Source organism: Thermostichus sp. OS-CIW-20 (assembly GCF_054061455.1).
This window is the reverse complement of sequence record NZ_JBSSEF010000023.1, coordinates 1-44756: the sequence shown is the minus strand read 5'-3', so window position 1 is coordinate 44756 and position 44756 is coordinate 1. Positions and strand designations below refer to the sequence as shown.

General features: G+C 57.5%; 35 protein-coding genes, 1 tRNA gene and 2 pseudogenes. 16 read left to right on the top strand and 22 right to left on the bottom strand.

Annotated features, from left to right (window positions below):
* Positions 1-105: 105 nt before the first annotated feature.
* The 7 genes from grpE to ACVWXC_RS09135 form a co-directional block, all read right to left on the bottom strand.
* Positions 106-843 (bottom strand): nucleotide exchange factor GrpE, encoded by a 738-nt coding sequence (grpE, locus tag ACVWXC_RS09165; protein ID WP_228375447.1) that lies wholly within the window; start codon positions 841-843, stop codon positions 106-108.
* A gap of 152 nt (positions 844-995) precedes the next feature.
* A complete protein-coding gene (locus ACVWXC_RS09160) occupies positions 996-2657 on the bottom strand; it encodes a bifunctional metallophosphatase/5'-nucleotidase (RefSeq protein WP_011429855.1) in 1662 nt (553 codons plus the stop codon).
* A gap of 63 nt (positions 2658-2720) precedes the next feature.
* Positions 2721-3941: a DUF445 domain-containing protein gene (locus tag ACVWXC_RS09155; protein WP_011429856.1), complete on the bottom strand. Its 1221-nt coding sequence runs from the start codon at positions 3939-3941 to the stop codon at positions 2721-2723.
* Between the two features lie 63 nt (positions 3942-4004).
* Positions 4005-4949, bottom strand: a complete 945-nt coding sequence (locus tag ACVWXC_RS09150) for a hypothetical protein (RefSeq protein WP_168173639.1) — start codon at positions 4947-4949, stop codon at positions 4005-4007.
* A gap of 130 nt (positions 4950-5079) precedes the next feature.
* Positions 5080-6603: an S-layer homology domain-containing protein gene (locus ACVWXC_RS09145; protein WP_457392274.1), complete on the bottom strand. Its 1524-nt coding sequence runs from the start codon at positions 6601-6603 to the stop codon at positions 5080-5082.
* 150 nt (positions 6604-6753) lie between these two features.
* On the bottom strand, positions 6754-7794 hold the full coding sequence (locus tag ACVWXC_RS09140) for an NADP(H)-dependent aldo-keto reductase (RefSeq protein WP_011429859.1): 1041 nt from the start codon (positions 7792-7794) through the stop codon (positions 6754-6756).
* 81 nt (positions 7795-7875) lie between these two features.
* A complete protein-coding gene (locus ACVWXC_RS09135; protein ID WP_228375448.1) occupies positions 7876-9681 on the bottom strand; it encodes a hypothetical protein in 1806 nt (601 codons plus the stop codon).
* 371 nt (positions 9682-10052) lie between these two features.
* Between ACVWXC_RS09135 and ACVWXC_RS09130 the strand changes: the two genes are divergently transcribed.
* A complete protein-coding gene (locus tag ACVWXC_RS09130) occupies positions 10053-11177 on the top strand; it encodes a PP2C family protein-serine/threonine phosphatase (protein ID WP_011429861.1) in 1125 nt (374 codons plus the stop codon).
* Between the two features lie 11 nt (positions 11178-11188).
* Here the strand turns inward: ACVWXC_RS09130 and ACVWXC_RS09125 are convergent, their stop codons facing one another.
* Positions 11189-11323, bottom strand: a complete 135-nt coding sequence (locus tag ACVWXC_RS09125; RefSeq protein WP_240527876.1) for a BolA/IbaG family iron-sulfur metabolism protein — start codon at positions 11321-11323, stop codon at positions 11189-11191.
* On the opposite strand from ACVWXC_RS09125, the gene ACVWXC_RS09120 reads away from it, so the two are divergent.
* Positions 11261-11473, top strand: a complete 213-nt coding sequence (locus tag ACVWXC_RS09120) for a hypothetical protein (RefSeq protein WP_240527422.1) — start codon at positions 11261-11263, stop codon at positions 11471-11473. The two genes, ACVWXC_RS09125 and ACVWXC_RS09120, sit on opposite strands and share 63 nt — an antisense overlap.
* A gap of 58 nt (positions 11474-11531) precedes the next feature.
* Here ACVWXC_RS09120 and ACVWXC_RS09115 read toward each other — a convergent pair.
* The 5 genes and pseudogenes from ACVWXC_RS09115 to ACVWXC_RS09095 form a co-directional block, all read right to left on the bottom strand.
* A tRNA-Met gene (locus ACVWXC_RS09115) sits at positions 11532-11605 on the bottom strand.
* Between the two features lie 108 nt (positions 11606-11713).
* A pseudogene (locus ACVWXC_RS09110) lies at positions 11714-11782 on the bottom strand (XdhC family protein); the annotation flags it as partial.
* Between the two features lie 12 nt (positions 11783-11794).
* A pseudogene (locus ACVWXC_RS09105) lies at positions 11795-12999 on the bottom strand (RNA-guided endonuclease InsQ/TnpB family protein).
* Positions 13000-13069: 70 nt separating this feature from the next.
* The gene (locus ACVWXC_RS09100) at positions 13070-13648 is read right to left on the bottom strand and encodes an XdhC family protein (RefSeq protein ID WP_457392270.1); all 579 of its coding nucleotides are present in this window, start codon (positions 13646-13648) and stop codon (positions 13070-13072) included.
* Positions 13649-14039: 391 nt separating this feature from the next.
* Positions 14040-15191: a serine hydrolase domain-containing protein gene (locus tag ACVWXC_RS09095; protein WP_457392267.1), complete on the bottom strand. Its 1152-nt coding sequence runs from the start codon at positions 15189-15191 to the stop codon at positions 14040-14042.
* 147 nt (positions 15192-15338) lie between these two features.
* Between ACVWXC_RS09095 and ACVWXC_RS09090 the strand changes: the two genes are divergently transcribed.
* Positions 15339-16301, top strand: coding sequence for a LysR family transcriptional regulator (locus ACVWXC_RS09090; RefSeq protein WP_414381483.1), 963 nt, complete (start codon positions 15339-15341; stop codon positions 16299-16301).
* Positions 16302-16409: 108 nt separating this feature from the next.
* The gene (locus ACVWXC_RS09085; RefSeq protein ID WP_457392263.1) at positions 16410-17450 is read left to right on the top strand and encodes an anthranilate phosphoribosyltransferase family protein; all 1041 of its coding nucleotides are present in this window, start codon (positions 16410-16412) and stop codon (positions 17448-17450) included.
* A gap of 372 nt (positions 17451-17822) precedes the next feature.
* Here ACVWXC_RS09085 and ACVWXC_RS09080 read toward each other — a convergent pair whose 3' ends face one another.
* A complete protein-coding gene (locus tag ACVWXC_RS09080) occupies positions 17823-19109 on the bottom strand; it encodes a DUF4912 domain-containing protein (protein ID WP_457392261.1) in 1287 nt (428 codons plus the stop codon).
* Positions 19110-19312: 203 nt separating this feature from the next.
* Positions 19313-19552 carry a hypothetical protein gene (locus ACVWXC_RS09075; RefSeq protein WP_011429871.1) on the bottom strand — a complete coding sequence of 80 codons (240 nt, stop codon included), beginning with the start codon at positions 19550-19552 and terminating at the stop codon, positions 19313-19315.
* Positions 19553-19586: 34 nt separating this feature from the next.
* Between ACVWXC_RS09075 and ACVWXC_RS09070 the strand changes: the two genes are divergently transcribed.
* The 3 genes from ACVWXC_RS09070 (at position 19587) to ACVWXC_RS09060 (ending at position 22779) form a co-directional block, all read left to right on the top strand.
* Positions 19587-20360 (top strand): hypothetical protein, encoded by a 774-nt coding sequence (locus ACVWXC_RS09070; protein ID WP_457392258.1) that lies wholly within the window; start codon positions 19587-19589, stop codon positions 20358-20360.
* Between the two features lie 112 nt (positions 20361-20472).
* Entirely contained in the window at positions 20473-21591 is a 1119-nt protein-coding gene (locus ACVWXC_RS09065; RefSeq protein ID WP_011429872.1) for a glycosyltransferase family 9 protein, read from the top strand.
* Between the two features lie 249 nt (positions 21592-21840).
* Positions 21841-22779, top strand: a complete 939-nt coding sequence (locus ACVWXC_RS09060) for a DMT family transporter (protein WP_457392255.1) — start codon at positions 21841-21843, stop codon at positions 22777-22779.
* A 20-nt stretch (positions 22780-22799) separates the two neighbouring features.
* Here ACVWXC_RS09060 and ACVWXC_RS09055 read toward each other — a convergent pair whose 3' ends face one another.
* Positions 22800-23957, bottom strand: a complete 1158-nt coding sequence (locus ACVWXC_RS09055) for an iron-containing alcohol dehydrogenase family protein (RefSeq protein ID WP_240527701.1) — start codon at positions 23955-23957, stop codon at positions 22800-22802.
* A gap of 249 nt (positions 23958-24206) precedes the next feature.
* Between ACVWXC_RS09055 and pilM the strand changes: the two genes are divergently transcribed.
* From pilM to ACVWXC_RS09030, 5 genes are all read left to right on the top strand, one after another.
* Positions 24207-25289, top strand: a complete 1083-nt coding sequence (gene pilM, locus ACVWXC_RS09050) for a type IV pilus biogenesis protein PilM (protein ID WP_240530483.1) — start codon at positions 24207-24209, stop codon at positions 25287-25289.
* Between the two features lie 63 nt (positions 25290-25352).
* The gene (locus tag ACVWXC_RS09045; RefSeq protein WP_011429876.1) at positions 25353-26057 is read left to right on the top strand and encodes a PilN domain-containing protein; all 705 of its coding nucleotides are present in this window, start codon (positions 25353-25355) and stop codon (positions 26055-26057) included.
* Entirely contained in the window at positions 26057-26779 is a 723-nt protein-coding gene (locus ACVWXC_RS09040; protein WP_011429877.1) for a hypothetical protein, read from the top strand. The genes ACVWXC_RS09045 and ACVWXC_RS09040 overlap by 1 nt, the downstream gene beginning before the upstream one ends.
* 287 nt (positions 26780-27066) lie before the next feature.
* Positions 27067-29187, top strand: a complete 2121-nt coding sequence (locus tag ACVWXC_RS09035) for an AMIN domain-containing protein (protein WP_457392251.1) — start codon at positions 27067-27069, stop codon at positions 29185-29187.
* 109 nt (positions 29188-29296) lie between these two features.
* Positions 29297-30451 (top strand): Ig-like domain-containing protein, encoded by a 1155-nt coding sequence (locus tag ACVWXC_RS09030; protein WP_457392248.1) that lies wholly within the window; start codon positions 29297-29299, stop codon positions 30449-30451.
* A 385-nt stretch (positions 30452-30836) separates the two neighbouring features.
* Here ACVWXC_RS09030 and ACVWXC_RS09025 read toward each other — a convergent pair whose 3' ends face one another.
* Positions 30837-31403 (bottom strand): DUF2854 domain-containing protein, encoded by a 567-nt coding sequence (locus ACVWXC_RS09025; protein WP_011429883.1) that lies wholly within the window; start codon positions 31401-31403, stop codon positions 30837-30839.
* A 127-nt stretch (positions 31404-31530) separates the two neighbouring features.
* On the opposite strand from ACVWXC_RS09025, the gene ACVWXC_RS09020 reads away from it, so the two are divergent.
* Positions 31531-33066, top strand: a complete 1536-nt coding sequence (locus ACVWXC_RS09020) for an aminotransferase class I/II-fold pyridoxal phosphate-dependent enzyme (protein WP_457392245.1) — start codon at positions 31531-31533, stop codon at positions 33064-33066.
* A gap of 4 nt (positions 33067-33070) precedes the next feature.
* Here ACVWXC_RS09020 and ACVWXC_RS09015 read toward each other — a convergent pair whose 3' ends face one another.
* On the bottom strand, positions 33071-34504 hold the full coding sequence (locus tag ACVWXC_RS09015; RefSeq protein WP_457392243.1) for a hemolysin family protein: 1434 nt from the start codon (positions 34502-34504) through the stop codon (positions 33071-33073).
* 162 nt (positions 34505-34666) lie between these two features.
* Here ACVWXC_RS09015 and ACVWXC_RS09010 point away from each other — a divergent pair, with 162 nt between their 5' ends.
* Both ACVWXC_RS09010 and ACVWXC_RS09005 read left to right on the top strand, forming a co-directional pair.
* Complete coding sequence (locus ACVWXC_RS09010) at positions 34667-35581, top strand: branched-chain amino acid transaminase (RefSeq protein ID WP_414393039.1); 915 nt, start codon at positions 34667-34669, stop codon at positions 35579-35581.
* Between the two features lie 67 nt (positions 35582-35648).
* Entirely contained in the window at positions 35649-36167 is a 519-nt protein-coding gene (locus ACVWXC_RS09005; RefSeq protein WP_457392239.1) for a phosphoribosyltransferase, read from the top strand.
* Positions 36168-36381: 214 nt separating this feature from the next.
* Here ACVWXC_RS09005 and ACVWXC_RS09000 read toward each other — a convergent pair whose 3' ends face one another.
* Entirely contained in the window at positions 36382-40173 is a 3792-nt protein-coding gene (locus ACVWXC_RS09000) for an FkbM family methyltransferase (RefSeq protein WP_457392236.1), read from the bottom strand.
* A gap of 203 nt (positions 40174-40376) precedes the next feature.
* On the opposite strand from ACVWXC_RS09000, the gene ACVWXC_RS08995 reads away from it, so the two are divergent.
* Positions 40377-40949, top strand: a complete 573-nt coding sequence (locus ACVWXC_RS08995; protein ID WP_457392233.1) for a type IV pilin protein — start codon at positions 40377-40379, stop codon at positions 40947-40949.
* Positions 40950-41608: 659 nt separating this feature from the next.
* Here ACVWXC_RS08995 and ACVWXC_RS08990 read toward each other — a convergent pair.
* The 3 genes from ACVWXC_RS08990 to ACVWXC_RS08980 all read right to left on the bottom strand — a co-directional run bounded on the left by ACVWXC_RS08990 (position 41609) and on the right by ACVWXC_RS08980 (position 44215).
* Positions 41609-42532: a glycosyltransferase family 2 protein gene (locus ACVWXC_RS08990; RefSeq protein ID WP_414343507.1), complete on the bottom strand. Its 924-nt coding sequence runs from the start codon at positions 42530-42532 to the stop codon at positions 41609-41611.
* Between the two features lie 60 nt (positions 42533-42592).
* Positions 42593-43492 (bottom strand): 2OG-Fe(II) oxygenase, encoded by a 900-nt coding sequence (locus ACVWXC_RS08985; RefSeq protein WP_457392230.1) that lies wholly within the window; start codon positions 43490-43492, stop codon positions 42593-42595.
* A 579-nt stretch (positions 43493-44071) separates the two neighbouring features.
* Positions 44072-44215 (bottom strand): hypothetical protein, encoded by a 144-nt coding sequence (locus ACVWXC_RS08980; RefSeq protein ID WP_011432125.1) that lies wholly within the window; start codon positions 44213-44215, stop codon positions 44072-44074.
* Positions 44216-44756 lie beyond the last annotated feature (541 nt).

Below are 44756 nucleotides of genomic sequence, written 5' to 3'. Positions count from 1 at the left end.
GAGCGGTGGGGCGTCCCGTTCTTCAAGCTCAGGAAATGTCCTGCTATCGGGCAGGAGTCACTGGGAAGCCCGCACTCTATGCGTCAGCATGAGTGCGGGAGTACGTCACGAATGTTGGGGGTTTTGGGGAGAGGCAGGCGTGCTTTCCGGCTCGGGTTTGGGGGTGGCTGGGTCTGAGGGAGACGGTTCAGAGGTTGGGCTGCCCGACGAGACAGCCACCATGGCGTGGCGAATCACCAAGTCCCCCAGCTTGTAGCCCGGTTGATATTCGACGGCCACCACATCTTCGGGGTACTCGCTGCTGGGCTGGCGGGCTATGGCCTCGTGCAGGTTAGGATCGAAGGGCTGGCCTACCGATTTCATGCGGGATACGCCCATCTTTTTCAAGCATTCCACCAGCAAGCGATAGACGCTTTGGTAGCTGTTGTGCACCTCCCGCTCGCGGTCGGTCTCCAGCTTTAACTGCTGCTGCGCCCGCTCAAAGCTATCCACCACAGGCAGGATCTCCAGCACAAATTTCTGCCGTTCTTTTTGGCTGAACTCCTCTTTTTCCCGCTGGGTACGCCGTCGGTAGTTCTCAAAATCGGCATAGAGGCGGATGTAGGACTCTTCCTTCTCTTTCAGTTGCTGGCGCGTTATTTCCAACTCCTGCTGGAGCTGCTTTAAGGTTTCGCTGAGATCCTGAGAAGCCTCAGCGCTGGCTTCGCCAGAGGAGGTGCTGGCTTCCGCTTCACGGTCTTCCAAAATCAGCTTCTCCAGCTCTGCTTCTACGTCGATTTCCTCTTCCTGGAGTTCAGGATAGGCATCTTCTGTGGGCATCGGTTGCTTTTCTTCAGCAGTCATGGGTTATGTCGACAAGCGTGATTAAGGAGCAGTAACGTCGGGTGCCGACAGTTTGGCAGTCTCAAAACCAGCGTCGCAATCAGCCAAACTGGGCTCTGTGCTGATCGTATTCTACCGACTCCTCTGCCAGCCAGTTGAGATCCCTAGTTGTTCTAGCCTACCAGCAGGCTGTCCTGGAGCTGGCCCAAGCTCTGGGGAAAGTAGATCTCGGCCAAGTTGGGAATGAGGTGCCAGTTGTGGCGGTAGATGGGCTGGATGGGGGAATGGGTGTGAATGTGGCGGGCGAGAAAGTCGCGGATGCTGTCGGCGGAGATCCAGAGGGTTTGGGCTTCTTGGAACATACTGTAGCCCCCCCCACCGCCGGCGCGGTAGTGGTTGATGGCCAGGCGAAAGGTCTGATCCGGCTGCACCGGCTGGCCGCGAAATTGTAGGGTCACCAAGCGCTCGCCTACAGGGCGGGTGAGATCGAAGCAGTAGTCGATGCCGTGGTAGAGGTCGAAGGTGTAGCCGCGGGCTTCGGGGGCGACGACAGAGGCGGGATCTGCCGGGAGATGCTCGGGATCCAACTGGCGAAAATAGCCAGCGGTCTGCTCGAGGGCGCGTCGCAAGATGTCGCCGGTGATCTCCAAGACGCAGAGGGTGTTGTCGTAAACGGTGAGGCTGTAGGCGTCTTGCAGAAAGATGGGGCCCGCTGCCAGGCCGGCACTGCTGCAGATGTTGACCAGGGAGAGCTCCGCCGAAAGGCCGGCCTCCCGTACCGCCTGCAGTTGGGCCTGATGGAGCAGCTCTGCTAGGGGGTTGGCCCCAAAACGGGCTGCCAGCCCGCCGCGATAGGCACAACGGGCCTGCCCAATGGGCTGGCGGATGTAGCGCAAGGTGGCCTGGTGGTAGGGCTCTGTCAGGGCCAGGAGTTCGGGATCGGCAGGGATCCCTTCCGCAGCCAGCAACTGGGCAGTTTTCCCGACAACTTGCCAGCGTCCGCCGTGGCGCTCCAGCTCCAAAGACACGTGGGAAAGGTGGCTGCCCCAGTAGCCGGGCTGCACCACCAGGGCCTTGGCCCCCCCCAGGCCGGCAATGGTCTGATGGGTGTGGCCGGAGAGGATGACGTCGATGCCCTCGAGCTCGGCCAGGGCCAGCAGCTCGTTTTCCCCCACCAAGCTTTTGTTGCTGGCCCAGCCGCGGCGATCCGGGCTGCGCCAGCCCTCAGGGCTGCGCAGGGGAGGCAGTTGGCTGGAACCGCTGTGCAGGATCAGCACCAACACGTCCACCTGGGGCCGTAGCAGCGACAGGTAGTGCTGGGCAGTTTCCAGCAGGGGGGCAAAGCGCAGCCCCGCAATGTAGTCGGGCCGCTCCCAGGTGTCGATGCGGGGGGTGGTCAGCCCCAGCAGGCCGACGCGGATCCCGGCCTCTTCTCGGATGAGGTAAGGGCGAAACAGCGGATCCCCGTTGTGGCGGAGAATATTGGCGCACAGGGTGGGACAGCGGAGATCGGCGGTGAAATCCTGCAGCACCTGCAGCCCAAAGTTAAAGTCGTGGTTGCCGGGGGTAAAGGCGTCGTAGCCGAGGGCGTTGAGGGCGTGGGCCATGGGATGGGGGGAGACCCGCTCCACCTGGGCATAGTAGGTGCCCAAGGGGGATCCCTGGATCGTGTCGCCGCTGTCGATGAGCAACACTGGATCCTCGCTGGCTGCTCGCACACGCTTGATCAGGGTGGCCAGCTTGGCCAAGCCATGTTCTGCAGGGATCCCGGCAAAGTAGTTCCAGGGATGCAGGTTGGCGTGGAGATCGGAAGTGTGGAGAATTGTTAACCGCATTCTAATATCATAACTGAAGCAAAAGCCGCAATCCAAGCTCCCGTTTTCTGGGGAAGGGGGCCGTCACCTCAGCAAAAACAGCACCTGCACGCAGCCCACCAAAAAACCCAACAGCCCCCCCAAGTTGACGATGGCCTGCAGTTCCTGGCGCACAATTTGCTGAATGGCCTGCTCCAGCTCAGCAGGGGAGGTGGCGTTGACTTTGTCGGCAATCACCTGATCTAAGTTCAACACGGGGATCACCTGCATCATCAGCGATTCCAGATCCCGCTCTAGGTAGCGCTCCAGGATCAAAGCCAGGTCGGCGCTGATCTGATCGATGGAGGCGATCAGCGCCTTGGAGTTGCGCAGGCGACCCAACACCAGGCTGGCCACTTTTTCCCAATCGATGCTCTCCCCCAGCCCCTTGATAACCTCTGGCCCTTGGCTGCGCAGGTAATCTTGGATGCCATCGCGCAGGGCACGGCGCAACTGACGTACGGCGGAAACCGGCAGGTTTTGCAGGGAGAGGTTCTGCAGGATCTCGGTCAGGCGGCGGGGGGCGTTGATGTCTTTGAGCAGATCTTCCAAGATGGCCTCTGCCCCTTCCGGCTCCTCCAGGCAATAGGTGCGCAGGCGCAGCAGGGCGTTTTTGAGGCCAAACAAGTTGGCCACCAGCCAGTAGGAGCCGGTGGCCCGCTCGCGAAATTCTTCATCCAAAGCTTCGATGTTGCGATCGGTGAGAAAATCCACCAGGTTCTGCCGCAACACCTTGGGGGGCAGCGCCTGCTTCAGGATCCACTCCGAAAGCTGCCGGGCTTGCTCGGCGTTGAGGCGCAGCTCTAGCAGCACCTGGTCGAACAGTTGGTTAATCGGCCCCTCCAAAAAAGTCTCCTGGCGGGCGAGCACCTTCACCAGGCGGGGCAACGACTCGTTGAACAGATCGGCCAAGATGCGCGCCAGCACCTGAGCGGTTTGCTGCTGTTGCTCGGGGTTTTGCAGCCGATCCAGCGCCACCCCCAGCAGCCAGCGGATCCCTGCCTGCATGCGCTCAGTTCGCAGCAGCTTGCGGGCCAGATTGTGCAGCTCCTCTGGCGTGAGCAGGGATCCCATGATGGTCTTGGCAATCTGCTTGGCCAGGCGGGGCTGGTTCTGCGGGATCAGGCCGGGCGTGAAGGGGATGCGCCAGCCGAAAATCCGATAGGCCCGGTAGGGCCGGAAGAGCATCTTGATGGCGATGTCGTTGGTGAAATAGCCGATCACCAGCCCGGCCAGGGGGGGCACGACGTAGATCCAAAGGGCCATGGAGCAAACTTGGGGGGATCTTCTCTACTCTACCGACCCGCTCCTGCTCGCTTCTTGTCAAGGCTATTGGATGATCAGGCTCTCGCTCAGTTCCAGTTCCACCAGGGTGTTGGGCTGCAGCGTCACCACCCGGTCGATGTTGGTACTACCTGCAGCAGCACCCGCCAGGCCGCCGGCCAGGATGGGCAAAAAGCCCCATCCCCCTGTGAGCACCCCCAAGGCCAACCCGCCCGCCGCCCCATAGCCCGCCCCACGGGCGACGGTGGTGCCCACATCGGCGTTGCGATCCAACCCAACCGGGAGCAGTGCAGACTGGCCTCTAATGAGATAGGTAGAAGGGCCGATGGTGAGGCGGTTGGCCACAAAGCGGTTGCCGAGGATCTGTTTCCGCAGGTCGGCATTGTCTTCGCCACGACTGAGGGGATCCCTGGGCCTGTAAACCGGCTCAAAGGTGCCCCACACCACACTCCCTGGCGGGATCACCACCTGGCCAAAGCGATCCAGCACTGGCTCGGAGACTTCCAGGTTGGCGCTGATGGCCTGGTAGGGCTGGAAGGTGATGGGTCGGTAGACCGTAAGAGGAATACGGGTGCCGGCAGGCAGCTCGCCCCGCGCGGCCCCAGCCAGGTTCCCCCCTGGGCTGAGGTCGGGCCGCCGTTGATAGGAGTAGGCTTCGCCTGGCGGAGCTGGTCCACCTGGCGCCGCTTGAACGGGCACCACCGGAATTGGGGCCGGGCTCGGATCCCCCGGTGGGGGGAGGGGATCCCCCGTGAGGGGCATTTGCGGCACCTGAGGCACAGGCGGCAGGGCTTGCGGAGCCGTGGAGCCGGGCGGGTTGCTGAGCAGAGGCAGGGTAGGGACGGGATTTGGCTGAGGGGCTTGGGGCGTGAACTCGAACTGCTGGGCAGTGATGGGAGCGACCGCCGCAGCCCACAACACCCCACTCACCAGCCACCCAAAGCCAACCCTTTGCCACGACGGCAAAAACGGCTGCAACGCTGAGCTCATGGATCCCGTCCAGTCACAACTGGCAGTAGCTTAGCATCCTGACCAGCTCGTGCCCACTAGATGTAGTATCTAGGGGCAACCCATTGGCCTTTAAAACACCACTAAAGCCTGTTCATGGGATCCCTCTTGCCTAAGAAGGGCTGGGAGAGGGAGAAGGCAAAGGCTCCACTACAGGCTCTGGGGTGGGGGTAGGCGTTGCTGTTGCGGTCGGAGTCGCTTCCGGTGTGGGCGTAGGTGTGGGAGTCGGCGTGGGTGTTGGAGTGGGTGTGGGCTGGGCGGCCTGCACCTGGAAAGACCACTGCTGGATGGCGGTGTTGCCGCTGGTATCGGCAATTTGGACGGCAATCAAGGTCGGTCGATCGGTGGGCAGCGGCTCGGCTGGGGTGTAGGCGAAGCCGGTGCGGCTGAGCTGAGCTTGGGCGGTAACGTCCACGTTGTTCACCAGCAGGGTAAAGCTATTGAGGTCGATTCCCTGGTCATCTTGAAAGCGAGCGGAGATGGATGGGCGCGGGTTGTCGGTCACCGCTCCGTTGGGCGGCGCCAGGTCGCTGATGGTGGGGAAGGTGGTGTCGGTCACCCGACCGATGCTGATGGTTTTGTCCGGCAATTGCACCAGGGTCACCAGCCCATTCCGCTCCAGACGGGCAAATACTGGCGCTTCCGAGGCCCGGTCTTGGCTGCGGAAGGTGTAGCTGCCCTCGTATTGGCCGGGGCGGGTTTCCTGCAGGGGCAGGTTGTAGGCAATGCCGGGAATGGAGAAAGACGCCTGCGCCCCTGGCGATCCCAGCAAATACACCGTCAAGGTATCTCCCGGCTTGACGGATCCCAGCTCCTCGCGGGCAAAGAAAGTTCTCACCTCTGGGGCGGCGGGCAGCGTTTCCACCAGCGGCTCCACGGGGATATCCGGCGTGGCCAGGGGCTCAGGCGTGGGGGGGACCTGAGCCAGAAGCTCGGTGCGGATCCCTGGCCCGGGGATGGCAGCTCCCACAGGCGGGTCTAGGCTGGGCACCCGGCCCACCTTGGCCAGCGCTTGGTAGGTGAGAGCCGCCACTTCCCCCCGCGTGGCCACCGCCTGGGCATTCAGTCGGGTGGGATCAGGGTAGAGCACCAACAGACCTTCTTGAACTGCTGTCGCGATGGGGGCGCGGGCAAAATTGGGAACCAAATTGGCATCGGTAAAGCCGGACAGAATGGCTTCAATTTGACCGGGATCCTCGAGGAGCCTGCCGTTGGTGGCGGCGCGGGTCAGAACGGTGATGGCCTGGGCGCGGGTGAGGACATCGTTGGGACGGAAGGTGCCGTCGGGAAAGCCGGAAACCAACCCCGCTGCTGCCGCCGCGCCGATGGAGGGAGCTGCCCAACTGGGAATGGGATCGGCAAAGGGGCGCACAGGGACGTTGGTATCTAGCCCAAAAGCTTTGGTGACGATAACGGCAAACTGGGCCCGCGTAATCGACTCGTTGGGGCGAAAGGTGCCGTCTGGGAAGCCGCCGATGATCTGCCGCTCATTGAGCCCGGCGATGTACTGGGCGCCCCAGTAGGTGCTGATATCGGAAAGTTGCGCCCAAACGGGATCCGCAACCAGCAACAAACTGCCCCAGCTCGCTATCACGGCTGCCGCCTTCCAACTTTGCCAAAGAGAAAACCCACGCATCCCCTACAACTCCTCGCTACCTGCTAGAAAGGCTCTAAGAAAAGACATCGGCCCAAACAATCAACAATCGAAGAAGAGCCGGATGGAGTTACCCACTCCGTAACCCTAGACGAAAAAATCTCCTGAAAAGTTCTATCGGTTTCCGAAGTTTCACGGGGCGGGATTGGGGTAGCGCTGGTGCACCGCCTCAATTTCTGCCAGGATCGCAGGCGACAGCTCCACCTCGAGGCAACTGAGGTTTTCCTTGAGCTGGGCCAGGTTGGTGGCCCCGATGATGGTGCTGGTGACAAACCAACGGCTGCGCACAAAGGCCAAAGCCAACTGGGCAGGGGTCAGGCCGTGCTGGCGGGCAATGCGCACGTAGGCAGCCACGGCCTCTTCCACATTGGGCTTGCGGTAGCGCTGGCCAAAGCCCTCGAACAGGGCCAAACGGGATCCCGGCGGCTTGGCGCCCCCCAGGTATTTGCCCGTCAGCAGCCCAAAGGCCAGGGGGCTGTAGGCCAGCAGCCCTACCTGTTCGTGGCGACAGACCTCCGCCAGCCCCATCTCAAAGGTGCGGTTGAGGAGGCTATAGGCGTTTTGAATCGAGACTACCCTGGGCAAGCCCAACTGCTCGGCCACGTGGCAGAACTCGCAGACTCCCCAAGGGGTTTCGTTGCTCAGGCCGATGTAGCGCACCAGGCCCTCCTGCACCAGTTCCGCCAGACCCTGCAGTTGCTCGGCAATGGGAACCGTGGGCCGCTCTTGAGAGGGATCGTAGGCCACGCCCCCAAACAGGGGCACATAGCGATCCGGCCAGTGGATTTGGTAGAGGTCGATGTAGTCGGTTTTCAGGCGCTTGAGGCTGCCGGCCACCGCCTGTTTGAGGTTGTTGCGGCTAATCGAGAGAGACCCGCCGCGGATCCAGTGCCAGGGCCGCCCCGGGCCGGTGATCTTGGTGGCGATGACAAGGCGCTCCCGCGGCTGGTGCTGCAGCCACTCGCCGATGTAGCGTTCTGTGGCTCCCTGGGTTTCCGCCCGCGCCGGCACCGGGTACATCTCCGCCGTATCGATGAAGTTGATCCCGTGTTCTACTGCGTAATCGAGCTGTTCCCAAGCCTCAGTCTGGGTATTCTGCTCACCAAACGTCATGGTGCCGAGGCAGATCTCCGAAACCTGCAGAGGACTGTGGCCAAGCTGGCGGTAGCGCATGGGAACTTGCCGTCTCCAACCCTAAACAGCACACCAGTCCCCATTGTGCCCAAAACTTGCCAGCCCCTGGGATCCCTGCCCCTACTCTTGCTGCAGCACAGGCATGTACTCGCGGTAGATCTGGTTTAGGATTTCCAGGCCAATGCGGGTGCGACTGTCGGGGGGACGCAGCTCGATGGCTGCCCTTACTTGCAAGATGGTGCCCACCGGATAGGGCGAGCGCAGCTCCTCCCGCTTGCCCAAAAACACATCCGTGAAGTAGTCGATCAGCCGCCGTACCTGCGCCATGTCCTTGCGGGAGATCTCCATATCCAAAACGGTGGCCAATTTGGCTCGCATGGCTTGAAAGCTCTGTTGGCTGGTGTTGAGGGCCACCCGCTTGGCCAGGCTGTCTACCACAATTTGGCTGATCTTCTCCACATTTTGAGTCACGATCTCGCGGTGGCGGCCAGCAAAGCGCAGTTGCACTTCATCTAAAAATCGTTCGCGCTCCAGGATTTGGATGCCCTGCTGCTCTAGATCCACTCCGTAGCTTTGCAACTGCTTGTACTGATTCAAAACCCATTGGTTGTAGAACGAATCGGCCAAAACCCGCCAATAGCCAATGATCGTCGCCTCGGCAAAGGGGATGCTCAGCAAATAGGCCTCGCTGGTAATCTGGTGCAAATGTTCGGTCAGCTTGTCCCGCTCTTTTTCGTCCAAGTGGGAAGTGCGGGGCACCCAGACGGCTCCGTACTCGCTTTTCACCTCCACCGGCAGGGATGTGAGGAGAGTGTCGAAAAATTGATGGAGGCTGAAAAGGAGAAACTTATTGGGATCCTGCAGGCGGTTGAGCAGCTCTTGTTTTTTCTCTTCTTGATATTGGGCTACCAGCTGCTGGGCCTCGGCGGCCTGGCTGCGCGCTGCCTCCACATCTTGCCGCAGCTTTTCGATCTCTTCTGCGCTCGGCACCTCGCCAGCAGCAGGCTCCCCCTCTCCACTGAAATAGCTGCCGCGCGGCCCTGGATCCCCAAGGCTTGCCAGCGGTTCGTCGCTGTCGTTGTCCAGCGTCAGCAGGTGAGAAAGAGCCTGCAGCCGAGCCCGTCGATTGGAAGAGTAGAGGGATCCCACTTCCACCGGATCCCGACTTTTCCAACCGTCCAGTCCACCGATGCGATAGAGCGTGTAAAAATACTTGCTGAGCAGAATTGCCAACAGATGCTTGTTTTTGACCTCGTTGTACTCCAGGTAGGCCCGCAGACACAGTTGGAAAGCGATGTTGGGCAAGCTGCGACACACCCCTATGATGTGGGAGTACACCCTTTGCAGGTGCGGCCGAAAGCGGCGTGGGATCGCCTCGGGCCGCAGGCCGCGCAACAAGAACTCCGGCTGGCGTAGATCTTGAGGGGTGAAGTAAAAACTTTCTTGCCAAAGCAGCTCGTCCAGGTCGCGGGCAAAAATCGGCTTCAACTGATCGATGATCTGCTCGACAACCGCTTCGTTAAAAACCGGTATGATTTTTTCAATACGCAGTTCCTCGTAAATAGAATGCAGCCGCTTGCTGCGAAAGTCTTCGATCGAGATCAGCCCCTTCATGGTTCCAATCCGACCGTCGCTCAGCAGGAACTTATAGACAACTTCAGCAGTGGCGCCTGGGGAGAGAACGGGAGTTCCGGTCAAGTCGGGGCAAATTTGCAGGGGGCGTAGCAAGCGGCTGGTTTCACTGATGCTAAAGCAACTCCAAGCTGCCGGGTTGAGCACCACCGACGACAGGCCGGCCAGCAATTGCTTCTCGTCCAGATCCTCCAGCCGGATTTCTCCCCTGGGAGCTTGGCGGGGTGCCGCGGCTGAAGCCGCCTGCGAATCCCGAACGGACGGAGGAGATAACGGTAGAGGAGACGCGCTCATGCAGCCAAGGCCGTTTAACCTCAAAGTTCACTCTAGACCGGCAAAGGATAGATAAGATGTGATCCGTATCTCTTTGTCCAATGGAAGTCTCTAAAGCAGAATCTGCCCAAAAACCCCCCCGCTGTTATCTATTCCCACCAGTATCTTGAAACGGTCAGCTTTTGGGTAGCGTGCAACCACGGTTTTAGGGATCCACTAAGGGATACGCAACTTTAGCTCTGGGGGATGAGGTTGCTGAGGCTTTTCCGCTAACCGCCCTCCAAGCCGGTTTTTCTGCCGCAACTCCTGGGCTAGGATAAACGGTCTGCCTACCAGTACGGGCTAGAGTTGCGTTTTAATTCGGGTTGATTCGGGATTGAGGTGCAGTGGTCATGACGGCCATTTTGATTGTGGACGACGATCCCACGATTCGGCTGGTGTTGAAGCGATCCCTGGAGCGGCAGGGCTACACCGTCGAGATGGCCAGCGGTGGCTTGGAAGGGCTGGAGAAAGCTCATCTCCTAACCCCGGGGCTGATTATCTGTGACTGGATGATGCCGGATATGGATGGGCTGGAGGTCTGCCGGCGCATCAAGGCGGATCCCAAGTTTTCCACCACCTTCTTTATTTTGCTTACCGCTCGCACCGAAGTCGAAGACCGCATCCAGGGCCTGGATGCCGGGGCAGATGAGTTCCTCAGCAAGCCCATCGATCCCAATGAATTGCGGGCGCGGGTGCGGGCTGGGCTGCGCTTGCACCAGCTCAGCTATGACCTGCAGCAGCAAACGGCCCGACTGCGGGCGGAGTTGGCCGAAGCAGCCAGCTATGTGCGTTCGCTTTTGCCCAAGCCGGCCGACTTCCCACCTCACCAAATAGCGATTGAGTGGTGCTTTTTGCCCTCCCAGGAGCTGGGGGGGGATTCGTTTAACTACCACTGGCTAGACGAGGATCACCTGGCCATCTACCTGCTAGATGTGTCAGGGCACGGGGTGGGATCCGCGTTGTTGTCGGTGTCGGTGATGAACCAGTTGCGTTCCCAGAGCCTGCCCGATACAGACCTGCGGCAGCCGGATGCGGTGTTGCGCGCCCTCAACCAATCCTTCCCAATGGGATCCCACCATGAAATGTACTTCACCCTTTGGTATGGGGTCTATCAGCCGGGATCTCGCTTGCTTTCTTTTGCCAGCGCTGGCCACCCCCCCGCTCTGTTGGTTGCGCAATCAGACCCCATCCCCCTAGAGCTGAAGACCCCCAATTTGCCCATTGGCATTTTGCCCGATCAGGACTTTGCTAGGGACGAAGTCCGGATCCCGGCCAACAGTTGTCTCTACGTGTTCAGCGACGGGGTTTACGAAGTGTCCAGCTCGGAAGGGATCTGGGGGATAGAGAACTGGAAGTCCTTCCTAAGCAAGCATGCCTGCGTTGGCCTCGATCACGTTCTGCAGCACATTCAGTCTTTCCGCGGCAAGGCCGATCTTGAGGATGATTTTTCTCTGCTCCGTATTAGCTTTGGCTAGTGCAAGCCCGCTCAAGCTGAGCCGGGGGCTGCTCTCCGAAGCTGCTCCCACTGGCTAGGGGTAAAGGTACGGAGGGCTAGGGCGTGGAGACGGCCATCCTGAAGGTAGGGCTTCAAGGCCTCGTTCACCAGCCGGTGCTGTTTGATGAGGGGGAGGCCTTGGAATTGCTCAGCTACGACGACAGCCTGAAAATGGTTGCCATCGCCAACTGTATCTTCTACCTGCACCTTGGCTCCGGGCAGGGCAGCCTGTATCAACGCCTCGATTTCCCGCGGATCCATGCACCGTCTTCCTAGCTTCGGCTCAAGACAACTTAGAGAAGCTCTCCCAATGCCTGCAGATGTTGAGTTCCTATAGCGGGGACTGGATTTGAACCAGTGACCTTCGGGTTATGAGCCCGACGAGCTACCAGGCTGCTCTACCCCGCGGCGCTTTTCTAGCCTAGCTTGTCCTCCGGCTAACCGGCAAGCCTACGCCTAAGTTTCGCCCTTTTGTGTGGGTATTGTCTTCGAGGATCCCCGTCGCACCTGGATGAGCTAGGCGGTGATGCTGATGGCAATCTCGGCGGGGGTTTCGGCGTGGATCTCCAGACCGATGGGGGCAAAGAGCCGAGTAAACTACCCGACTCCGACCGCTAAAGCGGTACGGAGCGGGCTTTCAGTAGCCCTGAGCCTGCTCTGCTCTACCAGAGAACAAAACAGGCCCGAACCTCTAGGCTGGTTTACGACAGCCCCCAAAAGCGCAATCACATTCGCACCATTCAAATCCGCATCCCCTTCCCATCCACAGTGCCCACACTTGAACGACTTACCACTGCGATAGGATTGCGTAGGGTCGGGATAGATGTGCAAACACCGGTGGCAGGTCTGCGACGTGTAGGCAGGCGGCACAAGAATCAGAGAAACCCCTGCAACCCTCGCCTTGTATTCCAGAAACTGCCTCAGTTGGTAGAACGCCCAACTGTTGGCCCTGCGCCTTTCGGTTTTGCTGCGGGGTTGTTGATTGACTCTTTTCCGGATCCCTGTCAGGTCTTCCAGGGCGATAGCGCTGTTGGTAGCTTTTGCCCTAGAGCTTTGGAGATGCGATGATTGACCCACGCCTGAAAGCGCCTCTCCTTGCCAGACAGCCGTTGCAACAGTTCTCTGCATCTGCGCCGCGAACTGCGGGTGCCCTTACTGGCTTTGCGTTGGAGTGCCGCCCTCAGCTTGGAGTAGTGGTCTCGGACTTTGTTCAACTGCTGTCCATTCCAGTTATCCCCTTCTGACGTATGGGCAATATCCGTCCTGCCCAAATCCACGCCTAGCACTCTATCCGTGCGTTGCGGTGGGCACGGTTCCGTTTCCACACAGATTTGAATGGAGTAGGAGCCGTCTTTGCGCTTGACCAGAGTGGCAGATTTGGGATTGGAGCCCGCCAGCCGTTCTCTCTGGTAACGGCCAATCGCCAGCTCAAAGCGCTCCCGACCCTCCACCGTGGTCAGCGACACCGTCCAGTCTTTCTCGCGGAACGAAAAGATACGGGCATCGTAGGTCGCAAAGCCTCTCTTGAACGCTTTGACCGGACGGTTTTTCTGTCGGGCAACTTTACGGGCACCGGCCAGCCGTCTGCAGACCTGCTGAGCCAAGTTACTGGACAAGCCAAACCGAGCGCGAATCTGGTAATAGCAAAGGGACTGGAGTTTGACTGCGTTGACTACTTTTTCTGGTGTGTTTTGGTTGACCCAGTTCAAGGCTTGGCCAAAAGCCTCCAAAGTCGCGTCCAATTTGGCGGCTTGCGACTGGGACACCTTGAGCTTGCAGGAGACGGTCAGGACTTGGGTCATGGTTCTATCATAACTTCCGCATTCCTCCCGACACTGACCCTACGGGTACAGTGCGGGGCTCCTGCGATTTCTAGCTGAAGGCGGTCTCCGGGATCCCTTCCTGGGCCAGGGACAGGCCGCAGTGGCCCGCTCCGACGATCAGCAGGGTGGGGGAAGGGAGGAGGGGCTCGACCCAGGATCCCGCGAGGAGCTGTGGGCGGGATGGCAGGGGGGCAAAGTGCTCCACATTGCTGTCGCCAAGCCTGAGGTAGGGGAACCCCTGGGGATCGAGGGGAGTGATCAGCCAAGCCCTTTGCCCTTGGGTCAGAGCCTGGAGGATCTGGGCCGCCAATGTTTGGGCAAGGGATCCCTGCCATCGCTGTAGCCAAATGTGCATCCGTCCCCCGCAAACGCCCAAGGGAGGGCTGTTGAGATCGAGGGAAACCGGCATCCCAGCCGGCGAGGACTCCCCATCGCCACCGCCAACGGGAACAGCGGTCTGCAAAAGGGTTTGCGCTCGGGCAATGACTTCCGCTTCGGCAGCCCCACCGCCAACAGTGCCCAACAGGGTGCCATCGGATCCCACAGCCAGTTTCGCCCCCGCCTGGCGAGGCACAGATCCCTGGGTGCGGATCACGGTGGCTACCACCAGCGGCACGCGGGAGAGCATGACTCTAGTCAATAATAAGCTCAACTATACTGAAAATAATGTATAATATGTTCAGTACGGATTACTACCAGTTGATCTTTCTGTTTCCTTTCGAGTCTGCCAACATGGTAGCCAAAGCAAAGCAGAAAATTGGTAGTAAGACGACACGGAAACTGCGCTTTGGGTATTCTACTCAAAGCTTTGCGGGATACCGCCATTCTGTTTGGACTCCGTCCCGCTAACGCGAATGGAAACAAACAGAATGCTATCGCTGCATAGTTGAACAGTGATGTTCAGCAGTGTTCAGCGTAAATGTATCAGCATGTCTGCCAACTGTCGGTAAAAGGTCTCGTCCACCTCAGCCTCGGTTATGCCTACGGCACCCTAGCGGGAACGGTCAGGGACTCAATGATCAAGAAAGCCCCTCTAGGATGGCCTGATGGAAGGCAACCCGGAAAGCCTGGAATCCGTTCTCCTGCCGACCGTGGTAGACGGCGTTGGTGAGCAGCGTCACCACCAGCTCCCGCTCTGGATCGATCCACAGGGAGGTTCCGGTGAAGCCGGTGTGGCCGAAGGCGCTGGGGCTGAACGGGGAGCTGCTGGCCAAGGGATCCGGGGAGCGCAAGGCAAACCCCAAACCCCGGCGCTCGTGACAGCGGTGGGCATCCCCTTGCTGAGGCAACTGCTCGCGGGTCATTTCCCTCACCGTCTGCGGCTGCAACAGGGATCCCGTCAAAAAACTCTCTCCGAAAGCGGCTACTTCCTCTGCCGTGGCGAATAGTCCGGCATGGCCGGCGATCCCGCCCAGGCGGGCGGCATTTTCGTCGTGAACCTGCCCCTGTAGGCGGCGCTTTCGCCAAGGACACAGCTCGGTGGGGGCACAAGAGACAGAGACAGGGGGTGGGTCGAAAGGATCCCCCGGATAAAACTGAGTTTGGCTCAGGCCCAGAGGCCGCAAGATCCGGGCGTACAAGATCTGATCCAGACGGGTTCCGCTCAGACGTTCCAAAGCCAGCCCCAGCAGGATCAATCCAAGATCGCTGTAGACTGTGCGGGATCCCGGCCTGTAGGCCAAAAAGGTGTGCAAAGCCATGTGCCGGGCAGATTCGGCATCGGGCTGTCGAAACAGGGGCCGCCAGGCGGGCAAACCGGCGGTGTGGGCCAGCAACTGTCGCACCGTCACCTGTTCTGTTGCAACAAGCTGGCCTAAGGATTCCGGTTCCACAGCAATCCATTTCCCCGGCTGCAGAGGATCTTCATAGGGGGCAATGGGGCGGGATCCCTGAAACTCCGGCAACAGGAGACTCACCGGTTGATCCAGCAGCAACGCTCCGGCTTCCACCAGGGCCATGCAGGCGGTGGCGGTGTACAGCTTGGTCAGCGAGGCCAGGTCAAAACGGGTGGCCGAGGTTGTCGGTTGGCGCCGGGTCTCAGGGTCGAGATGGCCTGCCGCCCTTGAGTAGATACACCTTCCCTTGTGGCGGATGACCACCTGGGCAGCGGGGAAAAGGTGGGGAATGGCGGAGTTGAGCAGCCCCTCCAGCAAGGTCGGATCCCAGCCCATCTGCCTCCTCTCCTCCCGGCTTGAGGATCCCCAGTCCAACAAACAACTTGTAACGGTGTTTACAAAAGCCTACCGCTTCCCCAGCTAGGATGCCAGCACGGCTGGTTACATCATCACATCAAATCAAATCAAATCAAGGGATCCCAGGTGCGGCTGGAGTTGTTGCAAGCCTTTTTGAACGTGGTGGAAACGGGCAGCTTTTTGGCCGCTGCTCGCCTCAGCGGTCTGACCCAATCGGCCATTAGCCGCCAGATCCAGGCCCTGGAAGAAGCAGTGGGCGCTCCGCTGTTGCATCGCAAAAGCCCGGTGGCTCTAACCGTAGCTGGGGAACGGCTTTTGCCCCATGCCCGTCGCATCTGTCAGGAATGGCAGCGGGCTCAGGAAAGCATTCGAGAATGGCTGCAGGGCCAGCAAACCGAGCTCTGCATTGCCGGGATCCATTCTCTGATCGCCCATCAACTGCCGCCGGTGCTGCAACAGTTTTGCCGGGAGTACCCAGAGGTGCAGTTGCGGGTTACCGCTCTGGGCAGCGACCGCGCCTTGAAGGTGCTCAGGGATGGGCTGGTGGACGTGGCCCTGGTAATGGAGAATCCCCTGATGACGCGGGGGGCAGAGCTGGTGGTGGAGCCACTGTACTCCGAGCCGATTCAAGTATTGATGCCCGCCACCCATCCCCTCAGCCGCTACGAGCGGATCCCCTGGAAGGTGCTGGCGGAGTATCCCCAGGCTGTGTTCAAAGATGGCTATGCCATGCGCTCCTTGGTGGGATCCCATCTGGCCCGACAGGGGCTTCCCCTGAAAGCAGCCCTGGAACTGAACACCTTGGATGCCTTTCGGGGGGTGGTGCGACAGGGGCAGCTCATTGCCCTCCTGCCGGAGTCGGCCCTGGTGGACTGCTGCGCCGATCCGGATTTGCAGGTGCGGCCCACCGAGCCCCCCCTCTTGAGGCGACAGGTGGTTATGGTCACCACCAGCGATCGCTATCGGATCCCTCCCATTCGCCGGTTTTTGCAGTTGGCCGCCCAGCTGATTAGGCAGTCTGGTAATGCTGAGCCTGCTTCCGGCGCAGATCCCCATTGCCCCTCTGCTGGGCTGTTGTCGGTTTTGTAGAGACCTTTTGTAGAAATTTCTGGTCAAATACCCATATCGGTAGTTTCAAGTGTTCCGCCCTTATCTCCCCCTATCCTGAGTAGCCCAGCGCTCCCGACCGCCGATGCTATGAGCCAAGAGTTTCGCGAGCTGTTGAAAAAAATCGGCAGCGGCACCCACACCCACCAGGATCTCAGCCGGGCAGAGGCCGCCAGCGCTGCTCGAATGCTCCTGCGGGGGGAGGCCACTCCCGCCCAGATCGGGGCTTTTTTAATTGCCCACCGCATCAAGCGCCCCACTGCCGAGGAGCTGGCCGGTATGTTGGATGCCTATGCAGAGTACGGCCCTCTTCTGCCCCGGCAGGATCTGCCTCATCCCTTGATCATCTTTGGCCATCCCTACGATGGCCGCTCGCGGACGGCACCGCTGGGGGTGCTGGTGGCTTTGCTGCTGGCAGCGGCAGGGTCAGCCGTTTTGCTGCATGGCTCTGGCTTCTGTCCCACCAAGTATGGGCTGCCTTTGGAAACGGTGTGGCGGAGCTTGGGGGTGGATTGGCGAGGGCTATCCCTGGAGCGGGTGGGGCAACTGCTGGAACAAACCGGGCTGGGATTTTTGTATTTGCCCACCTGTTTTCCCCAGGCTCAGGCTCTGATGGACTACCGGGATCAAATCGGCAAGCGCCCCCCCTTGGCCACCTTGGAGCTGGTCTGGACACCCTACCAAGGCCCCTTTCACCTGGTGGCCGGCTATGTGCATCCTCCCACCGAGGCCACGATGCTGGAGCTGTTTGCCCTGCGGGAGATCCGGCAATTTACCACCGTCAAAGGTTTGGAAGGCAGTTGCGACCTGCCGCGGGAACGGGCGGCCATTCTCAACCAGGGCGGGAAACGGCTGCTCTTGAAGGCCAGAGATTGCCACTTGGCAGGCCCGGAGATCCCCCTCTCCGGCGAGAAAGAGCTGCTCCAACAGATGCAGCAGGTGCTCAGCGGGGATCCCTGTGAACTCACCCCAGCCGTTCTCTGGAATGGGGGCAGCTATCTGTGGCTCCTCGGCCACGCCCCATCCTTGCCAGAAGGGATCCAACAGGCGGAAGACCTGCTTCGCTCTGGACGGGTGATGGAGAAGCTGAAACAACTGATCCAGGTGATTGACCTGATACATTTACGCTGAACACTGCTGAACATCACTGTTCAACTATGCAGCGATAGCATTCTGTTTGTTTCCAAACAGAATGGCGGTATCCCGCAAAGCTTTGAGTAGAATACCCAAAGCGCAGTTTCCGTGTCGTCTTACTACCAATTTTCTGCTTTGCTTTGGCTACCATGTTGGCAGACTCGAAAGTAAACAGAAAGATCAACTGGTAGTAATCCGTACTGAACATATTATACATTATTTTCAGTATAGTTGAGCTTATTATTGACTAGAGTCATGCTCTCCTAGGGCTGGGATCCCCTGTTTCGATGACTAGAGTCAAGCTCTCCAGCCCAGGAAAGAAAGCCCCCCGGCCAGCTCCAGGGGGCAAGAAGGGAAAGGTTGGATCCTTCAGGGCAACAACTCTTCGATGGCCTCTTCTTTGGTGTTGGTGCGGCGGGAGAGGGTGCGGCGGTCGAAGGTCATGTGGATCTCCCGGTTTTGCTCGCCGTCGGCAGCCACAGCAAAGATGGGGAAGTCGATGTTGCCATCCGGGAAAGCCATGTGGAAGCGGAAGGTGCCATCGGGGTTGAGCTGGATCTTGCGCCCGCCGATGGTGACGGTGGCATCGGGCTCCGTGGCCCCATAGACAATCAGCTCGGCATCGGCCACCAGCCAGAACTTGCGGGAGCGCCGCGGCAGGACTTCGGAAGCGCCGGAGAACAGCCCTAGTCCCGACCCGGAAGCCATCCAGGGAGCAGCAGGCACTTCGGCCATGGCCATAGCCATTCCCATCATGCCCACGCCCGACGGGATAATAAACGAGCTGATGGCCTGCTCGGGCACCAGTTGACGGCTGCCCATCTGGTGGCTGCCAAACAGGGATCCCGCCACCCGCATCGCCTCGAAGCCGCCCACCATCTCCAGGAAGGGATCCGCCGTCCTCTGCCGCTGCGGCTCGTCGCCTTTGTAGGCCACCACGCCCATGCCGGTGGCGCTGCGCTTGTAGGGCTCGGTGAGCTGGTAGAGGGTGCGGCCCTGGAGGGGCATGTCAAAGGGCACCGTCAGGAAGTGCTCTTCAAACCAGTCGGAGGGGAAGACCGGCGGCACCATCACCGCCGCCGAGCGGGCCAACATCAGCCAGCGGCCATCTGCGGTCCGGTAGCCGATCTCCACCAAATAGGAACGATCGCTCACCGGGATCGGCAAATACCACTCCCGCGCCAACTCATCACAGGGGTACTCCTGCATGCTGTGGGCCGGCTGGTAGCTGAAATCGATATCCGTCACATCGTAGAGGCGCAGCGCCAACTGTTGGCCGCCCTCGCGGCGCTTGCTTTCTTTAGCCTCGTTGGGCACATCCCAATAGGCGTAGGCCCACTGGGGATCCCGCGGCAGCAAAACGATGCGGCTTTCCCCATAGCCCTCCGGCAGATCCCCCAGCCCTTTGTCCACATCGGCCAGATCCGTCTTGCCGGCAACCTCTTGACCCCTAAACTTCGTTTGGGTGACCGATTCTTGCCCCTTGGGCTCCGGCATGGCATCGACAGGGCGGCCAGCTTTGACTTGGGCCTCTCGAATGGCCTCAATCAGCTGGTCTTTGGTCATGCGGCTGTACTTGGGGATCTGATAGCGGGCAGCTTCTTCCCGCAACTGCCGGATGGTCATTTCTTCCAACGGGATCCGCTCTTGTGGCATGGTCGGGGTCTCCTGTCCTCAACAGATCGGGCTTGTGCGCACACTCCACTGGCTAACCCAAAGGCCGATCCCAGCTTGTGGCTAAGGGCAACCCCTGGCCCACTGGGGTAATAGCCTGCTTGGCGTTTTCCAACCGCTGATGACCATAGGTCGGGATCAACGGGGATCAAAGGAATGATGAACTTATGTTCACGTATTTTTGCCTATTGGTCAAGAGCTTGGGGATCGCTGGGGATCAAAGCCTCGTTTTCCCCGCCATCTCGAGTCAGGGATCCCCAAAATGGGCTTGCGGCCCGCCCTTGCCGGCGGATGGGCGGCCAAGCATCAGCCGCTGCTCTCCAGTCCAAAAGAGGACTGCGCGGGATCCCCTGCCGCACCGGCCTTGCCTGGGTAGCATGGGGGAAGGGTGAGCCGCAGGTTATCAGGCCAAGAGGTGTGGGCATGAGGTGGTGGAAAGATAGGACTCACGGTGCAGGGATGCGAGCGATCTGGGCAGCGCTGGGGATCCTGGTCTGGCCGGGGGAAGCTGTTGAAGCGCAAACCCTGTTTCCTCCCCTCTACCGCCTCCAGGGGGGATCCCCTGCCCCAGCGGTTGAGAAACAACCCCTCCCGGAAGAAACGCCTTGGCGTCCGGTCACTCCCGACCAGGTAGAAAACGTAGAGTCGGCGTTTCCTGTCGAGGACGCAGGGTCGGAAGGGCCGATTTTCGATCTGGACTTGTTGCGGCAGTTGGGCACCAGCCCCGGCGGCGGCTCTGGCTCTGGACAGGGAGACGTGATCGGGCCCGGCAGCGGCCAGAGCGGGGTGCGCGGCTCCAGCCCTGGCTCAGGGATGGGCCCAGGGGGTGGAACTGGCCTAGAGGCGGGATCCCGGCGGCGAGAGCCCCAGGTAACTGGGTTAATTGTCGATGCGCGGGGCCTGGACTTTTTGCCCAGCCAGTCGATGCGCCTTTTGGATCCCGATGGCAACCCTGTTTACCCGCCCATCAACCTTGGCCAGGATCTCAACGCCGCCTTTGTGGGCAGCGAGGGCACAGCCGCCTACGCCACCTCGGAAGAGCAGGCCCGCTTGTTAGTCAACCGCATTGGGGAGCGGCCCCACCGCATCCGCGCCCTGCGCACCCTGGGCTATGACCTGGTGATCTCTGCCGAAGATGCCTTCAACTTGCGCCGGATGAACGCCGCCGATGGCTTTCTGGATCGCTTTGCCGTGGTGGTCATCTGGGATGGCAGCCAAGCCAGCCGGCCTTAAAGTCTGGCCCAGGGATCCCGGCGCTGGCCGCGAAGGGGATCTGGGGATGCTAGCCTAGCAAACGTGCTCCGCACCGCCGACGCAAACGGCTTTTTTTGGGGATCCCAACCCTATGCAACGGTTTGCCAACCAGCCTCTGCGGGAACGGCCCCACCTAGCGGTATTTTCTTCCAGCAAGGTGGGCAACTTCGTGGTCACCGTCCCCCTCTTGCGCGGCCTCAAGGAGAAATACCCCGGCTGTGTCCTGGATTTTTTCGGCAGCGAGACCACCCGCGACTTTGAGCTCCACTGTCCCTATATCGACTTCAGCTTCCCCCTCTACAGCCGCCGCCCCGATTACCTCGAGGCCCTGACGGCGGCAGTGCGGGATCGGGTGGCCCAGGCCGGGCCCTACGATCTGGCCATCAACTGCGACGAGTTCAGCGAGCTCAACCTGGTGGCGGTGACGGCCCTGCGACCCCGGTACATTGCCGGGGCCGGCTTGACCCTGGATTTTCGCCGCAAGTTGGATCCCGGCTCCGACCCGGTGCAGCGCATGCTCCAGGACGACGACTGGAACAGCCTGGCGTTTTTGCAGCGCTACAAAGATATCCTCACTAGCAACTACATCGCCGAGATCTTCTGCCGCCTGGCTTACGTAGAGACCGACTTTTTCCGCCTGGAGCTGCCCAGCCGGGATCCCGACTTTGCAGTACCGGAAGTCTTGGTGCACATCACCACCACCCGCCGTGCCAAGATGTGGCCCTTGCAGTACTGGCGCCAGGTGATCGAATGGTGCCAGGGGCAGGGCTTGCAGGTGGGGCTCATTGGCAGCGCCCCCGAGCTACAGCGATCCCTCTACCACGGCGACGGCGAAGACCAACTCCTGATCCAGACGGGGATGATCGACCTGCGGGGCAAGACCGGCCTCCTCGAGTTGGCCGGGGCCCTGAAGCGGGCGCGGGTTTGTATTTCCGTGGACGCGGGGCCGATGCACATTGCGGCGGCCGTGGGCTGCCCCACCATTGCCCTGTTTGGCAACGACGCCGATGGCGATGGAGCTAGCCCCGTGCGGCTGTGGGCTCCACGCCTGCCCCATGTTTACGTTACCCAGACTTCCTATAAATGCCGGATCTGCGCAGAAAACAAGTTCAAAAACGAAGCCTGCCTGGTGGAAGGCCACCCCTGCATGGCCCACCTCAAGCCAGAGACAGTGATTGCCTACCTCCGACAGATCCTGAAGAAGACCTAGACCTTCCAGCCCGTCTCTCCCCTCACCCCCAGCCCCTCTCCCTCTGGGAGAGGGGAGCTGTGGAGCGAGGGAACAACTTGTTCATGGCTATTTGAGATGGCCATAGCTCCCAGGGATCCCCGCCCCGCCGATCAGATGGGCCAGTGGACGGCAGGGAGTGCCCAGAAGCGCAGCCGGATCCCTAGGAGCCTGGTTAAGCTGAGAGCCCGAGGCTGAAAACTCTGTGCCTAAACCATTTGGGTGTGAGCTGTGACTTTGGGGACGGGGTATCGCCACCAGGTGGATCACCTTGCCGAGCGGAGAAACAAGAGGGCTTGGCAAGGGGTTGCCCTGAAGCTGCTGGCCACCTTCTGCTTTGCCTGCCTGGGGGCGATCATCCGCCTCAACACGCCTGCCCTGCACCCTTTTGAGATTGTGTTTTTGCGCAACCTATTCGGGTTTCTTGCCCTGGTACCGCTGCTTTTGCGAGCAGGGATCCACTCGCTGCGCACCGCCAAGATGAGCTTCTACCTCCTGCGCTCGGCAATCAGCACGGTGGGGATGCTGCTTTCCTTCTGGGCGGCCAGCCTCTTGCCTTTGGCAGAGGCCACGGCGCTGAGCTTTGTCCAGCTTTTGTTTGCCGGCATGATGGCGGTCTGGGTATTGGGCGAACAGATGCGCCCCTCCCGCTGGCTGGGGTTGGGCCTGGGGTTTGTCGGGGCTTTGGTGGTGTTGAGGCCGGGCTTGCGGGAGTTCTCTTTGGGAACGGGGCTGGCCTTGGCGGCGGCAGCGCTCTTTGCCTGGGTAACCATTGTGCTCAAGATCCTCGCCCACACCGAGTCCAGCCTCACGATCACGGCCTACATGGGCCTGTTGCAGACCCCCCTTTCCTTCTTGGCTGCTATTTGGGTTTGGACCTGGCCTTCGCCGGAGCAGTGGCTGTGGATGGCAGCGATGGGGCTGTTGGGCAGCCTGGGCCAGGTGGCCCTCACCCAAGCCTACAAGCTGGCTGAGGTGACGATGCTGCTGCCTCTGGATTTTTCCCGCTTGCTCTGGGCCAGTCTAATCGGTTTCTGGGCATTTGCCGAGCTCCCAGATGGGTGGACCTGGCTGGGCGGAGCCCTGATCTTGGCAGGCGCCACCTCCGGGGCCTACGGCGAGGCGCGGCGGCGGGTGAGGAAAACTCAGGCCCGTACCGGCAAAGTTTAAGGTGGCAGAGGCTGGCGGGCCTAAAGCCTCAGCAAGGCGGGGCTGGAGCTGGTCAGGTCGGTGGTGGTAAGAGCCACCAGCAGGGCTTCCGGGCTGACGGGGAAGGGCAGGTGGTGGATATCGGAGCCTGGCTGGCAGGCCACCTGGGCTGCTTGCAGCAGCTCGGCGGATCCCAGGTGGTCGAGGTGGAGATCCCGCAAGTTGAGGGGCAGCCCCACCTGGCGGTAGAACGCCAGCAACTGGGTGCGGGCGGCCAGCGCCAACTGGCTTCCCTGCAGGATCTCCTCTAGGCGGAGCTGGGCCAAAATGCCAAAGGCCACTTTCTCCCCGTGCAGGGTGGCCCGGTGTCCCGGCAAATGGGTTAGGCCGTTGTGAACGGCGTGGGCGGCCACGGTGCGACACTTGGCCCCTCCCATGCCGCCGACGATCCCCGCCAGGCAAATGCAGGCATCCACCACCTGCTTCCAAGCCGTGCCACCCGGCTCCCGCAGGGCCGCCACCGATTGTTGCAAGAGCAAATCCCGCAAAACGCGGGCCTGCTGCACAGCTCCGATCACCAGGGCATCTTCCGAGGCGCCGCTGCTGACAGAAGACTCGTACCACTTGGCCAAGGCATCTCCAATCCCGGCCACCAGGGTGCGCGCCGGGGCCTGCAGGATGAGCTCATAGTCCAGAATCAAAGCGGCAGGTGCCCGATCCAAAGCCACATCCCGCTGAAAGGCACCTGTGTCAGAGTAGATGTTGGACAGGGCGCTCCAGGCGGCACAGGTGGCAGCGGAGGTGGGCACCGTCGCCACCGGGATCCCCAAGCGATGGGCCACCAACTTGGCCGTGTCTAGGGCCTTGCCGCCCCCCACCCCTACAATGCCGGTTACGGACTCTGCCGTGGCCAGGGCCTGTAGGCGAGCCAGCTCCGACTCGCTGCAGTCGACACCATAGGTGCTCCAGTAAACCTGAACGGCGGGATCCCGCCCCAGATTGCGCTTCAGGGGCAGCTCGGCCACGGCCAGGGAGCGCTCCCCCCCGATCACCAACACGCGGGATCCCAGAGCTGTCAGGGGGACAGCCTCGAGGATGCCGCTGCCGCGGTATAGCCGGCCTGGGGCCGGAATGGCCAGGTCGAATTCACAAGTTCTCAGCATTTCAAAGAGGGGCGATAGGGTCAGCCCAGTGTCCATATATATAGATACAGACTACGATTCTAGCCGCAAGTTCTGCCTTTCCCATCTAGGGTGTAGCTACAGGCAAGCCTCGCTTGCTTGGAACGGGTTGGGATCCCTGGCAGGGGAGGGTCAGCTAGCACAAATCTTTGCCAGCAGTCAACTGCAAATGGTGGTAACCCCCAGACAAATTGGGTAGTATGCGTCTAGCAGTGGCGCAGAGGGCAGGGCGTGTTCGGCTTTCTTGGTGGCTCCAAAACTCAAACCATGCTTGGGGTAGATATCAATCCCGAGCGCCTTGCTGTTGCCCAAGTCAAGAAGCAGGGCAATGGTCGCTATCGTCTGGTTCACTACCACAGCGTGGAAATGCCAGAGGGGGCAGTGATCGAGGGGCGCATTCTTGATCCGAGCACAGTTGGCTTGACATTGGCCAACTTACTAAACGAATACAAGGTGCCCACCAGCTTGCCAGTGGCGACCGCGGTGCCGGTGCGAGAGGCGATCGTCCGTCTCATTCGCCTGCCTGCTGACCTGCCTGCCGATGAGTTGCGGCGGGTGGTTCTAGAACAGGAGGCGGAGCTCTACATCCCCTACCCCCGGGATCAGGCGGATGTGGACTACCAGCCCCTGGGCCTAGACCTTTCCCAGGATGGCATTGAGCGCATCGAGGTGCTGCTAGCAGCCATCCCCAAAGAGGTGGTGGACAATTACCTGGCCGTGCTGCAGGCGGCCAACTTGAAGGCGCGCTGTGTGGAGCTGGCCAGCTTCTCCCTCATTCGCACCATCCGTGACCAACTCATCCAGTACAGCCCCCAAGAGGCGGTGTTGCTCAGCTCCATCGGCTACGACAGCAGCGAGATCAGCATCTTGGTCAACGGCATCCCGCAGTTTACCCGCACCGTCAACATCGGCACCATTCACATGCGGCAGGTGCTAGCCCAGGCCCTGAATTTGCCGGTTAGCCGCACCGGCGACCTGTTGCGAACTCTAAGGTTACCCTTGATCAACCCCGCCGATGTTTTGGCCACGGGAGAGCAACCGGTTCCCAGTAACCCGGGCGTGGCAGCCGTGGCGCGGGTCGTTTCCGATTTGGCGGACGAGCTGAGGCGCTCCATTGATTTCTTTACCAGCGCAGAGAGTAACTCCCCTGTGGTGAAGGTATTGTTGGCTGGGCCGGGGGCGGCTATTGGCCAAATGGATGGTTTCTTGTCGCAGTCGCTGAGCCTGGCCGTAGAGTTAGCGGATCCCTTCGGCAGCATCCTGATACCGGATTCAATCGAGGTGCCCTTGGAGGAGCGACCGGCGATGGGAGTGGCCCTGGGGCTGGCCATGCGGGAAGCCAGCAAGTAGTCTTCGGGATCCGCCCAAGAGGATCCCCTAAGCGCAATACCCAACCATGAGCGAGGCGGTGAGATGTACACACCAGAGATCAACTTTCTGAAAGAAAGACCGGAGGTTCCCACCACAGTTCAGACAGGGGGAGTGGTGGCTGGCCCGGAAACTGCCGCCGGAGCTGAGAGCTGGGCTTTGGCCATTGGTCTGGGGGTTGCCGTGGCTGCTGTGGCCATGGGGGCTTTCTTGTATTTCCAAGACAGCTTTTCCCGTCAGCGGAATACTCTGAGGGCAGAGCGAACCCGCCTCGACGGTGAACTCAGCACAGCCAATGCCGAGTTGACCCGACTCCAGGGCCTCAGCCAAGAACTGCAAACCATTCGCACCCAGACGGAAGGGTTTCGCTCTTTTCTCGGATCCGTCCAGCCCTGGTCGGCCATTCTAGAAGAACTGCGGCGCAGGATCCCTGGGCAAGGGGTATGGATAACCAACATCAGCGCCTCTGGCGATACTGTGAACATCCAAGGCGGGGCGTTGGATTTTCCCTTGGTGAACGACTTTTTGCTCACTCTGCTGGATTCCAACTTCGTAACCAGTGCCGTTCTCAACAGTGCCTCTCGAGTGGAGGGCACCCCTGAAACTGAACCCAGCGTCACCTACGGCCTAACGGTTACTATTCGAACCATAGGGGATCCCGACCCGGAGTTGACCCGCGAGCTGGAGCAGCGGGGAGCGATAGGCTTGGTGGAAAAGATCCGCATTTTGCGTCAAGTGGAGGGGAACTGATGACCGGCTCGGTGGAAAGTTTTCACGACGAACAACTGGTGGCACCTCCGGCAGGGCCGCCGGTATTGTTGGGGGTCGAGCTGACCCCTATTCGCATTGGCCTGTTGATCGGGATCCTGGGCCTGGGCGCGGCGAGCTTTTTGGCCTTCACCCAACTCCGTCCTCTGATTAGAGAGGTGCAAGCCTTAGAAAGAGAGGTAGCCCAAAAAACCAGCCAGTTGCAGGAGGTACAGGGCCAGATTGCCGGCTTACAGGATCTGCCCAACCAAATCGAGAGGGCTCGCGTGCAGCAGCAACAGATCAGCGCCTTGCTCGCCACCCCCGAGAATGCCGACACGCAACTGATCGATCTCAACCGACTGGTGCGGGGACAACCCAATGCTCAGTTGCTCAGTTTCAGCCCTTCCCCTCTGACGCCAGCTTCCTCGAACAACCCAGAAGTGCCTGCCATCATCGCCCCAGCCATCCAACTGCAGACAACCCGCGTCACCCTGCGGGGTCCCTACACCGACATCATCAACCTCATGAGAGACATCGAGCGTTTTCGCGCTCTGTTCCGGGTGAGCAACATCTCTCTCAACCCTGGCCAAGGCACAGAGAACCTAGACGCCGCTTTCGATCTGGTTGCTTACTACTACAACAAAGGCGTTCCTCTCGGCACTGCTCCTGCACCTGAAGGGCAAACACCTCCTGAGGGAGGACAGCCAACACCCAGCCAGTAGCCCGGCTTGGCAAGGCCAATCTGTAGCCAATCTATACACTGCGTTTGAGTGTCGCTTCCCCACGGGATCCCACCTGAAGAGACTCGCTACTGGGATTGGAGGGGACGGGCGGGAAATGGGAACCATTGGGGAAAAGCACAGATAGTGTTGCCTATCGAAAAATTTCCCCTAAAGCGGCTGCAGGTAGTGGCAAAGCCGAAAATTTCGGCTTTGATTAGGGAAGCACTGGGTGAACCCGTGCTGAAGTAAAGCAGAAACACGCTTGGCTAACGGAGTGAGGTGTGAGGATGATGAACCGTCGAGTCGCCTGGGGATGTGCATTGAGCTTGATCCTTTCACTGCCCCTGTTGGCTGTGGAAAGCCAGCTCGATGAAGCCGCCGCCCAGCAGTTGACCTCCGCCAATCCACAAAGCCTCAGCCGCATTACCGATATCCGCCTGGTGCCCCACGGCAACCGCATGAAGCTGGAGATCAACACCGCAGGGGGCGCCCGTCCACAGGTGTTCTTTACCCAGCAGGGCCAATCTTGGATTGGGGATATCACCAATGCCCAACTGGATGGAGGTCAAGGTCGCTATCGTCAGGAGTCTCCCCTGCCGGGAGTGCGCTTCATCGAGGCCAAGCAAATGGGCAATGACAGCGTGCGGATAGAAATTGCCGGCGTTGCGGCAGCTCCCCAGGGCTTGCTGGCCCAGCGCAGCCCAACGCAGTTGGTCTTCGATTTTGAGGGCCTACCCTCTGCCCCACCGGTTCCAGTGGCTGCAGTGCCCAGTCAACCGGTATCCCCAACCCGACCTCAACCCACGGCTCCTACTCCTCAGCCAACAGCTTCTGCCCCTGCCCCCCAGCCGGTCGCTCAAAACCCTGCCCCTCCGCCGACCGCTCAAGCGGCTCCTCCCACACCTGCTGCTCCTGCTGCACCCGTGATTTCTCAGGTGCCTTCTGTGGACCAGCTCAACCAACCCCAACTGCCGCCAGGGGTTGTCAATCCTGATGTTTCTCCGTTTCAAGGTCGAGCAATGGCTCCCCCGGCTGGAGATCTTGCCGTTGGCAGTATTATTCCAGCTCCTCCCCCGGTGGATTTGGGTTCAAATGCCAAGATCACTTTGACCTTAAGAGATGCTCCTGTAGGTGATGTGTTAAGCCTACTGGTGCGTCGAGCTGGGCTTAATGTAGTTCTCAATGATGTGCCTCCGGACTTGACGATTTCCCTAGATGTAGCTGACTCACCTCTACAAGAAACATTTAACTTTATTTTGCGCTTGAAGGAGCTTCAAGCGTCTCGCGTAGGGCAAACAGTTTTCATTGGTACTACACTCCCTGGGGTTGGTCAGCAGATCGTCAGGACGTACAGACTCAATCAACTGAGAATCGAAGAGGAGATCCAAAACTTTGATTTAACTGCTGCCGGTGCCGCAGGTGGAGGTGGAACAACTGAAATCACGGCTAGGCAGCTAGGTGTTACTCCGAGTGAAATTAGAAGCAGAATTCTAGCCATTTTGGAAGCATCAAACATTCCTTTGGCTCAGGAATCGGCCATTCAAGCAGATCCAAGAACGAATTCACTGACTATTGTTGCCACACCTACCCAACATGACGTAATAGCAGCATATCTTGCCCAAATTGATCTCAGAAGTCGACAGGTCTTGATTAGCGCCAGGTTTATCGAGATTAACCTTAACGACAACTCTGACTTAAGAGTTGCATTAGGTGGTGCATCTGGAAACTTTGCGCTGGGTTCTGGAGATAATACCACCTTTGGTGGAACTCCTCTTAGCCAACCCGAGGGATCCTCAGTTCCTAACGTTGGTTCGGTTCCGGCTCCAGCAACTGGGGGCTCACTTGTATTTAATACTTTAAACCGGCTCCAGCAGTCTCTTGCAGCTCGTATAGATGCATCTATTGCTTCGGGGACAGCTAAGATATTGGCCGATCCAAAAGTAGTCGTTGCCAACAACACCGGTGCGGCTGTTGTGGTTGGCCAAGAAGTCATTACCAACAGGAGAATACAAACGGATCCCGCAACGGGCCAGTCAGTAGTTGTTTTCGAGAAGGGAAACGCAGGAGTTAACTTGCTTATTCAAAATGTTAGGATTGACGATAATGGCTATGTTACGTTAAATCTCATTCCTCAGATTTCATCCATCGGTAGCCAAGTTACTTTGGCAGATGGCACCGTAATTAGCTTGCTGAACCAGCGTTCTGTTGGAACTTTGCAAACCAGACTGAAAGACAGAGAAACCCTATTTTTGGGAGGCTTGATACGAGAGGAGGATCGAGTATCTGTTGACAGGGTTCCACTGCTTTCTGAGATTCCTCTGCTGGGTTCTCTTTTTCGTAGGCAAAATACGATAAATGAGAGAACTGAAATTGTAGTCCTAATTACGCCGACAATTTTGGAGGACTGAAGGAAAATCTTTATCGCTGCAAGCCGCTTTCTTCCTGTTGAGCTAGTTACCTTCCTATAAAGACATCTTGGTTTAAATGCTAAGGTCAAGCTTTTCTTGCCGATTTTGGTTGAGACTGGGATCCCTGCTGCTGAGCTTGGCTCTGGCTGGGGCGCTGGCTTCGATTGACACAGGGTGGTCGCAAACCCATCGCCTTTCTCTACCGGTACAGGGTCAGAGCTATTCGCAGCTAGTCGAGCAATCACGTCCTCTGGTTTGGCGAGCTTTGGCGCAACAATTTCAAGCTCAACCGCAGCCGGAGCAGATCACCTTGGAGGTACTGGGACAAGCCGGGGATCGGCAAGCCCCTCTATTTACCGTGCGAATGCCTCGCAGCGTTTGGCAGCAAAACCCCTCCCCCGCTCAATTGGAGCAGCATACCATTTTCTATCCTGATGCGTTGGCTCTTTTACAACCGAGAGCACCGGTGCAGCAGGGTCAGGTAGAGTTTACTGCTCCCTCTGCAAATGGAACTACATTGGTCTCCAGCAATCCTTCCAATGGCCAAAGAGGGATCCCAGTTGGTCAAAGCATTCGCCTGCGTTTCGACCGAGAGCTTCCGACAGGAATAACGAGTTTGGCTTTTGGGATCCAGCCTCCTTTGGAAGTAGCCTTTGATATCCAGGGCAACGAGCTAATTGTACAGCCTTTACAGCCACTCAGCTACAGCACTGATTACAGAGTGTTCTTACCTGCTGCCAAAGAGCTCGATTTACAAAATCCCATAGAGTTGACCTTCCGCACCGAGCCTCAATACACCTACCAGCGAGATATTCAGCCCCTACTGGATGCTAGCTGTGTGGGTTGTCATCAGCGGGCCGGTCGGATGCGGCGCAGCCCTTTGGATAGCTATGCCGCGGTGATGCGTTACGTAACGCCCGGATCAGAAAATAGCGAGTTGCTGAAACCGCGCTGGTTGGCTCGCCATGCTGTTATTCAGCGGGCGGCAGGGATCCCCTTGAATGGGGAAGGAAAAGAGGCCGACGCCCCCGGTTCCTTGTTGGAGCTTGGGACAGGAGCCATGCCGACGCCGAGACCCCCCGTGAGTGATCCCCAAGGAGAATTTCCCGGCTCTTTTATTGGACGCAGCGGATCTCCCGAATTGGCCTATATTCGCCGCAACGGCACCGGCACCGATCGCTTGGGCCACTTGAGCCCTGAGGAAATCCAGATCTTGCGTACCTGGATTATTCAGGATTGGGCTGCTGAGACCTACAAAAGTTAACCCGATGGCTCGGGGAGTCTTTATTGAGTTAAGATGAGTTGACCTAGATGTTAAGTTTCTTGACCAACTGCTTATCTTGGAACCAAAACCCTACGAGACCAACTGGTGACAACTGCTGCCAGGGATCCCTTGGATTGCATGAGGTGGGTTGTAGAAGCTTTTGGCAAGCGACTGGCAACCAGCTTGAGGACGAGAGCTTAGCGTCATTGCTGGCGCTGTTTTCGTGTCGCTCAGAGAGGAATCCTGCTAACTTTTTACCATTCAAAAAATAGGGATCCCCAAGTCTCCTTCCTCTAGTGTTTCAGTTCTGAACACACCTGTGTGAGTCGTTCTAATCTTAAGAACAAAACTGTGAAATCAAAGGACCTAAGCCCCGCCGTCTTGCTCAGGTGGCCTGGGATCCGGGACGGGCGATGAGCGCCAGCTCCACCTGATGTTCTCGGGGCTGCTCCAGTTGCACCTCCACGTCGCGGCCAAAGAAGCCCTGCATTTTTTTTTGGTAGCTTTCCTGCCATTGCTGGAAGGAAACGGCTGGCGAATCAAACAGGAGCACCAGGGTGTAGCGGCCATCCCGCAATTCTTCTCTGTAGCCTTTGATTTTGGGTAGGTCTGCTTCCAGAGGGCCGCGCAGGCCGAGAAACTCCAGGGCCTCTTCCAGGTGGGCGTTGGCCCCATAGCTATATTTGGTGATGTCGGCGCGGACTTGTTTTTGAATTTCCGTGGCCTGCTGAGCGCGGGCTTGGAGCACTTCTGGCGAAGGGGACGTCAGGGCAGGCACTGGCTTGAGCTCCACCACCTTCATGGTCACCCCCCCCAGCAGCAGAGGGATCCCGACAAACAGGCCGATGAGATTGAGGGTGGGATCGCTGTACTGGGCAAAGCCCCAAGCTGTGGCGGCAACGCCCGCCAGCAACACGAGCGTGCTCAGGGGAAGAGGCAGTTTTTCAAACATACAGGAAGAAAAGGCAACCTGAAACCCAGGCTAGCAGGAAAGACACTTCCTGAGGCGACCTTGAGGGTGGACTTGGCTAGGCTGGGGATGGATAATGGCTGGACGCTGGTGTGTTGGGGAGTGGTCCATGGTTCTGTCGCATCTGTCCAAAGCGTCCCGTCGTCTGCGCCTGCTGGACCGCAAAGCCCAAGAGCGGGCCCCTCTTTTTGAGGCCATCCGCCACTATTGCAGCTTGGACAAGGCTCCCTTTCACACGCCAGGCCATAAGCAGGGACGCGGGATCGCCGCCGACTTGCGGGAGTTTTTGGGAGAAAACGTCTTCCGGGCCGATCTCACCGAGTTGCCGGAGGTGGACAACCTCCACGATCCCGACGGCGTGATCCGAGAGGCCCAGGAGCTAGCCGCAGCGGCCTACGGCGCCGATCGCAGTTGGTTTTTAGTCAACGGCTCCACTTGTGGCGTAGAAACCCTGGTGATGGCGGTGTGCGACCCAGGGGACAAGATTCTGCTGCCGCGCAACTGTCACAAGTCGGCCATTGCCGGCGTGATCCTCTCTGGGGCGGTGCCCGTCTACATTGAGCCGGATTTTGACTCGGAGCTGGGCATTGCCCACGGCATCACTCCTGCCGGCCTGGAGCAGGCCCTGGCCGAGCACCCCGACGCCAAGGGCGTGTTGGTGGTCAGCCCCACCTACTATGGGGTTTGCTGCGACTTAGAAGCGCTGGCAGCCATTGCCCATGCCCACGGCCTGCCCCTCCTGGTGGACGAGGCCCACGGGCCCCACTTGGGCTTTCATCCAGAACTGCCCCTCTCCGCCTTGGAAGCCGGCGCCGACCTGGTGGTGCAGTCCACCCATAAAGTCATCTCCGGCATGACGCAAGCCTCGATGCTGCACCTCAAGGGATCCCGAGTCGATCCCAACCGAGTCCGCAACATCCTGCAGCTGCTGCAGTCCACCAGCCCTAACTACGTGCTCATGATGTCGCTGGACGTGGCGCGGCGGCAGATGGCCCTGGAAGGGGAAGTTCTCCTGGGCCAAGCCCTGGCTTTGGCGGATCAGGCCCGCGCCCGCCTCAACCGTATTTCCGGGATCTTCTGTTTTGGCCCGGAACGCATTGGCTCCACTCCCGGCTTTTTCGATTTGGATCGCACCCGCTTGACCGTGACGGTGTCGGGGCTGGGCCTCTTTGGCTTCGACGCCCACGACTGGGTCAACGAGCACTTCCACGTGCAGCCGGAGATGTCCACCCTGCACAACGTGGTCTTCATTATTAGCCTGGGCAATACCCAGCGGGATATTGACCGGCTGGTGGAGAGCGTGGCCGCCTTGTCGGAGCAGGCGCAGGGATCCCAGCCCTCGCTGGCGCTGGCCGAGAAACTGCGGCGCCTGGCCCAGTTAAAACGCCCTCCCCTGCCGCCGCAACGGCTCTCGCCGCGACAGGCCTTCTTCGCCCCCATCGAGCGGATCCCCTTCCAGGAGGCTGTGGGCCATATCTGTGCCGAGATCATCTCCCCCTACCCCCCTGGGATCCCAATCCTGGTGCCCGGCGAAGAAGTGACCCAGGAAGCGGTGGACTATCTGCTGTTGGTGCACGAGGCAGGCGGCTTTATCAACGGCCCCGAAGATGTGCGGCTGCAGACCCTCAAGGTCGTCAAAACCTAGCTCCTCAAGTGCCCGGCTGCGCCGTCTGAGCAGGGGGCAGGGAAGGCAGGGGGTTGGGAGAGCTGCGGCGGTGGCGGACAACCTTCACCCGATCCACCCGCGGCCCCTCCATGCGCACCACCTGGAACTCGAGGCCTTGGTAGGTAAACCTTTCCCCTACGCGCGGGATCTTCTGCAGCTGGTAAATCAAAAAGCCTCCCAGCGTTTGGTAATCCTCATGCAAGGGGAGGTTAAGGTGGCAGCGCTCGTTGACCTCTTCGATGTCCAACTGGGCCTGGATAAGGAGAGTGTTTTCGTCCAGCTCCTCGATGTCCGGCTCCTTCCTTTTGGGATCCGGCCCATCGGAGAGCTTGCCGACAATCTCCTCCACCAAGTCCTGAATGGTAATCAGGCCCGCCGTGCCGCCAAACTCATCCACTAGCACCACCATCGGCCAGTGGTGCCGCTGCATCTCCGGCAAGAGCTCTGCGATCAGCTTGTTTTCCGGCTCAAAGTGAACCTCCCGAATGAAGGGAGCAATGGGGCTGTGCAAATCCAAGGATCCCTTGGCCAGCTCGCCAATGAGCTCCTTGACGTGAATCAGCCCCCGGATGTCGTCCAAAGACTCGCCGTAGACCGGGTAGCGGGAATGCCCTGATTCGGCCACCTCCGCCAGCACCTCCTGGACTGTGGCGGTTTCGGGCACGGCGTCGATGCTGGTGCGCGGGATCATCACCTCGCTGGCCACTGTCTCGCCAAACTCAAAGATGTTGCTCAACAGCTCCCGCTCCTCCGCCTCGATGTTGCCCGACTCCACCGACGAGGCAATCAGCAGCTGTAGCTCCTCCACCGTCATCGTGCTGTAAAAAGAAGTAGCCTCCGGAACGCGGACGCCCAAAAGGCGCAGCACGCAGCGGGAGGAAAACCGCAGGAGCTCCACAAAAGGATGTAAAAAGCGGCTTACCAGTCGGTTGAGCCAGGCCAGCTTTAGGGCAATTGGCTCCGAGTAGAGAATGGCCAGAGTCTTGGGGAGCAGCTCCCCCAACACGATCTGCAAATAGGTGAGAAGCGAAAATACCGCTACCCCCGACCCACCTTGCACAAGAGCGGGATCCATACCCTGCAACCAGGGCAGTTGCCTCAGAGCCAAGAACAGCGTCGGCGCCACTTGGGTAGCCCCGATCCAGCCCAACAGGACGCTGGCTAGGGTGATGCCCAATTGGGCGGTGGAGAGGGCATACTCCAACTGCTCCTGGGCTTTTTGGACCATTGCCGCCTGGCGGTTCCCCTCACCGGCCAACTGCACCATGCGGGAGCGCCGCGCCGAAACCAAGGAAAACTCCACCGCCACAAAGAAAGCGTTGATGAGGAGAAGGGCAATAATCCAGAGGAGACTGAGAGACGCCTCTCCCCACGTAAGCTTAGAGCTAGGTGCCGAGCCTAAAGGAGGGTCGTCCATCAGGGGAGCAGCAAGACGGATAGACAGCATTCTAGCTTAGAGCGCCCCCGGCCCTTGATTCTCTGGCGCCCCTCAGGTGGGCTAGAGAACGGCGGACTCCCGCTGCTGCGTCAATCGGCGATAATATTCCTACCCCTTTTCCTGCTGCAGTAGGTGCCGACCATGCCCGATTTTCTGCCCTACGCCTACTTTCAGGGCCAGATCGTTCCCTTTGCCGAGGCGAAGATCTCCATTGCCACCCATGCTCTGCACTACGGGACGGCAGCGTTTGGCGGCCTGCGCGGGATCCCCGATCCGCAAAATCCGGATCAAGTGCTGGTGTTTCGCCTGGATCGCCACTGCCGACGGCTAAGCCAAAGTGCTCGCCTACTCTGCTTCGATTTGCCTGCGGAGAAGATCGAGCAGGTCATTGTGGAGCTGATCCGGAAAAACCGCCCTTCCACCTCTTTCTACATCCGCCCCTTGGTGTATACCTCCGACCTGGGCATCTCACCGCGGCTGCACAACATCGAGAAAGACTTCTTCGTGTACGGGTTGGAATTGGGAGACTACCTCTCGCCGGAAGGGGTAAGTTGCCGCATCAGCTCATGGGCCCGCCAGGAGGATCGCAGCCTACCGCTGCGGGGCAAGATCACTGGTGCCTACATTACCTCCTCCCTGGCCAAGACCGAGGCAGTACAGTCTGGCTTCGACGAAGCTATCTTAATCAGCTCCCAGGGCAAAGTGAGCGAAGCCTCGGGCATGAACATCTTCATCGTGCGCAACGGCGTGCTGATTACCCCCAGCTTCGACCAGGACATCCTAGAAGGGATCACCCGCGACAGCGTCCTCACCTTGGCCCGCGACCTAGGGATCCCCACCCAAGAACGCCCTGTCGATAAGTCAGAGCTGTTCATCGCTGACGAGGCCTTCCTCACTGGCACCGCCGCCAAGATCACGCCCATCCGCCAGATCGAGCAGTACGTCCTGCCGTCGTCCCGCCCCATTACCGAGCAACTGCGGCAGAAGCTCACAGCCATCATGGAAAACCGGGATCCCGCCTATTCCCACTGGGTAAAGGTGATCCCTCTGAACTAAAGTCTTAGATTGCCATCTCCAGGCTGGCTAGATGCGATATAGATAGTTAGAGCTGGAGAGGGATCCCTTGCACGAGATTTCCATCACCTGGGCCGACTACCACCGCAAAATCGAAGAGCTGGCCGTCAAGGTTTACGAAAGCGGCTGGGAGTTTAACCAAATTGTCTGCATCGCCAAGGGCGGGCTGCGTATTGGCGACACTCTAGCCCGCCTATTCGATCTCCCTCTAGCAATTCTTGCCGCTTCTTCCTACTCCGGCCCTGGCAATCGCCAGCGAGGGCAGCTAATTTTCTCGCGGGATTTGGCCATGACCACCGCCAACCTGGGCAGCCACGTGTTGTTGGTGGACGACTTGGTCGATTCCGGCATGACCCTGAAGCGCTCTGTCCACTGGCTCAAGCACCACTACGGCTTTTACATCGAGGAAATCCGCACCGGCGTGCTCTGGTATAAAGCAGCCTCCATCTATCAACCGGATTACTATGTGGACTATTTGCCGGATAACCCTTGGATTCACCAGCCCTTCGAACCCTACGAGCAGATGACACCCCAGCAGCTGATGCAGTTGCTAGGCTCTTCCGGTTAGTCGAATTTGCTCAAATTGGTTTGCTCGCGGCGCCTGCAGTGTCTAACGTCAGTTGGACTTCTTGGCATGAGCTGTCTACTTACGATTGCCCACCCCCACTGCAAGCTCTGTTCCCCAGAAAAGTTGAATGACTTGCTCGTACAACAGAAACCACCCAGCCCTGGAAAGCTCCTTGCTCAACACAAGCAAAAGAGCAAAATTCGGATCCAACTTTCTAAACCGATATCATGTCTGCAACTTTTTCCAGATCTGAAGGATGAATCGCAATAATGTTTAGAGCAGAAACTGGGTATTGCTGAGGTCTGACCCTAGTTAGCTTATTCAGGAAACGATTGTACGTATAAAACTCATAGCCTAAAGGCTCCAGTATTTTAGCTGTAGCAGTTCCGGTAACCTTGGAGACATGTCTGTTCTCGAAAATAATGATAGGGTGGCCGGCGGCAAGTAATTCTAGCCCACCGGAGACAACCTGCTCTTCTGCACCTTCTGCATCAATCTTGATGAGATCAATCTGGGGTTCACCTCTCGAGCGCCAGACAGAGTTCAGAGTAATGAGATTTACAACCTTTCCATCATTCGATACTTGTTCCGGCCTTTGCTTTGAATCGCCGATAGAGTTGAATACACTAGCTCTTTCTTCTTGTAACTGAACAGTGCCTTCATGATCCCCAGCGGCAGCTTCGATAAGGAAGACAACATCTTCTAAGGAGCTAGCACTTATTGTTTTTTGCATACACCGAACACAGGAAGCTGTAGGTTCAATTGCAATCACGCTTCCTGTAGGACCTACTCGATGCGCAGCAAGGAAAGTGTATACCCCAACATTTGCCCCTACGTCGATTACATTCATCCCTTGTCTTAAAAAGTGCTTGCAGAAGCTAATCTCATCCTCAAACCATTCTCCTTGAGCAAGTAAGACGCGGGTGACGATACTTGAAAACGAAGGTTCGAGGAATAACTTGCAATTTTCGTAGTCAAAGTAAAGATCGGGCTGCGCAGGGGAAGAAGCTGTTTTCACTTGAGGTACAACCTCCCACATTGCAATTTGCTTGACCAGACTTGCTTGTTGATGGGTTGGGTCAAGGCCAAGTATGTGGTTGACTGGTATTAGCCCTTCTATCTTTTTCTGCGAGAGAAGCTCAATCGCTACCGCCAGAGCTGCTTGTCTATCATCTGGGTTTATCGAATAAGCTAGGTTCCAAAATCGCATGGCTTCTGGGCTGTACACGACCCCAACGTGAGCAGCCATCCACTTGGCTAGATAGTATAGGTAACTGTATTTTGTATAAGCACCCGGATCCGCAGAACCTTCGCTTTCAACCCAGATAGGAACATCTGTCAACTGAGAAGGTTGCATACTTTGTGCTTCCGTGCATAGAAATTCTAGGAGAGCGTAGGCATCTTCAAAAGCGCGAGAGCGATCGCCCAATACCAATAGGGCATGGATTCGGTTTAGCCAACACGGAACATGATAGGGATCCCTTGCCAAGCCCCTTCGCCACAAAGACAGCGCTTCTTCCCAAGCGGATTGGTGCGTTGAAACCGAAGCATCAGCACTTAGGGATCGAATGAGCTGGATCCCAGCTTGATTCCATTCATCTGGAGTTGAGTACAAGTCGTTGGGGTGAAACGTATAAGTTTCGTGGGATTTACCTTCGAGAATGTGGAAGAAAGCAGCTTCCATGCTACGAGCGTGTTCTCTTGGATCCCAAATCACCGACCAACGGCGAGAATCCTTAATTTGCCTTTTGATCCGATTAATCCACTCTGGATCATTACCCAGTTGGATCCCGCGCTGGATAAACTCTTCTACCGACCAAGTAATGCAGTCTTCAAGACCAATATTTTTGAGCAGACTGTAGCTCATGCGGCCGTAGTAATGGCGACCTACCAAGGTGAGAACTGGCACGCCCATGTAGAGAGCTTCCATAGTGTGGGTTGCGCCTGTGTAGGGGAAGGTATCTAAAACCAGATCCACCAGAGCCAGTTGGCCGCGATGCTCTTCTGCTCTTCTGGTTCTAGCCAGGAACCGGACGCGATCTAAAACACCTAATTCTTTAGCTCTTTCTTGATAGTGTCTGATAATCGTAGCAATTTCCCCTGCGCCTTTGACAATGAGGACTCCATTGGGAACAGCCTTTAGAATTTGCAAGTGAGCATTGATAGAATCGTCAGTGCGCTTATAGGAGCTGGCCGCAGTAAGAAAGACGACGTCTCGCGTGCTTATTCTAAGCTCGGTTTCGAAGTTTATCTCATCGGCAGGGATAACGTCCAGATGCTCGACAGCGCAGTAGCTAGGCAAACGGATAATTTTCTCATGGTAATCGGCCTGAGCATCTCCGGGAAGAATATAGGGGTCGGCAAAGAAGTAATCAAACTCCGGCAGACCAACAGCATCTCCTCCCAGCCAACCAATCTGTATAGGGGCAGTTCGCAAAGCCGCTATAACGTTGGCATCCTGACTGGTAATGGAGTCCATGAAAACCATAATATCGATGCGATCCTCACGAGCTTTTGCAGCCACCTGGGGAGGTTTAACTTCTTCAGTAAAGAAGCGGAAGTAAAGGTTTTGATGTGAGCGAAACTTTTGATACATGTTGTCATAGCTAGCCACTTCTTCATTCTCTCGGCCTTGGTAGCAGTAGTAAGCAACATCTAACAGTTCACGAGATAAGTTTCGCAAAATGGCTTCGCTGAGAAAGCCTACTGAGTGTCGTTGGAAGCATTTGCCAAGAAAGCCAACTCGCAGTTTGCGACTGCTTGGGTTAGCTCTTTGATAGGCTTTCTGGTTCTTCTGCCAATACTCTGACCAGAGAAAATCTCGCTGGGAAGCCATTAGGCTTAGACAATCACTAAAGATCCTACCGGCAAGCTGCTGGTAATAACGAATTAGGGATCGATCATCAGTTAGGTAGCCCCAACAAACGCAAACCCGGAAGAGAACAACCTTAGCCGCAGTCAAGCTCTCAGGAAGATTTTCGTCACTTACTTCTAGAGAATTCAAGTCAATCAATGTCGATGAAAGAAGATCCATGATCTTCTGGATAGCAAAGTTTACACGTTCGGATCGGGCGGCGTAGATCAGCTTTCCTAAAGATTCTGCTAGAAGAGCTAGGCGTAGGGTAAAGTTCTCTTGCACCTGGGGGCTCTCGGCTGCTGTGAGAAGAGCTTCCCCCAAGGTGGAATAGCCATCGCTGGTAGAGTGCTCGAAAAGAGCAAAAGCTACTTTTTGGAAGAAGTCGTCGACCAGGTTCTCTATCGTCCACAAACCTTCATAGCGCCCCGCCTGCTCGGGATCTGCCGCATGAGCCAGTTGGGCTAGCAAAGCAGCAAATCCTGATTTTTGACTCCCCGGCAGATGAGCTTGTAAGGCTGTGGCCAGCTCAAAAAACAAATCCAAGTAGCCGTCATCCCAGAGTCGGGTGAGCAACTGGGTCAGGAGTGGCTCTTGGGTGATGTCCAAGGTCTCGTCGTCTTCCAGACTGGCCAGGCTCTCTAGCAAAGCCTGCCCGTAAAAGCCTACGGCCAGCTCGTCTTGAGCTTGCAAAGCCTGGAACAGCAAAATCTGAGTATTATCCCGCCGACTTGGTTCCAGCTCGAAGGCCATCTCCCGTAGCTTTAGGCAGACCTGGAGTCCCTGCTGTGGATCCTGCATGCGGCTATTTTCCAGACGGCCTGCGAGGGATAGTAATAGCTCCAAGACCTTCTCGCGGGGCAGGATCCTTGCCTTTACCAGGGGCGTGTAGGATTGGTAGGCGAGGCTTAGACGGTTGGAAATCAAAACTTGCTCCAGCGCCAAAAGGGTGATCGCTACTGGGTCAGACGGGGAAGCCCCTACATCCAACTGCAGGGGTGGGGAAAGGTCAAAGAAGCCCCACAAAAACTCTCGCCAAGCATCTGCATCTTGCTCTGAGTACAGGGCGGCCAGCCATTCTGCAAAGGCATCGGGAGACTGCTGAAACAGTTGCTTGGCTTTTAGGATCCGGGCTTGCAGCGCAGGGTTCATGGGTCGAAGGGAGAGCACTGATCTTAATCTGCCACGCTGAGACCGACTTGGCTAAACTACTGACTCTTTTCAGGCCCACCCCGTAAAGATCCGCAATTGTGCTCAGGGGCAGACTGTTATGAATCGCCCTCAAGCGGGGTAAGTTAGCACTAGCAGGTGAGCTGCACAGTTAACTCTCCAGTTTGTCAAAGGATCAAGTACCCATGAGCGCAAAATCTCGTCAGTCTCTGTTGCGGGCCAAACTGGCTCAGCAAATCCTCTCTAAAGCCAAGGGCTTTACTCTGATCGAGCTGTTGGTGGTGATTGTGATCGTGGGCGTGCTGTCTGCGATCGCTATTCCGCAGTTCTTGAACCAAGTCCGTCGTTCACGCGCTGCTGAGGGTCAAACAGCCTTGACGGCTGTCTCCCGTGCTTCCGAGGCTTACCGCCTTGACACGAGTGTCTACCCTGACTGGAAAAACATCAACCCCAACCAATGCAATAGAACTGCCAGGGCTAAACCTGACTACTGCGGGGTAAAGGGTGACAAGTTCCTGAATGACCCGTGGGTTGCAATTACCCCTATCTACAAAGAGCCTGTGTTTAAGAACGCACCTGGAAGCCAGACGGGTGTGAGGATCACAACGGAGGCTGACACTGGTAAAGGGCCTGCCTACGTCAACCTTGGCAACAAACCTATTAAGTGTGAGATTGGTCTTGGGGATCAAGCCACCGAAGTTCAGCAGAACAGTCAATACTTTGTGGGTCGCTCCTGCAACGTGTTTGACAGGGACTAGTCAATACCTTGTTGCAGATCGCTTCTGCGGCCTGCTTGGCTAACTTTATATGACTTGGTCATCTATTTGGCTCCCCATACCGGGGAGCTTTTTTAGTGTTCTATGATGTCGGGAGAGATTCCCAGCTCTGTAGTTTTGACGCAAGATGATCTAGCGGTTGGCGGGCTTGAGTTATTGCCTCTCCAGACAACCTCGACCCAGGATGTGGGCGGATTAAGGGGAAACTTTAAACTGCTTTGGGAAGTTCAGGGATGGAGGTCGATCAACCAAACCTTAAACTGATCAACAGAAACGCTCTCAAATACTACAGCTATCAAGAAGCCTGGAGACGCATAAAGCCGGCATAGGCAGAGGGATTTCTTTTGGAAGTGTGACCATCGTAGAAAGTATCATTACTGACCGCTTGACTTCTCACCTAGTCAAGGTTGAGAAGTTCATTCCTAGTGCCCAAAACTACTCGTTCTAATGTACCCGGATCCACCCCCAGTTTCGCAGTCTTTGGGCAAGGATTGCTACTCGCTTCGAGTTCATTGCTGAGCAGCCCCTGTGCAGAGAGCATGATCTCTGCTAGTTGCTCGCTGGTGAGGGAAGAGATCTTTTCTTGGACTTTCTCTTGGGCCAGCATTTTTGCACTCAGGACGAGTAGATTAAGCCATAGGTCAACTGGACAGAGTGGATACAGTCGCTAGCAACTGTGAAGGATAGTGAATGCGAGTGAGGATCCCCTTCTCTGTGAGGTTTTGGTTGATTGTGAAATCGTCATAAAGTATAAACTTTTGATAAATGTCTACCAGCTCGTTTGTATTTCCTAAGCAGTAGGCATCTCTTGAGAGCAGATGAAAGGGAACTCGAATGGGATTAGATTTTGAGCGCCACCAATAGTCAGGAAAGTTTCCCAGTTGGGCGTATTTTTTGTAGTAGTTCTGAAATCCGCAGTTTAAGTAGTGCAAAATAGAAGGGGATGATGTTACTAAGGTATGATCTTCTGGAATATCAAAGCTGTGTACGCTATTGGGCAAAAGAGTGAGATGGATCCGAGCTGCTGACTTTCCATTTTGATAAGCCAAAAAGTATTGGCTCTTACCGGAGATGCTCTGAAACTCAGCATAGAATCCGGGATCCAAAATAGCAGGGTTTTTCTTAAATAAAGTGACCTCGCGGAAGTAGTCTTCGATCTCAAACGCTTCAGGAGCTGCCTCGTAGTTTAAGAAGTGAACTTGCAGTATATCGTTATCTAGTTGGTCAAACCAGTCTAAAGTAAGCGCCTCGCCGAGATAGAAGAGCTCATCCCCATCAATATGAATAATCCAATCCATACCTTGCTCAAGAGCGAGTTGTATGGCGGTTTCTACATTAAGAATCTGGCGAGCCATGACCTCATAGCCAGCATGAGGGCCATACTTTGGGTAGAGAACATTTCCCAGTGCTTGTTGGACTTGCAAAGCTTCATCGTTGGGAATAGCCGTTACATTGGAAAACTTAAGTGCTACCTGAACAGCGAGATCCTCCGGATCGTCAAAGAAGATATAGATATGGGCGATTCCGAGAGCAAGGTGATAGCGAATGAACGACTCCAAGCACACCCCTGGATCCCGAACGGTGGTCACAATACAGACTCTGGCCATAGTGGAGCTGCAAGCCTTTTAGGTAAATTGCTTGGATCCTAGCCAAGTATTGACGGTAAAGCGACTATCGGCAAAGGCTTGACTATGACTAAATACCGGCAGGATCTCGTGCAAACAACTGCTGAGGAAGAAGACGATGCTATTGTTGGTCGGGATCACCTCATCGTAGGCTCCATAGAGAATTGGCGGATGGGGCTTTCGTCTTTGGGTGTCGTAGATGCGCAGCTCACCTCCTCGGTAAGGCTTTGGCTCTTTGTGGAAGTAGTACACGCAGCTCACCTGACGGAAGGCTGTTTGCAGGTAGGAATTATCGATGTGGGGGACGAAATAACAACTATCATAGCTGGCAATCATCTCCATCTCAAAGATTTGAATGTCGAAGTTCTCGATGCCTAGCTCAGCGAAAATCTGGGGAGCAACAGCCGCAATTTTTTCCCGCAGCAGGGCTCCATACTCCTGAAAGTGGGCAAAGTCCAGCCGCAGGGAGCGACGAAATTTTAGTGACTCGGCCTCGGTGTTGTTTTTACTATAGCTTCTGGAAGGAACAAACTTGTCCTGGTGGGTAATTGCATGCTGGAGAATGGCTTGGTTGATCTCTTGAGGCAGGAAGTTGTCCAGCTTGATGTATTTACAGGGGTAAAACCGGGTGGGTTCTGAAGGATCCGGCTGAGCAAAGGTGAGGGATACCGGGTTAGCAGACAGTAGTGATCCAGGGCCGATTGTTTGGATATAAGCAAGATCCTGTTCGGTTAAGACCTTGTGCTGGGGATCCCAAGTGAGGAGATGGATCCCTTGGCCTAGATTGGGCAAAATCTTCTGCAGGTGAAAACTGGGATCCACCCCCATCAAATCTAGGTTGGCTTGGGCTATGGCTCCGTAGCGGCAATGGTTAACTAAGTATAGGGCTAAGTCAGCCAAGTAATTCCGCAGTAGCAACGATCGAAGTAGATGGGTGCGATAATCGGTGAGCTCAGTCTGGAAGCAAACGCCAATCTGGGTCTCTGGGAACCAGTGCCATAGATCTGCTAGAAGGGCAGGAACAGAACCTTCCAAAAGTAGAACCCGTTCTTCTAATCCCAATTGAGAAATTTGAGTTTGGATATCTTCCGTGCTAATTGGCTTTTCGGATGAGTTCTGCAGAGGATCCCGCAGAATCACCGCCAGCTTTTCAGTATAGCGAAGCATTGCCTGCAGAATAGCTGCGGACTCTTCCCAGCCAATCTGGCAGAAGATCTGTTGGGCAGGGAGACGAGCTAAGGCCCAGTCCAATAGCTGGGTGAGACTCTGGGTTTGCTCCAGTTGTAAGGCAAGATCCTGTGCGAGGTCTTGGCGCTGCATGGAGAGGGATCCCTGACGTCTGCTCTAGCTTAATGTACCCGGATCCACCCCCAGTTCTCACAACTTTTAGGCCAGGCGCTCAGCCCTTTGCTGCTCCAGTTCAGCCTTGGCAGGCATCAGTTCCCCAGCGGCAGTGGCCCACAGAATCCAGGTGGCCTCCTACCCTCCCACTTCGCTGGGTACAGCCTCAAAACCTCGCTCGGCATGGGTGGTGGAGATGAGCAAGTCCATCTGGCACGTGTGCCGCCAGCTTTCCATGGGTATGCCATTGTCGTAGGAGAGCTCGTCTTGGGTAGGGGCCATCCAGGCAGGTAAACTGGATTCGGCTCTTGCAGACAGGGATCCATGGGGTTGCTTATAACCTATGCTCGGCTTATCGTTTTCCAGGGCAACAGAGATCCCTTGTTGTTGTGTCCAATCCTAGTAGCCTGTAGGATCTAGAAGAACCTGACGCTCAACTTGGGGAGTCGAGAAATGCAAGACATCAAGGCCAATGCTCCGCGAATTCTCCTCAATTGGCCAACTCCGCCAGACTATATCCCGCCCCCTCAGCTTTCACATCGGCAGGTCAGTCTTTGCCCCAAGAGGAGAGCCAGGGGCTTTGGACTAAACTTTGTCAATCTCTCTAAGGAATTGTTGGAGTGCCCAGAGGGAGACTATGACCTCTATGACTTTGTGCAGCAGTCTGAGCAAATTACAAATAAGGAGTTTGACCTAGTTATTGTTTGGACTTCCAGCTTTGACCAGAGTACAGCCTGTTAAGGGCTCAAGGGGTACAATAGCAGCACTTAGCAAACCAACTTTGGAAGGAGGATGGATTGATCAGTAGTAAAGAAGTCTTCAC

Excerpts from the sequence above, each read along its gene's own strand:
- grpE (WP_228375447.1), bottom strand. The coding sequence starts at position 843 with ATGACTGCTGAAGAAAAGCAACCGATGCCCACAGAAGATGCCTATCCT.
- ACVWXC_RS09160 (WP_011429855.1), bottom strand. The coding sequence starts at position 2,657 with ATGCGGTTAACAATTCTCCACACTTCCGATCTCCACGCCAACCTGCAT.
- ACVWXC_RS09155 (WP_011429856.1), bottom strand. The coding sequence starts at position 3,941 with ATGGCCCTTTGGATCTACGTCGTGCCCCCCCTGGCCGGGCTGGTGATC.
- ACVWXC_RS09150 (WP_168173639.1), bottom strand. The coding sequence starts at position 4,949 with ATGAGCTCAGCGTTGCAGCCGTTTTTGCCGTCGTGGCAAAGGGTTGGC.
- ACVWXC_RS09145 (WP_457392274.1), bottom strand. The coding sequence starts at position 6,603 with ATGCGTGGGTTTTCTCTTTGGCAAAGTTGGAAGGCGGCAGCCGTGATA.
- ACVWXC_RS09140 (WP_011429859.1), bottom strand. The coding sequence starts at position 7,794 with ATGCGCTACCGCCAGCTTGGCCACAGTCCTCTGCAGGTTTCGGAGATC.
- ACVWXC_RS09135 (WP_228375448.1), bottom strand. The coding sequence starts at position 9,681 with ATGAGCGCGTCTCCTCTACCGTTATCTCCTCCGTCCGTTCGGGATTCG.
- ACVWXC_RS09130 (WP_011429861.1), top strand. The coding sequence starts at position 10,053 with ATGACGGCCATTTTGATTGTGGACGACGATCCCACGATTCGGCTGGTG.
- ACVWXC_RS09100 (WP_457392270.1), bottom strand. The coding sequence starts at position 13,648 with ATGCTCTCCCGCGTGCCGCTGGTGGTAGCCACCGTGATCCGCACCCAG.
- ACVWXC_RS09095 (WP_457392267.1), bottom strand. The coding sequence starts at position 15,191 with ATGGGCTGGGATCCGACCTTGCTGGAGGGGCTGCTCAACTCCGCCATT.
- ACVWXC_RS09085 (WP_457392263.1), top strand. The coding sequence starts at position 16,410 with ATGAGCCAAGAGTTTCGCGAGCTGTTGAAAAAAATCGGCAGCGGCACC.
- ACVWXC_RS09080 (WP_457392261.1), bottom strand. The coding sequence starts at position 19,109 with ATGCCACAAGAGCGGATCCCGTTGGAAGAAATGACCATCCGGCAGTTG.
- ACVWXC_RS09075 (WP_011429871.1), bottom strand. The coding sequence starts at position 19,552 with ATGCCCACACCTCTTGGCCTGATAACCTGCGGCTCACCCTTCCCCCAT.
- ACVWXC_RS09070 (WP_457392258.1), top strand. The coding sequence starts at position 19,587 with ATGCGAGCGATCTGGGCAGCGCTGGGGATCCTGGTCTGGCCGGGGGAA.
- ACVWXC_RS09065 (WP_011429872.1), top strand. The coding sequence starts at position 20,473 with ATGCAACGGTTTGCCAACCAGCCTCTGCGGGAACGGCCCCACCTAGCG.
- ACVWXC_RS09055 (WP_240527701.1), bottom strand. The coding sequence starts at position 23,957 with ATGGACACTGGGCTGACCCTATCGCCCCTCTTTGAAATGCTGAGAACT.
- pilM (WP_240530483.1), top strand. The coding sequence starts at position 24,207 with ATGCTTGGGGTAGATATCAATCCCGAGCGCCTTGCTGTTGCCCAAGTC.
- ACVWXC_RS09045 (WP_011429876.1), top strand. The coding sequence starts at position 25,353 with ATGTACACACCAGAGATCAACTTTCTGAAAGAAAGACCGGAGGTTCCC.
- ACVWXC_RS09040 (WP_011429877.1), top strand. The coding sequence starts at position 26,057 with ATGACCGGCTCGGTGGAAAGTTTTCACGACGAACAACTGGTGGCACCT.
- ACVWXC_RS09035 (WP_457392251.1), top strand. The coding sequence starts at position 27,067 with ATGATGAACCGTCGAGTCGCCTGGGGATGTGCATTGAGCTTGATCCTT.
- ACVWXC_RS09025 (WP_011429883.1), bottom strand. The coding sequence starts at position 31,403 with ATGTTTGAAAAACTGCCTCTTCCCCTGAGCACGCTCGTGTTGCTGGCG.
- ACVWXC_RS09020 (WP_457392245.1), top strand. The coding sequence starts at position 31,531 with ATGGTTCTGTCGCATCTGTCCAAAGCGTCCCGTCGTCTGCGCCTGCTG.
- ACVWXC_RS09015 (WP_457392243.1), bottom strand. The coding sequence starts at position 34,504 with ATGGACGACCCTCCTTTAGGCTCGGCACCTAGCTCTAAGCTTACGTGG.
- ACVWXC_RS09010 (WP_414393039.1), top strand. The coding sequence starts at position 34,667 with ATGCCCGATTTTCTGCCCTACGCCTACTTTCAGGGCCAGATCGTTCCC.
- ACVWXC_RS09000 (WP_457392236.1), bottom strand. The coding sequence starts at position 40,173 with ATGAACCCTGCGCTGCAAGCCCGGATCCTAAAAGCCAAGCAACTGTTT.
- ACVWXC_RS08995 (WP_457392233.1), top strand. The coding sequence starts at position 40,377 with ATGAGCGCAAAATCTCGTCAGTCTCTGTTGCGGGCCAAACTGGCTCAG.
- ACVWXC_RS08980 (WP_011432125.1), bottom strand. The coding sequence starts at position 44,215 with ATGGCCCCTACCCAAGACGAGCTCTCCTACGACAATGGCATACCCATG.